Source organism: Cognatundibacterium oligocarboniphilum, from assembly GCF_013377855.1.
Lineage (GTDB): Bacteria > Pseudomonadota > Gammaproteobacteria > Burkholderiales > Burkholderiaceae_D > Undibacterium > Undibacterium oligocarboniphilum.
Window position 1 is genome coordinate 1 of sequence record NZ_JABXYJ010000012.1, and the last position, 57,671, is coordinate 57,671.

At 53.4% G+C, this 57,671-nt stretch carries 46 protein-coding genes, 1 tRNA gene and 2 riboswitches (1 of these 49 running past the window's edge); of the genes, 28 read left to right on the plus strand and 19 right to left on the minus strand.

Features of this window, described 5'->3' with window-relative positions; genetic code table 11:
• The first annotated feature begins 207 nt into the window (after positions 1–207).
• Positions 208–1,461: a tetratricopeptide repeat protein gene (locus HV832_RS15675; RefSeq protein WP_176804795.1), complete on the plus strand. Its 1,254-nt coding sequence runs from the start codon at positions 208–210 to the stop codon at positions 1,459–1,461.
• 137 nt (positions 1,462–1,598) lie between these two features.
• Here the strand turns inward: HV832_RS15675 and HV832_RS15680 are convergent, their stop codons facing one another.
• Positions 1,599–3,125 carry a transglycosylase SLT domain-containing protein gene (locus HV832_RS15680; RefSeq protein ID WP_223827323.1) on the minus strand — a complete coding sequence of 509 codons (1,527 nt, stop codon included), beginning with the start codon at positions 3,123–3,125 and terminating at the stop codon, positions 1,599–1,601.
• A 244-nt stretch (positions 3,126–3,369) separates the two neighbouring features.
• On the opposite strand from HV832_RS15680, the gene HV832_RS15685 reads away from it, so the two are divergent.
• Positions 3,370–5,076, plus strand: coding sequence for an amidohydrolase (locus HV832_RS15685; RefSeq protein ID WP_176804796.1), 1,707 nt, complete (start codon positions 3,370–3,372; stop codon positions 5,074–5,076).
• Positions 5,077–5,155: 79 nt separating this feature from the next.
• On the opposite strand, the gene HV832_RS15690 is transcribed toward HV832_RS15685, so the two are convergent.
• On the minus strand, positions 5,156–6,973 hold the full coding sequence (locus tag HV832_RS15690) for an ABC transporter transmembrane domain-containing protein (RefSeq protein ID WP_176804797.1): 1,818 nt from the start codon (positions 6,971–6,973) through the stop codon (positions 5,156–5,158).
• Between the two features lie 270 nt (positions 6,974–7,243).
• On the opposite strand from HV832_RS15690, the gene HV832_RS15695 reads away from it, so the two are divergent.
• The 4 genes from HV832_RS15695 to gcvP all read left to right on the plus strand — a co-directional run bounded on the left by HV832_RS15695 (position 7,244) and on the right by gcvP (position 14,021).
• The gene (locus HV832_RS15695) at positions 7,244–8,686 is read left to right on the plus strand and encodes a DUF2799 domain-containing protein (RefSeq protein ID WP_176804798.1); all 1,443 of its coding nucleotides are present in this window, start codon (positions 7,244–7,246) and stop codon (positions 8,684–8,686) included.
• 393 nt (positions 8,687–9,079) lie between these two features.
• A riboswitch (glycine riboswitch) is annotated at positions 9,080–9,168 on the plus strand.
• A 12-nt stretch (positions 9,169–9,180) separates the two neighbouring features.
• Positions 9,181–9,304, plus strand: a riboswitch (glycine riboswitch).
• 76 nt (positions 9,305–9,380) lie between these two features.
• Positions 9,381–10,511: a glycine cleavage system aminomethyltransferase GcvT gene (gcvT, locus tag HV832_RS15700; protein WP_176804799.1), complete on the plus strand. Its 1,131-nt coding sequence runs from the start codon at positions 9,381–9,383 to the stop codon at positions 10,509–10,511.
• Between the two features lie 124 nt (positions 10,512–10,635).
• The gene (gene gcvH, locus HV832_RS15705; protein WP_176804800.1) at positions 10,636–11,013 is read left to right on the plus strand and encodes a glycine cleavage system protein GcvH; all 378 of its coding nucleotides are present in this window, start codon (positions 10,636–10,638) and stop codon (positions 11,011–11,013) included.
• A 128-nt stretch (positions 11,014–11,141) separates the two neighbouring features.
• Positions 11,142–14,021 carry an aminomethyl-transferring glycine dehydrogenase gene (gene gcvP / locus HV832_RS15710; protein ID WP_176804801.1) on the plus strand — a complete coding sequence of 960 codons (2,880 nt, stop codon included), beginning with the start codon at positions 11,142–11,144 and terminating at the stop codon, positions 14,019–14,021.
• Positions 14,022–14,118: 97 nt separating this feature from the next.
• Here the strand turns inward: gcvP and HV832_RS15715 are convergent, their stop codons facing one another.
• A complete protein-coding gene (locus HV832_RS15715) occupies positions 14,119–14,580 on the minus strand; it encodes a cache domain-containing protein (protein ID WP_223827324.1) in 462 nt (153 codons plus the stop codon).
• A gap of 461 nt (positions 14,581–15,041) precedes the next feature.
• Between HV832_RS15715 and HV832_RS15720 the strand changes: the two genes are divergently transcribed.
• From HV832_RS15720 to HV832_RS15730, 3 genes are all read left to right on the plus strand, one after another.
• Positions 15,042–15,926, plus strand: coding sequence for a hypothetical protein (locus HV832_RS15720; RefSeq protein ID WP_176804802.1), 885 nt, complete (start codon positions 15,042–15,044; stop codon positions 15,924–15,926).
• Entirely contained in the window at positions 15,916–17,241 is a 1,326-nt protein-coding gene (locus HV832_RS15725) for a choice-of-anchor X domain-containing protein (protein ID WP_176804803.1), read from the plus strand. The genes HV832_RS15720 and HV832_RS15725 overlap by 11 nt, the downstream gene beginning before the upstream one ends.
• Before the next feature lie 174 nt (positions 17,242–17,415).
• Positions 17,416–17,691, plus strand: a complete 276-nt coding sequence (locus HV832_RS15730) for an SDR family NAD(P)-dependent oxidoreductase (protein ID WP_176804804.1) — start codon at positions 17,416–17,418, stop codon at positions 17,689–17,691.
• Here HV832_RS15730 and phnE read toward each other — a convergent pair.
• From phnE to prpR, 8 genes are all read right to left on the minus strand, one after another.
• The gene (gene phnE / locus HV832_RS15735) at positions 17,681–18,523 is read right to left on the minus strand and encodes a phosphonate ABC transporter, permease protein PhnE (RefSeq protein WP_399311144.1); all 843 of its coding nucleotides are present in this window, start codon (positions 18,521–18,523) and stop codon (positions 17,681–17,683) included. The two genes, HV832_RS15730 and phnE, sit on opposite strands and share 11 nt — an antisense overlap.
• Positions 18,520–19,362: a PhnE/PtxC family ABC transporter permease gene (locus tag HV832_RS15740; protein ID WP_176804805.1), complete on the minus strand. Its 843-nt coding sequence runs from the start codon at positions 19,360–19,362 to the stop codon at positions 18,520–18,522. Before HV832_RS15740 ends, phnE begins: the two co-directional genes overlap by 4 nt.
• Positions 19,363–19,377: 15 nt before the next feature.
• Positions 19,378–20,262 carry a phosphonate ABC transporter ATP-binding protein gene (locus HV832_RS15745; protein ID WP_317889335.1) on the minus strand — a complete coding sequence of 295 codons (885 nt, stop codon included), beginning with the start codon at positions 20,260–20,262 and terminating at the stop codon, positions 19,378–19,380.
• A 5-nt stretch (positions 20,263–20,267) separates the two neighbouring features.
• Complete coding sequence (locus HV832_RS15750; protein ID WP_176804807.1) at positions 20,268–21,155, minus strand: putative selenate ABC transporter substrate-binding protein; 888 nt, start codon at positions 21,153–21,155, stop codon at positions 20,268–20,270.
• Positions 21,156–21,264: 109 nt separating this feature from the next.
• Positions 21,265–22,269, minus strand: coding sequence for a sensor domain-containing diguanylate cyclase (locus tag HV832_RS15755; protein ID WP_176804808.1), 1,005 nt, complete (start codon positions 22,267–22,269; stop codon positions 21,265–21,267).
• A complete protein-coding gene (locus tag HV832_RS15760) occupies positions 22,269–22,886 on the minus strand; it encodes a chemotaxis protein CheC (RefSeq protein WP_176804809.1) in 618 nt (205 codons plus the stop codon). Before HV832_RS15760 ends, HV832_RS15755 begins: the two co-directional genes overlap by 1 nt.
• Complete coding sequence (locus HV832_RS15765; RefSeq protein ID WP_176804810.1) at positions 22,883–23,248, minus strand: response regulator transcription factor; 366 nt, start codon at positions 23,246–23,248, stop codon at positions 22,883–22,885. Before HV832_RS15765 ends, HV832_RS15760 begins: the two co-directional genes overlap by 4 nt.
• A 158-nt stretch (positions 23,249–23,406) precedes the next feature.
• A complete protein-coding gene (prpR, locus tag HV832_RS15770) occupies positions 23,407–25,041 on the minus strand; it encodes a propionate catabolism operon regulatory protein PrpR (protein ID WP_176804811.1) in 1,635 nt (544 codons plus the stop codon).
• Positions 25,042–25,297: 256 nt separating this feature from the next.
• Here prpR and prpB point away from each other — a divergent pair, with 256 nt between their 5' ends.
• The 5 genes from prpB (at position 25,298) to HV832_RS15795 (ending at position 33,541) form a co-directional block, all read left to right on the plus strand.
• Positions 25,298–26,188, plus strand: coding sequence for a methylisocitrate lyase (gene prpB, locus HV832_RS15775; RefSeq protein ID WP_176804812.1), 891 nt, complete (start codon positions 25,298–25,300; stop codon positions 26,186–26,188).
• 173 nt (positions 26,189–26,361) lie between these two features.
• The gene (prpC, locus tag HV832_RS15780; RefSeq protein WP_176804813.1) at positions 26,362–27,510 is read left to right on the plus strand and encodes a bifunctional 2-methylcitrate synthase/citrate synthase; all 1,149 of its coding nucleotides are present in this window, start codon (positions 26,362–26,364) and stop codon (positions 27,508–27,510) included.
• A gap of 129 nt (positions 27,511–27,639) precedes the next feature.
• Positions 27,640–30,231 carry a Fe/S-dependent 2-methylisocitrate dehydratase AcnD gene (acnD, locus tag HV832_RS15785; RefSeq protein ID WP_176804814.1) on the plus strand — a complete coding sequence of 864 codons (2,592 nt, stop codon included), beginning with the start codon at positions 27,640–27,642 and terminating at the stop codon, positions 30,229–30,231.
• A 77-nt stretch (positions 30,232–30,308) separates the two neighbouring features.
• The gene (prpF, locus tag HV832_RS15790) at positions 30,309–31,502 is read left to right on the plus strand and encodes a 2-methylaconitate cis-trans isomerase PrpF (RefSeq protein WP_176804815.1); all 1,194 of its coding nucleotides are present in this window, start codon (positions 30,309–30,311) and stop codon (positions 31,500–31,502) included.
• Between the two features lie 149 nt (positions 31,503–31,651).
• Positions 31,652–33,541 (plus strand): propionate--CoA ligase, encoded by a 1,890-nt coding sequence (locus HV832_RS15795; RefSeq protein WP_176804816.1) that lies wholly within the window; start codon positions 31,652–31,654, stop codon positions 33,539–33,541.
• Positions 33,542–33,654: 113 nt separating this feature from the next.
• On the opposite strand, the gene HV832_RS15800 is transcribed toward HV832_RS15795, so the two are convergent.
• Positions 33,655–34,530, minus strand: a complete 876-nt coding sequence (locus HV832_RS15800; RefSeq protein WP_176804817.1) for an HDOD domain-containing protein — start codon at positions 34,528–34,530, stop codon at positions 33,655–33,657.
• Positions 34,531–34,755: 225 nt separating this feature from the next.
• Complete coding sequence (locus HV832_RS15805) at positions 34,756–36,603, minus strand: DUF885 domain-containing protein (RefSeq protein WP_176804818.1); 1,848 nt, start codon at positions 36,601–36,603, stop codon at positions 34,756–34,758.
• A gap of 285 nt (positions 36,604–36,888) precedes the next feature.
• Here HV832_RS15805 and HV832_RS15810 point away from each other — a divergent pair, with 285 nt between their 5' ends.
• Positions 36,889–37,878 carry a fumarylacetoacetate hydrolase family protein gene (locus tag HV832_RS15810; RefSeq protein ID WP_176804819.1) on the plus strand — a complete coding sequence of 330 codons (990 nt, stop codon included), beginning with the start codon at positions 36,889–36,891 and terminating at the stop codon, positions 37,876–37,878.
• Between the two features lie 92 nt (positions 37,879–37,970).
• Here HV832_RS15810 and HV832_RS15815 read toward each other — a convergent pair whose 3' ends face one another.
• A complete protein-coding gene (locus tag HV832_RS15815; RefSeq protein WP_176804820.1) occupies positions 37,971–40,253 on the minus strand; it encodes a patatin-like phospholipase family protein in 2,283 nt (760 codons plus the stop codon).
• Positions 40,254–40,347: 94 nt separating this feature from the next.
• Here HV832_RS15815 and HV832_RS15820 point away from each other — a divergent pair, with 94 nt between their 5' ends.
• From HV832_RS15820 to HV832_RS17535, 7 genes are all read left to right on the plus strand, one after another.
• Positions 40,348–41,289: a CysB family HTH-type transcriptional regulator gene (locus HV832_RS15820; protein WP_176804821.1), complete on the plus strand. Its 942-nt coding sequence runs from the start codon at positions 40,348–40,350 to the stop codon at positions 41,287–41,289.
• A gap of 95 nt (positions 41,290–41,384) precedes the next feature.
• Complete coding sequence (locus HV832_RS15825) at positions 41,385–42,038, plus strand: class I SAM-dependent methyltransferase (protein ID WP_176804822.1); 654 nt, start codon at positions 41,385–41,387, stop codon at positions 42,036–42,038.
• A 92-nt stretch (positions 42,039–42,130) separates the two neighbouring features.
• Positions 42,131–42,427: an SCP2 sterol-binding domain-containing protein gene (locus HV832_RS15830; RefSeq protein ID WP_176804823.1), complete on the plus strand. Its 297-nt coding sequence runs from the start codon at positions 42,131–42,133 to the stop codon at positions 42,425–42,427.
• A 140-nt stretch (positions 42,428–42,567) separates the two neighbouring features.
• Complete coding sequence (locus tag HV832_RS15835; RefSeq protein WP_223827325.1) at positions 42,568–42,855, plus strand: 2Fe-2S iron-sulfur cluster-binding protein; 288 nt, start codon at positions 42,568–42,570, stop codon at positions 42,853–42,855.
• A gap of 155 nt (positions 42,856–43,010) precedes the next feature.
• Positions 43,011–43,490 (plus strand): thioesterase family protein, encoded by a 480-nt coding sequence (locus HV832_RS15840; RefSeq protein WP_176804825.1) that lies wholly within the window; start codon positions 43,011–43,013, stop codon positions 43,488–43,490.
• A gap of 303 nt (positions 43,491–43,793) precedes the next feature.
• Positions 43,794–43,997 (plus strand): cold-shock protein, encoded by a 204-nt coding sequence (locus HV832_RS15845; RefSeq protein WP_162021796.1) that lies wholly within the window; start codon positions 43,794–43,796, stop codon positions 43,995–43,997.
• A gap of 240 nt (positions 43,998–44,237) precedes the next feature.
• Positions 44,238–45,953, plus strand: a complete 1,716-nt coding sequence (locus tag HV832_RS17535) for a methyl-accepting chemotaxis protein (RefSeq protein ID WP_176804827.1) — start codon at positions 44,238–44,240, stop codon at positions 45,951–45,953.
• A 127-nt stretch (positions 45,954–46,080) separates the two neighbouring features.
• On the opposite strand, the gene HV832_RS15855 is transcribed toward HV832_RS17535, so the two are convergent.
• Positions 46,081–46,986 (minus strand): LysR family transcriptional regulator, encoded by a 906-nt coding sequence (locus tag HV832_RS15855; protein ID WP_176804829.1) that lies wholly within the window; start codon positions 46,984–46,986, stop codon positions 46,081–46,083.
• A 176-nt stretch (positions 46,987–47,162) separates the two neighbouring features.
• Here HV832_RS15855 and HV832_RS15860 point away from each other — a divergent pair, with 176 nt between their 5' ends.
• From HV832_RS15860 to HV832_RS15885, 6 genes are all read left to right on the plus strand, one after another.
• On the plus strand, positions 47,163–47,843 hold the full coding sequence (locus HV832_RS15860; protein WP_176804831.1) for a haloacid dehalogenase type II: 681 nt from the start codon (positions 47,163–47,165) through the stop codon (positions 47,841–47,843).
• 36 nt (positions 47,844–47,879) lie between these two features.
• Positions 47,880–49,466 carry a malate synthase A gene (gene aceB / locus HV832_RS15865; RefSeq protein ID WP_176804833.1) on the plus strand — a complete coding sequence of 529 codons (1,587 nt, stop codon included), beginning with the start codon at positions 47,880–47,882 and terminating at the stop codon, positions 49,464–49,466.
• 143 nt (positions 49,467–49,609) lie between these two features.
• Positions 49,610–50,176, plus strand: coding sequence for a DUF1415 domain-containing protein (locus HV832_RS15870; protein ID WP_176804834.1), 567 nt, complete (start codon positions 49,610–49,612; stop codon positions 50,174–50,176).
• A gap of 139 nt (positions 50,177–50,315) precedes the next feature.
• Positions 50,316–50,615, plus strand: a complete 300-nt coding sequence (locus tag HV832_RS15875; RefSeq protein ID WP_176804836.1) for a hypothetical protein — start codon at positions 50,316–50,318, stop codon at positions 50,613–50,615.
• A gap of 44 nt (positions 50,616–50,659) precedes the next feature.
• On the plus strand, positions 50,660–51,910 hold the full coding sequence (locus HV832_RS15880; RefSeq protein WP_176804838.1) for an aspartate kinase: 1,251 nt from the start codon (positions 50,660–50,662) through the stop codon (positions 51,908–51,910).
• 126 nt (positions 51,911–52,036) lie between these two features.
• A tRNA-Ser gene (locus tag HV832_RS15885) sits at positions 52,037–52,128 on the plus strand.
• Between the two features lie 780 nt (positions 52,129–52,908).
• Here HV832_RS15885 and HV832_RS15890 read toward each other — a convergent pair.
• The 4 genes from HV832_RS15890 to nirB all read right to left on the minus strand — a co-directional run.
• A complete protein-coding gene (locus HV832_RS15890; protein WP_176804840.1) occupies positions 52,909–55,650 on the minus strand; it encodes a nitrate reductase in 2,742 nt (913 codons plus the stop codon).
• A 13-nt stretch (positions 55,651–55,663) separates the two neighbouring features.
• The gene (locus HV832_RS15895; RefSeq protein ID WP_218132064.1) at positions 55,664–56,902 is read right to left on the minus strand and encodes an NAD(P)/FAD-dependent oxidoreductase; all 1,239 of its coding nucleotides are present in this window, start codon (positions 56,900–56,902) and stop codon (positions 55,664–55,666) included.
• Positions 56,899–57,246 (minus strand): nitrite reductase small subunit NirD, encoded by a 348-nt coding sequence (gene nirD / locus HV832_RS15900; RefSeq protein ID WP_176804844.1) that lies wholly within the window; start codon positions 57,244–57,246, stop codon positions 56,899–56,901. Before nirD ends, HV832_RS15895 begins: the two co-directional genes overlap by 4 nt.
• Before the next feature lie 62 nt (positions 57,247–57,308).
• Positions 57,309–57,671: the final stretch of a nitrite reductase large subunit NirB gene (nirB, locus tag HV832_RS15905; RefSeq protein WP_176804847.1), read on the minus strand. Its footprint extends 2,205 nt past the window's final position; 363 of the gene's 2,568 nt are visible here — the last part of the coding sequence; its start codon lies off the right edge, out of view; it ends in the stop codon at positions 57,309–57,311.

Below are 57,671 nucleotides of genomic sequence, written 5' to 3' on the forward strand. Positions count from 1 at the left end.
GGCATGGTGGGTAATGAGCAGTTCTTGAAGTAATCGGTGATTATTCTCCGGGACGCATTCCAATGCTCACATCTTGATGTATGATTGAAAATCGGCAGGGAGTTCCCTGCCGATTTGCATATTGACTGGAAAATTGGCCGGCTTGCTGTCATGTGCAGGTGGCATTATTCCTGAGTTTATTTAATTTATTGATTGAGAGATCAACATATGAAGCAACTTCGTTTGTCTCGTATCGCTGTATTGTTGGCAGCGATCGGTTTTGCAGCCGTGCCGGAATTAACAAATATCGCAGCAAATACTGCCTATGCTCAGGAAGCGATGCGTCCGGAAATTGGCCGTATTGTCCAGGCTGCCGGCGAGTTGTATAAATCGAAGAAATATAAAGATGCATTGTCCAAGATTCACGAGGCAGACAATGTCAGCGGTAAGACAGTCAATGAAAATTTCACAATCGAACGGATGCGTCTTTCAATCGCTTCTGCTGCAGGCGATAACGATACGGTGATTCGTTCGGCGGAGGCAATCGTCGCTGCCGCAAAATTGCCATCCAAGGATCAGTTGCAAATGATTCAGGTGCTGGCGAATGCTTATTTTAAAGCAGGCAATTACTCCAAAGCAGCGCAATGGTACAACCGTTATTATGCTGATGGCGGCACCGATCAGTCGCTGCGTCAGTACATGATTCAGGCGATGAATCAGAGTGGTGACGGCGCAAAGGCGATGAAGGAAGTCATGGCTGATCTGGCTGCGGATGAAAAAGCTGGTCGTGCGCCAAGCCTGATTAATCTGGAAACCTATGCCAATGCTGCTCTGAAGCAGAAGGATATGGCCGGTTATACCAGCGCACTGGAAAAAATGGTGGCATACCATGGCAAGAAGGAATACTGGGTCAATCTGCTGAATAATATTGAGCGTAAGCCCGGTTATTCCGAGCGCCTGAAGCTGGATCTGTACCGCTTGAAGCTGGTACTGGGGCAGGTGACCAAAACGTCCGATTATATGGATTCATCATTGATGGCTATTCAGGCAGGTTATCCGGCTGAGGCAGTCAAGATTATCGATGCTGGCTATAAAGCCGGTGCCCTGGGGGCAGGCAATGACGCAGAGCGCCATAAGCGTTTGCGTGATATGGCTGCCAAAGCATTGGATGAGGCCAATAAAGGCGCCGCCGCCGCCGAAGCAGATGCGAAGCAGAGTAAGGACGGCAGCAACCTCGTGAATCTGGGTTTTGCTGCAGCGGCTGCAGGCAAGGCAGATCAGGGTATCGCGATGATGGAAGAAGGCATCAAGAAGGACAGCCTCAAGCATCCTGAAGACGCTAAACTGCATCTGGGTATTGCGCAATTACAGGCAGGTAAAAAAGCGAATGCGATCAAAACATTCCGTACGGTGCAGGGTAATGATGGTACTGCTGATCTGGCGCGTTACTGGATCATCTATGCAAATCAGTCAGGCAAATAAGCTGGCATCAGCTGATATCGCTAATGAGATCAGACAATAAAAAAGGGCGCTTCCGGCGTCCTTTTTTTATTGTCTGATCCTGATTTCTGCTGAGAATTACACCGTGATTCAGAACGTATCAACAGGTGCGTACAATTTTAGCCGTGGCGTTTTTTACCGCCACGTGTATTGACTGCGAGGGTTTTTGCCGGACGGGCGTGGAAATTGTGTGCCGGCGTTTTCTGATGTGCGGCGACGGCGGTATGACGCGACTTCGCCAGCACCGGTACCTGAATATGCAAGGTCTGGCCCGGATTCAGATTGTCGCGTTTCAGGTTGTTCCAGCCTTTCAGATCAGCGACAGTGACATGATAACGGCGGGCGATACTGTTCAGATTATCCTGTTTGCTGACCTTGTGATTCAGCTGACGGGTTGCAACGCCTTTTTCGATGATGATCTGTGCTTTTTCGGCTATCTCCGGAGAGATATCCTGATCCGGAGTCTTGCTGGATTTGGGAATCAGGATCGTTGAACCTGCCTTGACCAGCATTTTGGCCGGGATCAGATTCACTTCACGGATAAATTCTGGTTTCTGCCCCAGTTTTTGCGACAGGGATTCCACCTTTTCAGTTCTCGGAACCGTGTAGGTCGCCCATGAGGACAATGGCCCTTGCCATTTGCTGAGGTTTTCTTTGTACAGATTGGCATTGTCTGCCGGTAACAGGATTTTAGTATTGCTGTCGCCGGTGATGACCGGGCGATTAAATTGCGGGTTCAGGGCTGTGAATTCCTCCATCGACAATTCCGCAAGCTGTGCCGCAACACGTACATCAATATCCCGGGTTTTTTCTACCGTGACGAAATAAGGCTGGTTTTCCAGCGCCGGTAGGGAAATATTAAATTGTTCAGGATGCGCAATAATATTTTTAACGGCCTGTAATTTGGGAAAATAGTTACGGGTTTCCTGCGGCATCAGTCCCGACATGCTGTCAAAATCGATCGGCAAACCCTGTGCCTGCTGCTTTTTGATCGCGCGTTGTACGGAGCCTTCACCCCAGTTATACGCCGCCAGCGCCAGTTGCCAGTCTCCGAAGATGCCATACAGGCGTTCCAGATAATTCAACGCAGCATCTGTGGAATCCAGAATGCCGCGGCGATCATCTTTGAACATACTTTGCTTCAGATTGAAATCCTTGCCGGTTGCTGCCATGAATTGCCACATGCCGCTGGCTTTTGCCGTTGAAATGGCTTGTGGGTTAAATGCAGATTCGATAAAAGGCAGCAAGGCGAGCTCGGTCGGCATCCCGCGCTTTTCCAGCTCTTCCACCACGTGGTACAGGTAGCGGGAACCGCGCTGTACGGTCCTGAGAATGTAATCAGTCCGGGTGCTGTACCAGGTCAGCTGGTTGTCAACCTGCTTATTGTTCAGATCAGGAATCGCGTACCCGGCCCGGATTCTTTCCCATAAATCTGCTTCCTGATTGGTATAGACAAAGGAAGCCGGTTCGCTGGAACTGGTACCAGTGAGGGCAGAAGAAACAGGGGAGGTGGAAATTTTACTGATGTCAGGACGGGTATTCATGCCGTTTAATGCAGGCGCATCGGCATAACTCAGTGAGGGCAGGGTCCAGCAGCACAGCATGGATGCAATAACGGGACAAAGTCGGGAACGTAATCGTTTCATAGGCAGAAGGCGTTTGCCGACCTGTGTCGACGTTAATGACAGTATCACGAGAGTGTACGCAAGGGCAGAAGATCGCGTCAAGCAGAAACTTCTCCTGATCTGAGGGTAAGTGATGCTGAACAGCATGTATCTGTCAGTCTGGGGTAATCTGGCCGGAGTCGGGGTTATACGCCGGAATAATCCTGTGCCAATACCGAAACTTTGTCCTACAATGCGGTTTTATTGATATTAGTGGAATAACAATATGCTGCATCGTTACAGATCATGGGTGCTGGGCATTGGAATGTCTTGTTGTGTGGTGTGTCCTGCACCGGCAGGTATTGTCCTGATTGAACATGCTGATGGTTATACGCTGAACCGGAAACAGCAACTGGTGCAGTTTGATGCCATGGCTTTTGATGAGCAGGGGAAAGTCCGCGCAGTCGGTCATGCGCGTGCATTACGCAAACAGTTTCCCGCTGCTTCGCATATTGATCTGCAGGGAAAAACCGTCTTGCCAGGTCTGATTGATGCGCACGGCCATATCATGGGGCTGGGGATAAGCGCACTGCAACTGGCGCTGCGCAGCACGGAAGATTTGCCACAGGCGCAACGGGTGATCGCTGACTATGCAGCCCGTTTTCCGCAGAAACAATGGATTTTAGGCGGTGAATGGAATCAGGCTAACTGGAAGCTGGAGCGCTTTCCGTCGGCTCAGGATATTGATGCCGTTGTCCGTGACCGGCCGGTCTGGCTGAGTCGGGTGGATGGACATGCGGCCTGGGCCAACAGCAAGGCGATGCAACTGGCGGGAATCAGCCGTGAAACTCCGGATCCGGCTGGCGGAAAAATCGAACGGGATACCTATGGCAACCCGACTGGCATTTTTATCGATAGCGCCATGGAGCTGATCGATCGGGTATTGCCTGTGGCCACAGAGGCGGAAAACCTGCAGGCGCTGGATACGGCGCTGCAGATAATCCGTCAGGCAGGATTGACCAGTGTGCATGATGCCGGTGTTTCCGCGCCGGCGGATCATCTGTTCCGGGAATATGCAAAGACGGGCCGCCTGACCGTCCGTGTCTACGGCATGATCGCCGGTGTCGGGGAGTTTTTTGACAGTGTTGTTGTGGATGGGCCGTTCAACGGTGACGCAGACCGCTATACACTGCGTGCCGTGAAGCTGTTTGCCGATGGTGCTCTGGGCAGCCGTGGTGCGGCATTGCTCGCGCCTTACAGTGATGCGCCGCAGGTTTCCGGGCTGTTGTTCAAGTCGCAGCAGGAAATGAATGCGATGGTGCGCAAAGCCGCAGAGCAACATTATCAGGTGAATGTCCATGCGATCGGCGATGCCGGGAACCGGCAGATACTCAATGCTTTCGCTGTCTTGCCAGCCTCACTGCGAACGGAGTTGCGTCATCGTATTGAACATGCGCAGGTGGTCTCGCTGGAAGATATTCCCCGTTTCCGGACTCTGGGCATTATTCCTTCAATGCAGCCAACCCATGCCACATCCGATATGAATATGGCTGAAAGCCGGGTCGGGTCGCAGCGCATCCGTGGTGCTTATGCGTGGCGCAGGTTTTTGCAGCAAGGGTCGCGCATTGCATGCGGCTCTGATTTTCCGGTGGAGTCACCCAACCCGTTCTGGGGCATGTATGCCGCTGTGACACGACAGGATATGCAGGGGCAGCCACGCAACGGCTGGTATCCCGGGCAGGCAATGACGATGAAGGAAGCATTCCGCTGCTTCACGCTGGATGCGGCGTATGCGGCACATCAGGAAAACATCCTGGGCAGTCTGGAGACCGGAAAATGGGCCGATTTCATTGTGATTGACCGTAACATTTTCCGTATCCCGGCACAGCAGATTTTCCAGACCCAGGTTCTGGAAACCTGGGTGGCAGGGCAGCGCGTGTACCGTGCCGGAGCCAGCACTGCCGCAAGTGTTGACGTATCCGGCATCAGATAACGCCGGCCCCTGAAGCGGGAACAGGCAGCAGTGCAGGGGATATGCTGTCTGCCTGTTTCTGGTTGGCTGGTTTTGCAGCTTATGGGGTGGTAGGCTGTTCCTGCGTATCCAGATTAAACTGCAGCGCTGCCAGTCTGGCATAAACGCCATTCTGTTCGACCAGCGTGGCATGGTTGCCGGTTTCAACGATTTTTCCGTGTTCCATCACAATGATGCGGTCGGCCCGTTGCACCGTCGCCAGCCGGTGGGCAATGATCAGCGTGGTCCTGCCTTGCATCGCCACTTCGAGTGCGCCCTGCACCAGCCGTTCCGACTCGGCATCCAGTGCGCTGGTGGCTTCGTCCAGCAATAACAGCGGCGGGTTTTTCAGCAGGGCACGGGCAATGGCAATCCGCTGTCGCTGGCCGCCGGATAAACGCACGCCGCGTTCTCCCAGAAACGAGGCATAGCCTTCAGGCAGCCGCTCGATGAATTCATGGGCTGCTGCCAGTCTTGCGGCCTGCATGACTTCGGCATCGGTGGCTTCCGGTTTGCCATAACGGATATTTTCCATCGCATTGGCAGAAAAAATCACCGTGTCCTGCGGGACAATGCCGATGGCTTGCCGCAGGTCATGCAGGTGCAGATCGCGTATTGGTACACCATCGAGCCGGATAACTCCGCTTTGCGGATCGTAAAAACGCAACAGCAGTTGAAACAGGCTGGTTTTTCCCGCACCGGAGGCGCCGACAATCGCAACAGTCTGGCCTGCGGCTACCTCCAGTGTCAGATCGGCAACGGACAGGGTTCCCGGACGGGAGGGATAAGAAAAACTGACGGCTTCCAGCGAGAGTCTGGCGCCGCCTGCCGACTGGCTGCTGCGTGCCGGCAGCATCGCAGGATGTGCCGGATTCTGAATCGGTGAATGCGCAGCCAGCAGCTCCAGCAGACGTTCGGTGGCACCTGCAGCACGCTGGGCGTCGCCCATGACTTCAGACAGGGCACCCAGCGCTCCGGCAACAATCGATGCGTACAGGATAAATTGCCCCAGCTGGCCGCCGCTCATACGTCCATCCATCACCGCGTTCGCTCCCAGCCACAGCACAAATACAATGGCGCCGAATACCAGCAGAATCGCCATCATGGTCAGCAGAGAGCGGGCGCGGATGCGGCGCATGGCTGTGCCGAAGGCATTTTCTACAAAACCAGAAAAACGACGGGCTTCAATCTGTTCATGCGTGTATGCCTGCACTGTCGGCATGGCATTCAGAATTTCTCCTGCGATGGCTGAGGCATCGGCAATCTTGTCCTGTGAATCGCGAGACAGTTGCCGCACACGCCGGCCGAACAGGATGATCGGCAGCACCACCATCGCCAGCATCACGATAATCAGAATCGACAGCTTGACGCTGGTGACAAACAGCATGATCAGTCCGCCGCTCATCAGCAGCAGATTGCGCAATGCCATCGAAATACTGGTACCGACCACGGTCTGGATCAGCGTGGTGTCGGTGGTCAGGCGCGACAGCACTTCGCCGGTTTGCGTGGTTTCAAAAAATTGCGGGCTTTGTGTCACCACATGGGAATACACTGCATTACGGATGTCGGCGGTGACGCGCTCTCCCAGCCAGGACACCATGTAAAAACGGGCTGCGGTGGCGATACCGAGAATCGTTGCCACACCAAACAGCGCGAGGAAGGTCAGATTCACATCATGGATCTGGCGGTCGCCGGAGCTGCCAAAACCAAGATCAATCATTTGCCGGAAAGCCGCAGGAATCGCCAGCGTCGCACTGGCGGCAATCAGCAGTGCGATACCGGCATATATAAACTGCCGGCGGTAAGGGCGCAGAAAGGGCAGCAGTCCCCGTAACGTCTGCAGACTGCTGCGCTGAGTGGAGGGTTCGGAGTTGGGCATAAAGAAAATGGTTGAGTGAATAGAAAATAGAAAAGACCTTGCTGGCAGCAGGCAAAGCAAAACAATTCAAATGACGCCAATAAGACAAAAGAACGCAGCAGGACGTACAGCAGAAAAAGACAGCTTCGCCTACATGATGACCTGAATCGGAAAATCAAGCAGGGAATGCGATAATCCCTGCCTCTTTATGTAACGTAATGTGTGAAACGGCGTCAACAGCCGTGCCACTCTTTACGTTATGTCATCACCCCTTCCGTTGAAAGTGATTGTATGCCCGCCATAGCTGACCAGATGCCTGTCTTACTGACTACCTCATCAACTGCCAGGGAGTTGCTTCAGCGCGCCTGTCGTCTGGTGTCGTTCCTGTTGTTGTTGCCGCTGATGGCTTGCCAGAGCACCATCAGCCGGATGAATGACTGTCAGACCGGTGACTGGAATTTTATCGGTAACAAAGATGGTTCAGATGGACTGCATCGTAATTATGAAGAGCGCAGGCAATTCTGTTCTTCGGTGGACAGCAGTAAGATCCGGCCTGAATCGGCGCAGCAGTATGAGCAGGGCTGGCAGCAGGGTAATCAGCAATTCTGGTACCGGCTGGGGCGGACGGACGGGCGCAATGCGCTGGCGCTCAGCTATTACCAGCAGCAGGTGCAGTCAGACCAGATTCGTCAGAAAGAAACGCCGCTGAATCAGGCGGCTTATGAGCAGGGCTGGCAGCTCGGTAATGCCGATTACTGGCAGCAGAGCGGCCATCAGGAAGGGTTGGCAGGGCGCAAGGCCGACGAAGAGGGCGCACGTCGTCTGCCGGGTGCCCCGGAAGTATTCCGTGCCGATGCTTACCGTCAGGGGTGGAGCGAGGGTAATTACGCCTACTGGCAGCAGCTCGGCTATCAGGACGCGCATCAGGGGATTCCGGACAGCACTCTGGGCGTCCATGTGAAAGCGGCACAGAGTCGTGACCTGCTGGTGCTGGAAGATGCCTACCATACTGGCTGGAACCGTGAAATCACCGAATACTGGAAGCGGCTGGCATGGGATGACGCCGTCAATGGACGTGATATCTACATGCGGCGCGATGATGCAAAGCGGCGCGGTCTCAGGCTGGATGAAGCGGCCTACCGCCAGCAATGGGAGCAGCGCCTGATGCAATACTGGACCGAGGCTGGCACCGCAGACGGTTATGGCAAACCATTCATGCTGGAGCAGCGGATGAGCAATGCCCGCAACGAACAGGTATTTGTGATTGCCCAGACCCGCGACCTCTATACTCAGGCATGGAACCGTCAGAACGCTGCCTATTGCACCTTGGAAAACGCATTCAACTGGGGAAGAACCAATCAGCCGATGGCGATCGAAGTTTGCCAGCAGCCTTTGCAATATCGCTTGCAGCGTGCGCTGACGGCGGGCCGCGATGTAGAAGAAATCCGTCGCCGTCAGGCGTTCAACCATCGCGAGCTGGATGAGCAACGCGACCGTTTGCGCGATGTTGAGCGTCGCTTAGCCCGTCTGGAAGCAGAAATGCAGCGTAACCGCGACGACAAGAACCGGCCAAACACACCTGAAAACACAAATACCGATCGTCGCAATGAGCGCGACCGCAGCGATCTGCGTGATCAGTGGCAATTCCTCCGTTACCGCATTGACGATCTGCAAAACCGGGAATACCGCTATCAGCAGGATATGGAGCAGATACAGCGCGATGCCCTGCGCTGACGAGACGGCTTGACAAAACTTCAGCCTGCTTGCTTGCCTGGCTGGCTTATTCAACTTGCTTATTTAAACAGCTTATTCAAACTACTGATTGAAGCTGCACAGCAACCTGTCCATGCCAAAAAATGTTGAAGCAGCATACTCCCCCCATATTTTATAAAAAACAGCCTGATGCTTAGATGGTTAAAGGCTGTTTTCAGATACTGAAGGGGAGTATATTCTTAATGCAATGTATTCCCTGTTCCCGCTGCGTGACTGGCGAACCGCATCACAGCTTGCCGGCGCAGGCTGTTGGGTACAAAAAGCGGTGTTTTGCCACATGTTCCACTTTCACCCGACTTCACCAAATATTTGGTTTTGAATATATCCAAGCTCAGTCAAGCCTTATATAATCCTGCTACTTGATCGGGAGAGAGCAGCAACGCGCTGCCGCCGAAGGGGCTAATACCCAACAAACTCTCAGGCAAAAGGACCGATCAACTGGGGAGTTGATATACACCCCACACTCTGGAGAGTGGTAGCGGCGGCGCAAGCCAGCCGGACTACCCACCGAAGGTGCGCACGGGATGGCAAACATCGTTGCTCCCGTAATCTCTCAGGTACCAGGACAGAGGGGTCTGCGATTTTTTCGCACGCGACGGATATGGTTCGTCGATGTGCGTTTGTTCGTCCCTTCTAATCTGGTAATGAGGTTCTCATGACGCAAGCAGCGACATCACTCAAGGCAACTCCCCTTAACGCAGCGCACCGTGCTGCTGGCGCAAAAATGGTCGATTTCGGCGGTTGGGATATGCCGGTCAACTACGGTTCACAAATCGAAGAGCATCACGCCGTGCGCAGCGATTGCGGCATGTTCGATGTGTCTCACATGTGCGTCGTGGATCTGAAAGGCGACAATGCACGCAGCTTCCTGCGTGGTCTGGTTGCGAATAATGTCGATAAACTGCAGGTGCCCGGTAAGGCGCTGTATTCCTGCATGCTGAAACCCGAAGGCACGGTCATCGACGATCTGATCATCTATTTTTTTGCTGAAAACTGGTTCCGTCTGGTGGTCAATGCCGGCACTGCCGAAAAAGACATCGCCTGGATGAATGCCCGAAATGCGGAGACAGGTGCCGGCCTCACGATCACGCAACGCCGTGACGGTGCAGACGCGTTTGCGCTGGTCGCCGTGCAAGGTCCGAATGCGCGCGCCAAAGCCTGGGAAGTGCTGCCAGAAACCAAGACCGCCAGTGCAGAAATCAAACCATTTAATGCCGTGATTGTGGCCGACACCGCCTTCGGTGAAATCATGGTGGCGCGTACCGGCTATACCGGCGAAGACGGTTTTGAAATCGCCGTTGCTGCAAATCGTGTGAACGATCTCTGGAATGCACTGGCCGCTGCCGGTGTCAAACCTGCTGGTCTTGGTGCACGCGACACGCTGCGTCTGGAAGCTGGTATGAATCTGTACGGTCAGGATATGGATGAAAGTGTGAATCCGCTTGACGCAGGTCTGGCATGGACGATTGATCTGGTCAGTGAACGCGATTTCGTTGGCAAGCAAGCCCTGCAGCAGCAAGGTCAGAAAGCACAATTCCTCGGCCTGATTCTGCGTGAAAAAGGCGGCATTCTGCGCGCACATCAGCAAGTTGTCACTGCACAGGGCGAAGGCGAAATCACCAGCGGCACATTCAGCCCGACCATGCAACAAGCCATCGCATTGGCACGCTTGCCGATGGGCGTGGCGATTGGCGATACCGTACAGGTCGTGATCCGCGACAAGCAACTGGCGGCAACGGTTGTCAAATTGCCGTTTGTGCGTAACGGTAAAGTTCTGGTCGCTTAATTTCCGGTATTAGCAACAGTATCAACAGCAGATGCAGCATAAGTAGCAGACGCAGGCAGCGTAATAGCATCTTTTTATCTCAGAAAAATTTAAACAAATTCTTATTGATTATTTGGAGTCCATCATGAATGTACCAGCAGATCTGAAATACACTTCCTCCCACGAATGGGTACGCGCAGAAGCAGACGGCACGCTGACTGTCGGCATCACCGAATTTGCACAGGATGCACTGGGTGATATCGTTTTCGTTGACTTGCCAAAAATCGGCACTACACTCGCTGCCGGTAAAGACTGTGCCGTTGTTGAGTCCGTCAAGGCGGCTGGCGACATCTACGCGCCAGTCAGTGGCGAAGTTGTTGCTATCAACGAGGCATTGGCCGATGCGCCGGAATCGATCAACAGCGACGCCTTCGGTGCATGGCTGTTTAAGCTCAAGCCAGCGAATCCGGCTGAGCTGGATGGTCTGCTGAGCGCCGACGCTTACGCACAGAACATCGGCTAATACAACCGTCTTCATTGCCTCATCCGGTCCGGCAGACAATTGCCGGTACAGATGCCGGAGCAGCACTGCTCCGCATCCACCGAATGCGTTCTTTTCGCCATTACTCGTATTCTCGCCACTGACCTATCATGACCCGTCCTTCACTGACTCAACTGGAAGCGCATGACGCTTTCATTTCCCGCCATATCGCCCCATCCGACGCTGAACAAGCGAAGATGCTGGCTGTGCTTGGCTATGCTGACCGCAATGCGCTGATTGATGCGATCGTGCCTGCCAATATCCGCCGCCATGATGTTTTGCCGTTGGCTGGATTTACCGCAGCGAAATCCGAACCGGAAGCGCTGGCGCAACTGAAAGCCATCGCTGGTAAAAACCAGGTGCTGAAATCCCTGATTGGTCAGGGCTATTACAACACCCACACGCCGGGTGTCATTCTGCGCAATATCTTTGAAAACCCAGCCTGGTACACCGCTTATACGCCTTACCAGCCAGAGATTTCTCAAGGTCGTCTGGAAGCAATGCTGAATTTCCAGACCATGATCACCGACCTGACCGCAATGGATATCGCCAATGCCTCGATGCTGGATGAAGGCACCGCCGCTGCCGAAGCGATGACGCTGATCCAGCGTGTCGGCAAATCCAATTCCAATGTGTTTTATGTTGCCGCCGATGTCTTGCCGCAAACCCGCGAAATCATCGAAACCCGCGCTGAACCGCTGGGCATCGAAGTCCGTACCTGCCACAGCAGCGATGCACTGAACAATGATTGCTTCGGCGTGCTGTTGCAATATCCGGGCGCGAATGGCGATATCCGTGATTACCGCGAATACGCTGCTGCCATCCACGCTAAAGGCGCTATGGTGATTGCCGCTGCCGATCTGCTGGCACTGACATTGCTGACACCGCCGGGTGAGTGGGGTGCTGATGTGGTGGTTGGCAACAGCCAGCGTTTTGGCGTACCGCTGGGATTCGGCGGCCCGCACGCAGGCTATATGTCCACCCGCGATGCATTCAAGCGCAGCATGCCTGGTCGTCTGGTTGGCGTGACCATTGATGCACAGGGCAATTCTGCTTACCGTCTGGCATTGCAAACCCGTGAGCAACACATCCGCCGCGAAAAAGCGACGTCCAACATCTGTACTGCACAGGTGCTACTGGCAGTGATGGCATCCATGTATGCCGTATATCACGGCCCTGATGGCTTGCGCCGTATCGCGCAACGTGTACAGCGTCTGACTGCAGTGTTGGCGGCAGGTCTGCAACAGATGGGCCTTACACTGGCGAACAGCACGTATTTTGATACGCTGACGGTGAATGTCGCTGATGCAGCCGCAGTGCATGCAGCAGCAACGGCACAAGGCTATAACCTGCGCCAGATCAGCGCGACGCAAGTCGGTATCTCATTCGACGAAACTGTGACGCGTGAGGACGTGGTGAACGTCTGGAGCATGTTTGCTCAAGGTAAAGCAACGCCGGATTTCAATGCGGTTGAAGTTACTGTCAGCGATGCAGTGCCAGCCACACTGGTTCGCAGCAGCGCTTTCCTGACTCATCCGACTTTCAGCCGCTACCATGCTGAACATGAAATGCTGCGTTACCTGCGTAGTCTGGCTGACAAGGATCTGGCACTTGATCGCAGCATGATTCCGCTTGGTTCCTGCACCATGAAGCTGAATGCCACGTCGGAAATGATTCCCGTCACCTGGCCGGAATTTTCTAATATTCACCCATTCGCACCGCAAGATCAGACGCTGGGTTACCGCGAAATGATTGACCAGCTCGAAGCCATGCTGTGTGCAGCGACTGGCTATGCGGCTGTTTCCCTGCAACCGAATGCCGGTTCACAAGGCGAATATGCTGGCTTGCTGGTGATCCGCAAATACCATGAGTCCCGTGGCGAAGGTCATCGCAATATCTGCCTGATTCCATCATCTGCACACGGTACCAATCCGGCATCGGCAGCGATGGTCGGTATGGAAGTTGTGGTCGTTGCCTGTGATGAACGCGGTAACGTCGATCTGGTTGATCTGGCTGCCAAGGCAGAAAAACACAGCGCCAATCTGGCAGCGATCATGGTGACTTACCCATCGACCCATGGCGTATTTGAAGAAGGCATTCAGCAATTGTGCGAAATCGTACATAGTCACGGTGGTCAGGTCTATGTTGACGGCGCTAATATGAACGCGCTGGTTGGTGTGGCCGCACCGGGGCAATTTGGCGGCGACGTCAGCCATCTGAATCTGCACAAAACTTTCTGTATTCCTCACGGTGGTGGCGGTCCGGGTGTTGGCCCGGTGGCAGTCGGTGCGCATCTGGCAAAATTTTTACCGAATCAGAAATCGACTGGCTATGTGCGTGGTGAAGACGGTATTTCTGCTGTCAGCGCAGCACCGTTTGGCTCGGCATCGATTTTGCCGATCTCGTGGATGTATATCGCGATGATGGGGGCAGAAGGATTGAAAGCCGCAACAGAAACTGCAATTCTGGCAGCGAACTACATCGCCAAACGCCTTGCTCCGCATTATCCGGTGCTGTATTCCGGTCATGACGGTCTGGTGGCGCATGAGTGCATTCTGGATTTGCGTCCTTTATCTGATGCGACAGGTATTTCGAATGAAGACGTGGCAAAGCGCCTCATTGACTTCGGTTTCCACGCACCTACCATGAGCTTCCCGGTTCCCGGCACCTTGATGATTGAGCCGACCGAGAGCGAATCGCTGGCAGAGCTGGATCGTTTTATCGATGCGATGATTGCGATTCGTGAAGAAATCGCCAAAGTGGCGAGTGGTGAATTCGATGCGAAAGACAATCCATTGAAAAACGCACCGCATACCATGCAGGCATTGCTGTCCGCCGAATGGAACCGTCCGTACAGCCGCGAAGCAGCAGCGTATCCGGTCGCCAGCCTGCGTCACCAGAAGTACTGGGTACCAGTAGGTCGCGCTGATAACGTGTATGGCGACCGCAATCTGTTCTGCTCTTGCGTACCGCTGTCGGATTATCAGTAACTGTTTGTTTTGCTGAATTTTTCGCCGGTTTCACGACGTTGAATTCAGCAGATCTGTCAAAAGGATGCCCGCAGACTGCCGGCATCCTTTTTTACAACTAATTCCCTTTATAGATACCCGCTTCCAGAATGATGTCTCCGGAGCGAACCAGATAGGTAGATTTGGCTTCTACTTTTTTACTGACCGGATTGTTGTAACGGTAATCCACCCATCCTTTACCTTTGGTCTTGGCCAGCTCGACGATCTCTTTCCGGTACAACTTACCTTCCGCATCCGGCAGCTCCAGCATGTTTTTTCCGATCAGCTTTGGATTGATAGGGTGAGCAAGAATCGGACCGTCAATACTGCGGACATACAGATACAGATCACCGACGAGAAAATCCGGATTTTTTTGATTGATCTCCCGGATCAATGCCTCTTTCCCGTTTTTCTGCAAATAGTTGAGACCTTTGTTTACCATGGCGATGGCATCTTCAGGTTTGTCAGCAGCCTGACCCGTAACTGGCGCGGTCATGGCACAGACAGCAAGTATTGCAACGATGGTGTTCCTGATCAGCATGAAATTTTCCTTCCACAGAATACGCACATAGCGTGCTCTTCAGGGTAACCCATTTTTTCAAAAGAAAAAGCATTCTTTGCATCTTCCGTCACCAATTTGACTGGTATGAACGGAAATGGACGATTGACGCCGCTACATTCCTGCATTTGATCAGAAATCATGAACTCGTCCGGCATAGCTCTTCAAAACAGTAAATGTGTTGTTTAGAGTTTAATCTCTAATTATCCATATCGCGGCTGTTTTCATAGCGCGTGTCACAAACCAGCCATTTCGCCCTGTTATTTTTTTGCTGCGTCGCAAATTGACACCGATCTCCCGGATTTTGATACTGCGCTGCGATCGACAGAAAACCATCTCATCAGAAAAAGAATGCAGTTCCTGCTGATTGCTGTTCCGTACGGTGTTTAGTGATGTCCGTGATTGGGTGTTCCGATTTACCTTAACGAAGAGGGGGCAAAAGAATGAGCTTGAAACGTATTTTTCTGGCGGTGGCGGTTTTTTCCTTGTGGCTGTTTGCCGGCGTGGCGAGTGCTGCGAATTACACCTTGTGGGTCAATGGCCGCGGCGGTGGCGGCGTGATCGGTGATTACACCAGTTTCACTTACTGGGGACCGGCCAGCACAAATGCAGGCATCAACAAAAAAGCGGTGAACTGGGATGGCTATAACAGCATCGCATCGCAAAACGGAACTATCCGCGATGCGCTGGATTGTTTTTGCACAGGAAATAACTGGTGCTATATCGCCACCCACAGCGCCGGAGACCTGATGATGGGTTACACACTGGCGAATTATGGCGGCTCTGCCCGCGTCAAGAAAAACGCAGTGGCCAATTCTTCCGGCCAGTGCGGTGATGCCGACGGTACAACCCAGGTTGGATGGAATATTAAATGGGTCAGGGCAGCATCCGGAGCGGCAGGTGGTTCCGAGTTATCGGATGTCGGTTCCTGGGCAGTGAGCGAACCGCTGGTGCAGGATCTGAAAACCACGACGGCACGTGCCATGTACAACCACAACGATACACACAATGTCTGGTTCTACATGTATGCCGGCGCTAAGGGTGCCTGGTATTCCGGCATCCTGCCAGGGCAGGATGATTCAGCGGTCGCTTATCACAGCACTGGCGGTGTGGCAGGTTCTGCGGGACAGGCGTTATGTAATCCCGCTGACTGGTTTTGTAATGATCTGACGCTGGGAACCGCGGTCAACGAAGGTGGTTCCGTCAAGTGGGGGTATCATTCGGTGGCTTTCCGAGATGATGCCGAGGCCTTCAACCACTATGCCAACAGTAACTGGGAAGGGATTGTCTCAGTAGTCCGGGCGGCGATGGTCAGTAATGCCATCTGATTCGCCACGCAAGCCTGAGCCGCGCGGCTCAGGCCGCAGCCGGGACAAATCTGGCTCTGGCGCTGCGACCAGATACCGCTGGCGGTATCTGGTGACGGTGGCTGTGCTGATTGGTGTGCTGGTTTTACTGGTGAGCGGTAACTGGTTTGCAGAAGAAGTCGCGGCGAATACACCGGCCAAAAGCGACGGCAGTCATTTTTTGACTATGCCAGCCCGTAACGATCCGGTGTCTGCCAATCCAGCACAGGCGCGTGAGATACAGCGCCAGGCACTGCTCGCCCAATGGCTGCAGGCCGATCAGACTTTGTGCCAGTATCAGGACAGTACCCGTTATCCGAATTATTCCCGTCCGATTGCTGAACATCCTGATCAGGTGTATCCGAATCAGCTGATTACAGAATCCCACCCGATGCGCAAAAAGGGAGGCGGTACTGACCAGGAGGTTCAGATTCAGACCACCCAGTCGCGCGTGTATCTGGCTGCGGGAGAAAGCGTGCAGTTCACAATACAGGCGAAAAACAAGAGTGGGCAAATGCTGCCGCTGATAACGGATAGAGCGCTCGCCAGAGGGATTACCTACAATGCATCGCGCGAGGCGCCGCAGTCACCGGTGGCGATGTCGGACAGCGGTCGCGAGGGTGACCAGGTCGCCGGCGATGGTATTTACAGCGGTGTGCTGAATCCGGCGCAAACCGGCCTTGCAAGTTTTAACGGCACCATCCGCACAGAGCTCAGTTATACCGTCAACGGGCAGGCCGGCGTGGTTCTGTTTGATGTGATCTATTCACCTGAAGTCCCGGCAATCTGGGCCGGTCCGGTCCGGGAAAGCACGGAAGGCGGTGCGCTGCGTTTCATCCTGAAAGCCAATGTACAGATGCCGGGTCGCTATATCGTGCATGGCCGGGTTGACGACGCCAGAGGAAAACCGTTTGCGCTGGTGAGTTTCAATGATCTGCTGCCGCAGGGGAGTAATGATATTCCGCTTGTCGTGGCAGGCAATCTGCTCAGGGATCAGACGCCGGTTTTTCCGCTGACGCTGCGGGATGTGGATGCTTATCTGCTCAAAGAAAACACCGACCCTGACCGTGCGCTGATGCCGCGGATCGAAGGCACGGCTTATGTCAGCAAGACGTATCCGCTGAAAACGTTTTCCGATACGGAGTGGAGCAGTGAGGAACGCAGCCGTTATCTCACGGAGTTTGAAAAAGATGCAGGGCTGGCTAAAAATGCATTGATCAGTTTTGATCCTGATCTTGCGCGCCAGCCCCTGCCGCAGAGTGTGTGTTCTCAGAATAGAAACAATAAAACCCGTTAAAAATACCGGAGTGCGTCGTTTTTTGTGCAAATGAGCGGCATAGGAAATCGTATTCATCAGGTATGTTGCTGGCAGCATGGACAATGCTCCTGCAGCATCAGGATTTTTGGCGCGGTCTGACTGTGGTGGATGATTTTTCTGCACATTCTGCAGGAAACAGCATCATGCGTCTGAATGAAAAAAATGATTATTACCGGTGGTGCCAGCGGCATTGGTCTGGCAACTGCGGAACGTTGCCTGCAAGAGGGGGCTTCAGTTGCGATTGCCGATTTGCCTGGACCGACAGCGGAACAGGTGGTGGCCGGACTGAACGCCCGTTATTCCGGGCCCTGCTTTTTTATGTCGACTCATGTTTCATCCACTGAACAGGCCGATCGCCTGACTGTCGATACGGTCAGCGCATTTGGCCGGCTGGATGGTGTATTCAATAACGCCGGTATCAGCGGGTGAGCGCACGTCGGATTACAAAGCTGGCCGCATCCACCAGCGCAACCAGAATCAGCATTGCGATCATTACGCTGGCTGCAGCAGGCATCTGGAATAAGGACAAATGGTATTTCAACATTTGTCCCAAACCACCTGCACCGACGATACCGAGAATGCTGGCGGCCCGGATATTGTTTTCCCAGCGATACAGGGTATAAGACAGCATTTGCGGCAAGCCCTGCGGCAGCGCGGCATACAGGAATGCTGCGGCGGCACTGCTGCCATTGAGTCTGAGCGTGATTTCCGCGTCGGGTGGCAGGTTTTCCAGTGTCTCCGCAAACAGCCGCCCCAGTACCCCTGTCGTATGCATCGCCAGCGCCATGGTTCCGGCAAATGGCCCCAGTCCGGCAGCAATCAGCAAGACCGAAGCCCACACCAGTTCCGGTATCGAGCGCAGGATGTTGAGCAACAGCCGGGTGCTGTGTTTAGCCATACTGCCAGCCCGGCCACTCGCCGGCAATGCCAGCAGGATGCCACCCAATACAGCAATCAGGGTGCCGAGTGCAGACATCGAGAGCGTTTCCAGCGTTGCAATGGCAATTTTTTTTAGCATCGTCGCTGATACATCCGGCGGTAAGAAACCGAGCAGAAATTCCCGGACTTTGGCAGCGGCATCTGCGCTGAATAAACTGCACCAGTCCAACGACAGGCTGATAAAGCTGGCGACAACGACTATTGTCAGCATCAGCAGTATCAGTGCGGTTTTGACCTGCATCACCGGCGGTGCAGGCGGCAGGCCGGAATGCACGGATTGTTCCGGCAATGCCGGTGTATCGGGCTGCTGATGGCGGTTCATGCCAGCGCCTTCCTGAAATACTGGCTGACTGCATCGGCCACTGCAACCAGCAGCACAAATACCAGCAGCATGGTCGACACCTCTGCGCCTGCCAGCATTTTCATCGACTCATCCATGCGCTGACCGAGCCCGCCGGCACCGACGAAACCCATCACTACCGAACCGCGTATCGCGCATTCCCAGCGATACAGGGTATAAGACAATAATTCGGATGCAGCAGCCGGCAATATGCTATAAAGAAAAGTGGCAAGGCGCGGGCTGCCGTTGACCAGTAGTGTACGGCTGACGTGCACGTTGGTAGTATCAATGATTTCGGCATAGACTTTACCCAGCATTCCGCAGTAAGTCAGTGTAATAGCCAGCACGCCGGCAGTCGGCCCCAGACCGGTAATACGTACAAACAGCAATGCCCAGACCAGCTCCGGCACACTGCGCAACAAAACCAGCAGCCAGCGTATGATCTGACGCAGCAAGTGTGACCACGGATGCATGCGTCGCTGATACAGGGATGAGACCGATAATTGTTCAGTGATCAGCAGCGTCATCGGTATCGCCGCTATGATCGCCAGCGACACGCCTGCCGTCGCCATCGCGATGGTCTGCCAGGTGGCTTGCAGGACGAGCAGCAGAAAGTCCGGATCATGCGCAGGCGGGAAAAAGCTGCCCAGAAAGTGACCTGTTGCGGACAGGCTTTGCACGTCGAGCAGTGACCAAGGTTTGAATTCGGTGATGACCAGCTGCGGCCACAATAGCAGCAGTCCCAGCAGCATGATTGTCAGGCGTTTGCGCCATGCCGGATCAGGTGGGACAACAGTCCTGGGTTGCACTCGATTTGTCATGCTTTGAATTCAGCGTCAGGAACAACGGCTGTGGTCAGTCGCCAGCATCGTTTCCGATAGGGATGGCAAACCGGCGTTTGTAGTACGTATCTTGTCCGTGCTGCCTGCTTCATTATCTGGATTTGCAGCGGAAGCCGTGCCTGCATTCTGATACAGCCCGGCAATCATCTGATCGCTGACCTGATGGCTGTCAAATATGATTTTGCCGTTGCGCAGCCCGATGATGCGGTCAAAATGACGGCGCGCCAGATCAACCTGATGCAGACTGCAGATCAGACTCGCCTGACGTTCGCGGGCCGCCTGCTGCAATGCCTGCAGGGTTTGCAGCGCCAGCGTCGGATCGAGTGCGGACAAAGGTTCATCGACCACCAGCAGCTCAGCACCGGACAATAGCAGACGCGCCAGGCCGCAGCGCTGGCGCTCGCCGCCTGACAGATGATCCACCCGTTCATACAGCTTATGCTGCAAATGGAAACGGGATAAGGCATCAAACGCGGCGTGCGGGTCGCTGGGGTAGATCAGATTTTTGCAGGCCTGCAGAAAAGACCATTGCGGCAGGCGGCCAGCGAGCACCGCAGTCACGACACGCTGCCGCGGCGGCAAGGGGGGCGTCTGGGGTGCCAGAAACAGTTGCCGGCGCAGCCGGTGGCGTTGCGATCCGCTCAGTTGCCAGACTGCTTGTCCGTGAAAAAAATATTCACCTTGCACTGGTTCGCTGGCACAGGCGAGAGTCTGCAATAGCGTGGTTTTCCCGGCACCGGACGGCCCGATGACGGCAATCTGTTCACCCCGCCGGATTTGCAGAACGATGTCTTCCAGCGCCCAGCCGGCAGATCCGTGGCGCTTGCCCGAATACTGTACATACAGATGCCGCAGATCGACCTGCGGTGACTGCTGCATCGTCATTACTTCAGCAGCCCGGCATTGTGCGCAGCGGCTTCGATCGCTTTGTAATTGTCCGCTTTGGTCGGGATGAAGCGGGCAGTGCGCTGCAGATCAAGAATTTCCTTGTCTTCGGCCTTACCCGCATCCAGCGATAAAAAGGCATCGCTGATTTTTTTGCGTAATTCTGCAGGCATGTCGGTGCGGACAGACCAGTTATAGTCAAAATAGCCCGGTGTGGTGTAGAACACGTGAACTTGCCGGGTATCGACCTTGTTTTGCGCCACCAGTTTTTCCCAGACTGAAATATTCAGTGCTCCGGCATCGACTTTTCCGCCGGATACGGCCGCGACCGTTGCATCATGCGCACCAGAAAATGCGATCCGCTTCAGGTCAGTATCAGGATTGATTTTCGCTGCCAGCAGATAAGAGCGCGGCATCAGATGACCTGAGGTCGAGGATTCAGAACCAAAGCTGAAGGTCTTGCCTTTCAGGTCTTCCAGTTTGCGGATGTCCTGGTGAGTGGTAATGAAAACGGACTTGAATTTCTCGTCTTCTTCGCGCTGTACCAGGGGGATGACCTGATCTTTGCTGCGGGCTTTGGCTTGTACAAAGGTGAAACCGCCGAACCAGACCATATCGAGTTTTTTATTGATCAGCCCCTCAACGGATGCTGCATAGTCCGTGACCGGAATAAACTCGATTTTCATGCCGAGTTTTTTTTCCAGATAACTGCCAAGCGGCTTGAATTTTCGTTGCAACTCGGTCGGTGCTTCATCCGGGATGGCAGAAACACGCAATACCTGCGCCGATTGCTGCGCAAAGCTGAGGCCGGCCAAGGTCAGCAGAGATGTTGCAAGCAGGGTCTGGAAGCAGCGGCGGGAAACAGAAAGGCGAGAGGAAAAAGTCATGATGAAATGAAAAAATCAGTAATGATGAAAGAAGAAATAGTTTGCCAGAGAAAAATGACCTGATTACATCTGCATCAATGCGGCAGCCTCTGACTCAAAGCAGGGAGAATCAGTGTTTGGAGGCCGGTGTTGAAAGTGATCTGGACTGTTCCGTCAACGATGGCAGAGACAGAAAAAATATCCGGTTACGACCATTGTTTTTGGCTGCATACAAAGCGGCATCCGCAGTCTTTAACAACGCAGCAGAATCGAGCAGGGCATCCTTTGAAAAATGACTGAAGCCAATACTGATGCTGATATGCGGGCTGGCCAGCGATTTCTCGTGCGGGATGTGCAGATCACGAATGGCATTCTGTAATTTTTCTGCAAACTGCATTGCCGATTCCTGGGAAATATTGGGCAACATCAGTACAAATTCCTCACCGCCAAAGCGTGCCAGCACGTCGCTGGCACGCAGCAGCTGTGACTTGAGCGCACCCGCCACCTGTACCAGCGCCTTGTCACCGGCAACATGGCCATAGTAATCATTGAATTGCTTGAAAAAATCAATGTCCACCATAAACACAGACAGACTGGTGCCATGTCGTACCGCCTGCGCCAGCGCCATTTTGAAATGTTCGTCGAAAAAGCGGCGGTTATAAATACCGGTCAGACTATCCGTGGTGGCTTCCTTTTTCAACAGCTCGGAATGGGAGCGCAATATTTTTTCGCGTTTGATGGATGTCGTGGAGTCGGTGATCTGGATCAGGCACTGACGTTCTCCGCCCACCTCCAGCGGCGTGAGTGTAATGGATTGGTGAATCCGTTTTTTCTCACGGTTTTTATCGTTCCGTTCGTAGAGCGGTAACGGGCTGCGGTGCAAGGCATTCGACAGGATGACAGGTAATCTGTAATCGATGGTTTTTGTAATCGCCAAAGTGAATGCCGTGCTGGGTGGCTCATCAAAAATAGCGGTAATATATTGCCCGATGGCGGCGCTGGCTTCGATATTGCTGCGCTTTTCCACCCAGTCATTCCACAGCCGGATCTGATTGTTTCTGTCAACCACAATCAGGCCGACGCTGATCGTGTTGAAAATCTGGTTCAGTACTTCAGAAGCAAACTGCACCGACATCAGATTTCTCCCAGAAAACGCTCGATTTGCGTCATCAGACTGCTCAGGGAAGTGGAACTCAGCAGGAAAATCAGATGACCTTCGGAGTGGCGTTTTTCTATCGCAAGATCAATGTGCAGCAACAGGATGTATTGCTGATCCTGATCCTGATCGGGGCAGATACGGTTGAAAATTTCATCCATGGTCGCTACGCTGTAATCCGGCAATGAGCAGTTCAGCGGCACGTTGAGCATGTCAGCCATGGCAGACAGGCAGGCATTGAGGATGATATTGCCAAGCTCGCACATCGCTTCCTGCTCGAATTCGGCCAGGTCTTCGATGCTGATCTGGGAGCCCATCATGTCGCGCACGATTTCCAGTGCATGTTCTTCGGTGAACAGCAAAATCGCCTCGGCATCGAAAGATCCGCTGAACGTCTGATGCACAGCGCCAAAACGGTCGGAGCGCGGCCCCATCAAGGTGTCATCAATGTCGGAAGCCTTACGGATTTCCACCGAGGGTACGGACAGGCGAACTTCATCGCCGACAATCTCAGAAAGGCTCGCTGCTGCGCGGCCAGCGCCTACATTGAAAACCTCACTTAACGCATCGATATGAAGTTCGCTCAGACTGTTCATTGTCCGCTCACGAAATAATCGACAACGATGCCAATGGATTTCTCAGTTACGGGTTTCGCGACAAAAATAGTACCGATGGAATTGGCTCTGGTTTGCATGGCATCCTGCACATTGGCGGAAAAAATAGCAATACGCATTGCAGGATGGGCTTTTAGTAAGGCTTCCGCGGCATCAGTACCCAGCATGCCAGGCATGTTGATGTCCATGGTGCAGAAATCCGGATGATGCTCTGCTGCTACGCGCAGAGCTTCCTCGCCGGAGCCGGCTTCTGCAAATTCCCAGTCTGGCTGTGCCGCTTTGATATGTGCGCGGATCACCATGCGGGAGACTTTGCTGTCGTCAACGATCAGGAGTTTTTTCATTATTGTCTGAGGAATGTGGGTAGTTGGAACCATGTGAATCTGGTCTCATGCCAGTCAGTTCACTTTAGCCCGATATTCTACCCCAGAGAAATAGGCTTTTTCCTGGTTCAACATAGATTAATTTACGTTAAAAAATATTGATTTATGGCAATTTTCGCTTAATTTCCTTTCTTCAGTCTGCGCCACAGCGTAGTCCGGCTGACGCCGAGATGGGCGGCGACGGCTTCCCGGTTGTTGTCAAAGCGCTGCATCAGCGCTGTCAGGTCTGCCACCTTGTCTGCCGTGCCTCGGTTGTTTGTTGGCGGGGTAGTTATCGTATCTGATGTATGTGTGGCCGGTGAGGCGATGTCGATCCACAATTCGGGCAGGATGCGGGCCAGGAATGCCGGGCTCAGCGCCTGCAGTGGTTCTGCGGCCAGAAATAGCGCAAGACGTTCCATCATATTGCGCATTTCTCGCACATTGCCCGGCCAGTCGTAATGTTCCAGCAGCGCGGTGCAACTGCTGATTTCGGCATGCAGATTCGGATGCGGTCTGGCGCCCATCGCGGCCAGCGCCTGTTTCAGGCACCATTCTGCCAGTGGCATGATGTCTGTCCGGCGTTCACGCAGGGGGGGCAAGCTCAGCCGCAGGACGGCCAGCCGGTAAAACAGGTCGGCGCGGAATTTTCCTTCCCGCACCCGTGTTTCCAGATCGCAGTGGGTGGCGCTGACGATGCGCACATCCACCGGCACCGGGCGCACACCGCCGACGCGGACGATTTCGCGCTCTTCCAGTACCCGCAGCAGCCGGGTCTGCAGGTTCAGCGGCATTTCGCCGATCTCATCCAGAAACAGGGTGCCGCGGCTTGCGGCTTCAAACAGACCTGCATGGCCGCCGCGCCGCGCGCCGGTGAACGCGCCCTCGTCGTAACCAAATAATTCTGATTCCAGCAAGGATTCGGCAATCGCGCCGCAATTGATGGCCACAAATGGCTGCCGCGCCCGCGGGCTTTCGCGGTGAATGGCCTGCGCCGCGAGTTCCTTGCCGGTGCCGGTTTCACCCTGCAGCAACACGGTGGCCGGCGAGCGGGCAAACAGGGTGACGGTGCGGCGGATTTCCTGCATGGATACCGAATCGCCACGCAGATCGTTGAGTCCGTGCCGGGCGCGCAGGGCGTCGCTGGCCGGATGATGCCTGCCCCGCGCCGATTCGAGGCGGGTGATGCGCGCAATTTCGAGCGCATCGTCAAAAGCCTGCCGGATGGAGGCGGATGAATACATGAAAATCCCGTTCAGCCCGGCTTCTTCCGCCAGATCGGTAATCAGGCCGGCACCGACAATCGCCTGAATGCCTGCGGCTTTCAGTTCGCGGATCTGGGCGCGGGCATCCTGTTCGGTCACGTAGGTGCGCTGTTCCAGCTGAAAGCCGAATGTGGTTTTGAAATCGCTCAGCTCCGGCACGGTTTCCTGATAGGTGATCAGGCCGATTTCCGGTGAAATCTTGCGTGCCCGCGCCAGCGCCTGCATGACGTCGAAACCACTGGCTTTGGCAATGACGACCGGTACCGGCAGGCGGCTTTTCAGATAGGCGCCGTTGGAGCCGGCAGCGATCACGGCGTCGCATCGTTCGGTCAGCAGCCTTTCTCGGATGTGCTGGACGGCTTCTTCAAAACCCAGCTGCAGCGGAACGATATCGGCGTTGGCATCGTATTCCAGCATGATGTCGCGAAACATGTCGAACAGGCGGGAAATGGATACTGTCCAGATGACGGGCTTGTCCTGGACGTCGCGTGGGAGTGGCGGTAGTTTCATACTTGTTTCATGTTTCAAATAAATGTTTCAATTGAAGTGTATTATGAAACAAAATATCGCTGTAAGGCAATGAATTTTCCTGTCTGTGAGGATGCTGAAGATGATTAAGCCCTTGATTTTTATACGCTCTGATCTATTCTTTGGCGTTACCGCCTGATGCTGGCACACGGTTTGCAATATGCTGTGCTGACGTTGTTCAACATGGAGTCTGGTAACGATCTGGTCGCCAGCCCTTCACCGGAAAGAAAACAATACGATGAGTCAATACTCCGCAGGTGCCGCCTTCCGTAAGGCGATGCAAGAAGAATCCCCGTTGCAGGTGGTCGGGGCGATCAACGCCAATCACGCTTTGCTGGCCAAACGTGCCGGCTTTAAGGCGATTTATCTGTCCGGCGGCGGTGTGGCGGCAGGTTCGCTCGGCTTGCCCGACCTCGGCATTTCCAATCTGGATGATGTGCTGACCGATGTGCGCCGCATCACCGATGTCTGCGATTTGCCTTTGCTGGTGGACGTGGATACCGGCTTTGGCGCTTCGGCGTTCAATGTGGCTCGCACCGTGAAATCGATGATTAAATTCGGCGCAGCAGCCATGCACATTGAAGACCAGGTCGGCGCCAAGCGCTGCGGTCATCGCCCGGGTAAGGAAATCGTATCGAAGCAGGAAATGGTGGACCGCGTGAAGGCTGCAGTGGATGCCCGTACGGATGAAAATTTCGTGATCATGGCACGCACCGATGCGCTGGCAGTCGAAGGGCTGGAGGCAGCAATTGAACGGGCACAGGCTTGCGTCGAAGCGGGTGCTGACATGATTTTCCCGGAAGCGATCACTCAGCTGGAGATGTATCAGCAGTTTGCCAGCGCGGTCAAGGTGCCGATTCTCGCCAATATCACCGAATTCGGTTCCACGCCGCTGTACACCGTGGAAGAACTGAAATCTGCCGATGTCGGTCTGGTGCTGTATCCGCTGTCGGCATTCCGCGCCATGAATAAAGCGGCCGAAAATGTGTATACCGCGATCCGCCGTGACGGCTCGCAGAAAAATGTGGTTGATACCATGCAGACCCGTATGGAACTGTATGAACGCATCAACTACCACACGTTTGAACAGAAACTTGATGCGCTGTTTGCACAGCAGAAAAGCAAATAAGACCGTGCATCAGATGCTATAAGCCGGATTCTCTGCTACCTATCCAATAAATCGCATGCAATAAAACACATACTCCCCCTTGTTTTTATTAAAAATGGTCTGATGCCCTTGATTAGAAAGGGCTTTAAAGAATACTGGAGGGGAGTATATATCTATCATTTCGGGAGATTATCATGACTGAAGCCGTTCCTTTCAAACCCAAAAAATCCGTTGCCCTGTCTGGCGTTACTGCCGGCAATACGGCACTGTGCACTGTCGGTAAAACCGGCAACGACCTGCATTACCGAGGTTACGACATTCTGGATGTGGCTGACGCCTGCGAGTTTGAAGAAATTGCGCATCTGCTGGTGCATGGCAAATTACCGACTGTCGCCGAACTGCGTGCCTACAAGGCCAAGCTCAAGGCGTTACGCGGTCTGCCAGCCAATGTGAAAGCTGCGCTGGAATGGCTGCCTGCATCGTCGCATCCGATGGATGTGATGCGTACCGGTGTGTCTGCACTGGGTTGCGTTTTGCCGGAAAAAGACGACCATAACACACCGGGCGCACGCGATATCGCTGATCGCCTGATGGCGTCGCTGGGCTCCATGCTCCTGTACTGGTATCACTACAGCCACAATGGAAAACGGATCGAAACCGAAACCGACGATGAGTCGATCGGTGGTCATTTCCTGCATCTGCTGCATGGCGAACAACCAAGCGCACTGTGGGAAAAAGCCATGCACACCTCACTGATCCTGTATGCGGAGCATGAATTCAACGCATCGACATTTACTGGCCGCGTGATCGCCGGTACCGGTTCCGACATGTATTCCGCGATTACCGGCGCAATTGGCGCGCTGCGTGGTCCTAAGCATGGCGGTGCGAACGAGGTGGCCTTTGAAATCCAGAAACGTTACGACAATCCGGACGAAGCGGAAGCAGACATCAAGAAACGCGTTGAAAACAAAGAAGTCGTGATCGGTTTCGGCCATCCGGTTTATACCATTTCCGATCCGCGCAACAAAGTCATCAAGGAAGTTGCACGCAATCTGTCTAAAGACGCTGGCTCCATGAAGATGTTTGACATTGCAGAACGTCTGGAAACCGTGATGTGGGATATCAAAAAGATGTTCCCGAACCTGGACTGGTTCTCTGCGGTGTCTTATCACATGATGGGCGTGCCGACAGCGATGTTCACGCCGCTGTTTGTGATTGCCCGCACGTCAGGCTGGGCTGCGCACATCATTGAACAGCGCATCGACAACAAGATCATCCGTCCGAGTGCGAATTATGTGGGCCCGGAAGATCTGAAATTTGTACCGATCAAGGACCGTCAGTAAAACGGGAAGTCAGCCGTGCTGCCATCGGCATCGCGGCTGGCCTTCTGCCTGAGCCTGTCTGATGTGCCTGATGCTGTCGCGGTACGGCAGACAATTCCCCCGGAATCTGAACCCATTTTCTGACTTATCATGAATACTCAATATCGCAAATCCCTGCCCGGTACCGCGCTGGATTTTTTTGATGCCCGTGCTGCGGTGGATGCCATTGCTCCCGGCGCTTATGACCGCCTTCCTTACACATCGCGCGTGCTGGCCGAGAATCTGGTCCGCCGTTGCGACCCGGAGACGCTGACAGCCTCGCTGAAACAACTGATCGAACGCAAACGCGAACTCGATTTTCCGTGGTTCCCGGCACGCGTGGTCTGCCACGACATTCTCGGCCAGACCGCGTTGGTGGATCTGGCTGGTTTGCGTGATGCGATTGCCGATCAGGGCGGTGATCCTGCCAAGGTCAATCCGGTGGTGCCGGTGCAGCTGATCGTCGATCATTCGCTGGCGGTGGAGTGCGGCGGTTTTGATCCGCAGGCATTTGAGAAAAATCGTGCGATTGAAGACCGTCGTAACGAAGACCGCTTCCATTTCATCGACTGGACCAAGCGCGCTTTCAAAAATGTGGATGTGATCCCGCCAGGCAACGGCATCATGCACCAGATCAATCTGGAACGCATGTCGCCGGTGATTCACGCAGATCAGGGGGTGGCTTATCCCGATACCTGCGTCGGTACTGACAGCCACACCCCGCATGTGGATGCGCTCGGCGTGATCGCTATCGGCGTCGGCGGTCTGGAGGCGGAAAACGTTATGCTGGGGCGCGCATCGTGGATGCGCCTGCCGGACATCATCGGCGTCGAACTCAGCGGTAAGCCACAGCCCGGCATTACCGCGACCGACATCGTGCTGGCGCTGACTGAATTTTTGCGCAAATCCAAAGTCGTTGGTGCCTATCTGGAATTCTACGGTCCGGGTGCTGCCGCGCTGACGCTGGGTGACCGCGCCACCATTTCCAATATGGCGCCGGAATACGGTGCCACCGCAGCGATGTTCAGCATCGATCAGCAGACCATCGATTATCTGCGCCTGACCGGCCGTACCGACGAGCAGGTCCATTTGGTAGAAACGTATGCGAAACAGGCGGGTCTGTGGTCCGACGCGCTGAAAACGGCAGAATACGAACGTGTGCTGACATTCGATCTGTCCACCGTCGTGCGCAACATGGCCGGTCCGTCCAATCCGCATGCACGACTGGCGACATCTGAACTGGCAGCCAAGGGCATTGCCGCACCGTGGCAGCAGGAAGACGGCAAGATGCCGGATGGCGCCGTCATCATTGCCGCCATCACTAGCTGCACGAACACCAGTAACCCGCGTAATGTGATTGCCGCTGGCCTGCTGGCACGCAATGCAAACCGTCTGGGACTGGTGCGCAAACCCTGGGTCAAATCTTCACTGGCGCCCGGTTCCAAAGCAGTGACGCTGTATCTGCAGGAAGCCGGACTGATGAACGAGCTGGAGCAGCTCGGCTTTGGCGTCGTTGCGTATGCCTGCACGTCTTGCAACGGTATGTCCGGCGCACTCGATCCGGTGATCCAGAAAGAAATTGTAGACCGTGATCTGTATGCCACGGCTGTGCTGTCAGGTAATCGTAATTTCGATGGCCGCATTCATCCTTATGCCAAGCAGGCTTTCCTGGCTTCGCCACCGCTGGTGGTCGCTTACGCGATTGCCGGTACGGTCCGCTTTGATATTGAAAAAGATGTGCTGACCGTGGTTGACGGTAAAGAAATCCGCCTGAAAGATATCTGGCCGACCGACGAGGAAATTGATGCGATCGTGAAATCCAGCGTTAAGCCGGAAATGTTCCGACAGGTGTATGAGCCAATGTTTACTCTCCGCGCAGATCAGGGGCCGGCAGTCAGCCCGCTGTACGACTGGCGCCCGATGTCTACCTATATCCGTCGTCCGCCATACTGGGAAGGCGCACTGGCCGGAGCACGCACGCTCACAGGCATGCGTCCGCTGGCAGTATTGCCGGACAACATTACAACCGATCACTTGTCACCATCGAATGCGATCATGCTTGACAGTGCGGCAGGTGCTTACCTCGCGAAAATGGGTTTGCCGGAAGAAGACTTCAATTCCTACGCAACCCATCGCGGCGATCATTTGACTGCGCAGCGCGCGACCTTTGCGAATCCGACATTGAAGAATGAAATGGTGCAGGTCGATGGCAAAGTGAAAGCCGGTTCACTGGCACGCATAGAGCCAGAAGGCAAAGTGACCCGCATGTGGGAAGCGATTGAAACCTACATGGAGCGCAAGCAGCCATTGATCATCATCGCCGGCGCGGATTACGGTCAGGGTTCCTCGCGTGACTGGGCCGCCAAAGGTGTACGTCTTGCGGGTGTGGAAGCGATTGCCGCAGAAGGTTTTGAGCGTATTCACCGCACCAATCTGATCGGTATGGGTGTGCTGCCGCTGGAATTCAAGCCCGGTGTCAATCGCCTGACACTCGGAATCGACGGTACGGAAACCTACGATGTGGTCGGTGAGCGCAAACCGCGTGCTGACTTGCTGTTGGTGATACACCGCGCCAATGGCGAACGGGTGGAAGTGCCAATGACCTGCCGCCTCGATACCGCAGAAGAGGTATCGATTTATGAAGCCGGTGGCGTGTTGCAGCGGTTTGCCCAGGATTTCCTGGAATCGTCGAAAGCGGCTTGATCCTTACCGGAAGCCGGTGCGGACGTGTGCAGCATTCCGGGCACATTTCCCGCCGGTGCATTCAGGAGCAAATATTCATGGTCCATGTAGCACAAATCAAAATCCCCGCCACCTACATCCGTGGCGGCACCAGTAAAGGCGTGTTTTTCCGTGTGCAGGATTTACCGGCGGCGGCACAGGTTCCCGGTGTGGCGCGCGATGCTTTGCTGTTGCGTGTCATCGGCAGTCCCGATCCTTATGGCAAGCAGATTGACGGCATGGGCGGTGCCACTTCCAGTACCAGTAAAACGGTGATCCTGGCGAAATCGGCGCGTCCGGATCACGATGTCGATTACCTGTTCGGCCAGGTCTCGATCGACAAGGCATTCGTTGACTGGAGCGGCAACTGCGGCAATTTGTCTGCAGCGGTCGGCTCTTTTGCAATCAGTGGCGGTCTGGTGGATGCAGCCCGGGTGCCGCACAATGGTGTCTGCACGGTGCGTATCTGGCAGGCCAACATCGGCAAAACAATCATTGCGCACGTGCCCGTCACCAATGGTGAAGTGCAGGAAACCGGTGATTTTGAGCTGGACGGTGTGACTTTTCCGGCTGCCGAAGTACAACTCGAATTTTTAGATCCGGCTGATGAAGGCGAGGGGGATGGCGGGGGAGCGATGTTCCCGACCGGAAATCTGGTCGATACGCTGGACGTGCCGGGAATCGGTGCACTGACGGTCACGATGATCAATGCCGGGATTCCGACAATTTTTGTGAATGCCGCAGCCCTTGGCTATACCGGTACAGAGCTGCAGGATGCCATTAATGGCGATCCTGAGGCCTTGGCCATTTTCGAAACCATCCGGGCTCACGGTGCCGTTCGCATGGGACTCATCAGCAAAGTTGAGGACGCAGTTCAGCGTCAGCATACGCCGAAGGTGGCATTTGTTGCGCCGGCGGCAGATTACATCGCGTCCAGCGGCAAACAGGTCAGAGCAGCTGATATTGATCTGCTGGTCCGTGCGCTGTCGATGGGAAAACTGCACCATGCGATGATGGGCACGGCAGCCGTTGCCATTGGCACAGCGGCCGCGATACCCGGCACGCTGGTGAATCTGGCGGCGGGCGGCGGTCAGCGTCAGGCTGTGCGCTTCGGACATCCGTCCGGCACCTTGCGGGTAGGCGCCGAAGCTACGCAGGAAAATGGCGAATGGTGCGTCAGAAAAGCGATCATGAGCCGCAGCGCCCGGGTATTGATGGAAGGCTGGGTCCGGATTCCCGGCGACAGTTTCTAAAATAGCAGACGACCAGATACGATGAATCATTCTCAAAAAACGCGGCTCCTTTAAAGGCCGCGTTTTTTGTTGGTGGCTTACATAAAACTTACGTGACACTGCCCGGCCTGCCCGCGGTAATGCCCATGAAATTCCAATCAGGAGGGACTATGACGTACGCAGATTTTTATCAGGAATCAATCCGGCAACCGGAAAAATTCTGGGACCGGGAAGCACAGCTGATCGACTGGCACCGGCCGTATCAGCAGGTGCTCGATACCAGCTGTCCGCCATTTGCGCGCTGGTTCGTCGGCGGCGAGACCAATCTGTGCCACAACGCGGTAGACCGCTGGTTGCGTACCCAGCCTGATCAGCCCGCACTGATCGCTATTTCGACCGAAACCAATACCGAAAAAACGTATTCATTCGCTGAACTCCACGCTGAAGTGCAGCGCATGGCAGCCATTATGCAAAGCCTTGGTGTGAAGCAGGGCGACCGGGTGCTGATTTACATGCCGATGATTGCCGAGGCAGCATTTGCGATGCTGGCCTGCGCCCGCATTGGTGCGGTGCATTCTGTGGTGTTTGGCGGCTTTGCTTCCAAGAGTCTGGCAACGCGCATCGATGATGCGCAGCCCGTGCTGATCGTCTCAGCCGATGCCGGCATGCGCGGCGGTAAGGCTGTCCCTTACAAGCCTTTGCTGGATGAGGCGATCGCCGCTGCGGATCATCCGCCACAGCATGTGCTGCTGGTTAATCGCGGGCTCGACACCATGAATCTGGTCAGTGACCGGGATGTGGATTACGCCACATTACGGGCACAGTACATCAATGCGCAGGTGCCGGTCACCTGGTTGGAATCGAACGCGATGTCCTACGTGCTGTACACCTCGGGCACCACTGGCAAACCGAAGGGCGTGCAGCGTGATGTCGGTGGCTATGCAGTTGCGCTGGCGGCGTCGATGAAGCATATTTATTGCGGTAATCCGGGGGAAACTTATTTTGCCACTTCCGACATCGGCTGGGTGGTTGGGCATTCCTACATCGTGTACGGCCCGCTGATTGCCGGTATGGCGACCATCATGTACGAAGGTACACCGATTCGTCCGGACGCCGGTATCTGGTGGAGCATTGTCGAAAAATATAAAGTCACCCGTATGTTTTCTGCACCGACGGCCATCCGGGTGCTGAAAAAACATCCGCCTGAGCTGATGAAAAAATACGACCTGTCTTCTTTGAAAGCCCTGTACCTGGCAGGGGAACCGCTGGATGAAACTACTTCCGACTGGATTGCCGGAGAACTGGGAGTGCCGATTATCGATAATTACTGGCAGACAGAAACCGGCTGGCCGATTCTGTCGGTGGCCTGCGGTGTGGAGCATAAGGATACCCGGCTCGGCAGCCCCGGTGTGGCGATGTATGGCTATAACGTCTGCATCATCAATGAAAGCACCGGTGCGGAATGCGGTGCCGGAGAAAAAGGCGTGGTGGCGATCCGCGGCCCTTTGCCGCCGGGCTGTATGCAGACCGTGTACGGCGACGACCAGCGTTTTGTGAATACCTACTGGAGCAATTTTGCGCAGGAACAGCTGTATTCCACTTTTGACTGGGGCATCCGGGATGCCGATGGTTATTATTTTATTCTTGGTCGTACCGATGACGTGATCAATGTGGCAGGGCACCGTCTTGGCACCCGGGAAATTGAAGAGAGCATTTCCAGTCATGCGCAGGTTTCCGAGGTCGCGGTCGTTGGCGTGGAAGATAAACTTAAAGGACAGGTTGCCGTCGCCTTTGCGATTCTGAAACATCCCGAACTGGCCGCAACGCTGGAGCAGAAACTGGCACTGGAAGGCGAAGTCATGGCTGTAGTGGTCCGGCAACTGGGTGCGGTAGCGCGGCCAGCCCGCGTGCATTTTGTGACTATGTTGCCGAAAACCCGGTCCGGGAAGTTATTACGGCGCTCGATTCAGGCTATTTGCGAAGGACGGGATGCCGGCGATCTGACGACGATAGAAGATCCGTCATCATTAGTTCAGATCAAAGCGGCTGTCTCGGCTTGAGTTCAAGGATGCGGGAAATAAAAAAAGCGCGGACATCAGATTGTTCGCGCTTTTTTATGTCTGAAGCAAATGGCAGTATGGACGATGGCGACTGCATGAGTCACCACAACAGTTCAGACCAATAGTGCCGATGTCAGCGAGGAGACTTCCTCCTCGGATTCTTCCAGAATGCTGTTGAGTGTGCCATCGCCGACAACAAAATCAATTTCTGAAGCATACAGTTCTGCGTCAATTTCAGATGTGAAATCGAACGGCGAATGCCGGTGAGCAAGCTCATTAGCCAGCAGGATCGTGTCACCCAGGGTCTCTGGCGGCATGGCGCGCAAACCAAACCACAGGGCTTCCAGCGCTTCCACTACGGCTGCCGGCAGATGCAGGTTTTTGATGACTGCCCTGCCAATGATGGCTTCGGTGGTGTCCAGATCGACGACGGTATCTTCAAATTCGGGCAGCTCGCTGGTCACGGTTGGCGGTGCTTCCGGCTCCAGCAGCGATGGGAATTCTTCAGCGCGCGACAGCAGATAGAAGTTACCGACTTCATGCACGATGCCGGCAAACATGGCCGTGTCCGGATCAAGGCGTGTGATGCGACGGGCAATGACTTGCGACAATGCGGCAACCTGGGCCGTATGTTCCCAGAGTTCGTTGGCCATGCGCTGAATGTCTTTGTTTTTACTGGTTCCGGCAAGCTGGCGCACCACGATGGAAACCACGACAGCGCGTAATGTGCGGAAACCGAGCCGGGTAACTGCGGCTTTGACATTGGTGATGTCGGTTCCACGGCTGTAGGCTGCCGAATTGGCAATCGCCACAACGCGTGCAGCCAGCAGAGGTTCATTCAGGATCAGTTTGGTGACGGTATCTGCTGAACAATCGGGATCATCCAGAACTTGCTGAATTTTCAACGAGGCAGCGACATTGGTCGGGAATACCAGGTCGTCGTTGTTTGCTTGTTCGACGATGCATTTGAGTGCTTTCGATCTGTTCATCGCAGAGGTCTGTGTATTGGAGTTAAACATCGCAGATGTTTGCTGACTGCAACTCTACTTTTCTGCCTGAGGGAACAGCGGCAGAAATAATTGTTCAGGTTATCACAATTGCGCTGATTGCCGGAAAACCACAATATGATTTTCCGGCAATCAGTTTCCATACTTCATTTTGCTCGACTTACCTGTGAAGGTCAATCAAGCAACCTGAAAAAAGCAAACAAATGTCTATTTGTTGTTCTGCCGGGCGGCGATCCATTTCAGCATCTTCGTTTCCAGCAGTGAAAGCGGCAGGGTGCCATCACTCAGGATGGCATCGTGAAACTGACGTAAATCAAAGTGTGCGCCAATGCTGGCCTGCGCTTTTTGCCGTAATTCCATGATTTTTAATGCCCCGATCTTGTAACCGAGTGCCTGCCCTGGCCATGCCATATATCGCTCTATGCACTGACGGGAGGCGGCTTCGCTGTAACCCAGGGTTTCCTGCAGATATCGGATGCCCTGTTCGCGGGTCCAGCCTTTGACATGCATGCCTGTATCGACGACCAGTCGGGTTGCACGGAGCATTTCATCGCTCAGGTGTCCATAGTAGGCGGCAGGATCGTTTTCAAACAGCCCCATGTCGCGCCCCAGGGTTTCCGCATATAAGGCCCAGCCTTCGGTGTAGGCATTATTGCCACCGACTTTGCGGAACTGGGGAACATCCAGTTCCTGCAGGGTTGCCAGATGAAAATGATGACCAGGCTGCCCCTCATGCAGGAACAGTGTTTTCATGCCGGTTGTTGCATAGTCTGCCGGATTATTGATAACTGCCCAGAATACCCCGGGACGGGAGCCGTCAATCGCGGGAACAGAGTAATGGTCAGAAGCTGTTGCCCGGCTGATTTCCGGTTCGGAGCGGATATCCAGCGCTGCCCTGGGTATCTTTCCAAAAAATAATGGCAGTTTTTCCCGCACAGCAGCATCAATCGTGCGATAGGCGTCCAGCACTTCTTTTTCCGACTTGAACGGTCGGTAAGTCGTCTGCGCTTCCATCCAGGCTGGCAAGGCTTTGGGATCACCCTGATAACCCAGCTGCGGCCCGAGCCGCACGTATTCGTTTTGAATCCGCGCCACTTCTCGCAAGCCGATGGCATGAATCTGTTCCGGACTCAAACGGGTGGTGGTCTGGTCCCCGACCCAGGCGCGATACCAGCGTTCACCGTCAGGCAGAGCGCTCCAGCCGGTGCTTGTACGGCTGACTGGCAGATATTCCTGATTCAGAAACTGGGTAAATTGTTGCAGTGCTGGTAAAACCTTATCCTGAATGACGCTGCGGTAATCTTTGCTCAGACGCAGTTTGTCAGCTTCACTGAAGCCCGCCGGAAAATGGCTGACTGGCAGATAGTAAGGATGGCTTTCTATCTTGTCGCCGATTAGTTGCGTATATTGCGGCAACATCGAAAGTACCAGCGCTCTGGGCAGAACGATCTGGCGGCGCATACCTTCACGCATATTGGCTGTTGCCTGTTGCAACCATCCCGGCAATTGCTTCAGACGGTTCAGATAGGCGTCGTACTGGGGAACGGTTTTCAGCAGTTGTGCGCTCTGACCGCTGGCAAAATGCGCCATGGTCAGAGGAATGCTGTCCATCTGATTGACTGGCATCAGGCGGTCGTCAAAAGCCGACATTTTGATCGCAGTGTCCAGTTCGTATTGCAGGCAATCATAAGTGACCTGATCTGCGGCGGAGAGCTGCGTGCGGCTGATCTGGCGTAATTCACCGGCTAGCTGGCGCCACATGGCAATCTGCTTTGTCTTGACCTTAAGATCCAGGGTTTGCGGTAGCTGGTCATCATAACGGTTGTCGCCGTTGTAAGTTGCAGCGACGGGTTCAAAACGCGCCTGCTGTTCGTAATACCGCTCAGCCAGTGCCGCCAGTTTTTTTGCTCCGGTTTTGGGAGCGTTGCTGCTGACGGTCTGTGGCGCAGCATTGATTGTTGCCTGACTATCCAGTGGCGCAGCGCTAAGGTGATGGCTGCTGGGGAGGGCGACAAAGAGTAAACTCAGTGACAGGGAATAGCGTCTTTTTTTCATGGCTGGCGGTGAACAAGGGAAACTGCGGTATTTTACGGTACCTGCTATCAGAATCTGCGCAGAGAGTGTAGAAAAAATCAGTTCTGTAGCAAGATTCAGAAAATTGTTTCGCCAAGTAGTCTCATGAATCAGCTTCAGCATTCAGTTGATATAAAGTCGGTATTTGTCGGGAAAAGGATCAAACGACGAAGTGCCTGTCGCTGGATACTATGGTTGGATCAGCCCGGTTTGTAATATCTGCACTTCATGTAAAATCCTTTGCCACTGCTTGAAGACAGGATTTTTATGAAACTTGCCACCCTGAAAGACGGTTCCCGCGATGGTCAGCTGATCGTGGTTGCCAGGGATTTAAAGACAGCCTGCATCGCTGACGGTATTGCACCGACCTTGCAGCGGGCGCTGGATGACTGGGGCTTCATCGCTCCGCAGCTTGAGGCTTTATCTGTCCAGCTCAATACCGGAAAGGCTGCCAACAGCTTTGAATTTGATCCAACCCGTTGCATGGCGCCGTTGCCGCGTGCTTTTCAGTGGGCAGACGGTTCGTCGTATGTGAATCATGTTGAGTTGGTGCGTAAAGCCAGGAATGCCGAGATGCCAGACAGCTTCTGGCATGATCCTCTGATGTATCAGGGCGGCAGCGATGATTTTATCGGACCTTGCGACGATATCGTGTTGGCATCGGCGGAATGGGGAATTGATTTTGAAAGTGAAGTTGCGGTCATTACCGGCGACGTTCCCATGGGTGTCAAGGTGAATCATGCCGGGGAATACATCCGGCTTCTGATGCTGGTCAACGATGTTTCATTGCGCCATCTGATTCCGGCTGAATTGGCGAAAGGTTTTGGTTTTTTTCAGTCGAAACCAGCTTCCAGTTTTTCGCCGGTCGCGGTCACTCCTGATGAATTAGGCGATGCCTGGCAGGATGGAAAAGTCCATTTACCATTGCGCTCGGTCTGGAACGGCAATCTGGTCGGCCAGCCGAATGCCGGAGTGGATATGGTGTTTTCATTCCCCCAGCTGATTACCCACTTGTGCAAAACCAGACGGGCCAGAGCCGGTACCATCATTGGCTCCGGCACCGTATCGAATAAAGACGCAGGGAACGGGTATAGCTGTATTGCGGAAAAACGCGCACTGGAAATGATTGCAACCGGCGCGCCAGTTACAGATTTTATGCAATTCGGCGACAGCATCAGAATTGAAATGCTGGATAAAAATGGCAAATCTATTTTCGGTACGATTAATCAGAGCGTCGTGGAATCCGGAGAATCCTGATGCAAGATGCATGAGCGCTGCGAACAATATAACCGCAGCGTTTTGCCAAAGATAAAAAGCTGCTGCAACCCGCTTCTTCAACAGGAGTTTTTTTATTGCCTGCCAAGCTGGAAGAAAATATTTCTGGCGCCATGCTGCCCAAATGCAAAGCCGAGATAGATCGGCCCGATGAAGCTGTTAAATCCGGCGAACAGGCTCATGCTTTTGCGTAAAGAGGTGGCAGAAATATCCTTACCGCTGTTCCACGTATTCCCCGCTTCCAGCGAGGAGCCCAGAAACAGGCTTTGCCCCGCCATTTCAAAATTCACCGCTCGCAGCAGATAGGTCGCGCTGCCATACAGCATATAGTTGCCGCTGAACTGATCCGGCTGGTAGGCCGAGAGTTTCTGGAAGCCGCCAAGCGTAGAACCCAGCCCACGGATTTCCGTGTCTTTCTGGAACAGTCCGGCACCGCTGAATTTCAGATTCACGCTGTGATTACCGACACTTTTTGCCCAGATGCTGTTGACGCTGAATTCCTGATAGCTGTTGCGTGATTTATCAAGGCCGAGGAACAGACTGCTGTCGAATTTGTAGCCATCACGTGGAAAGCTGGGGTCGCTGAGTTGATCGATCACCAGTCCGGTTTTGATGCCGAACTGTTGTAAGTCGGCGCTGGGAAGCGTGCCGTTCGACAGACTGCCGTCCGGATTGCTGATCAGCAGCCCACCCAGTTTCGGACGCACGCTGTAGTGATTGAAATGCACCCCAACCCGCGCTTCTCCCAGCACACTCTGTTCTCCGATTTTATAGGCGACATCGACACCGGCTTTTTCTGAACGAAGCGTATATTCTGCCAGCCGGATATCGTCCTTGTAATAGTTCAGGCTGTTTTCATTGAATTCGAGGTAGGGTGAGACATAGGTGCCTTCCCGTTCAAATAAAGGCTGACGCAATTCGGTATGCAGTTTGATGATATTGCCAAACTCGACATCGTTACGCCATTCCAGCCCGCCTTCGGTCAGCCAGGGGCGACGATGGCCGACTTGCAGGCGATAACCGCCGGCACCGTCAAAACCGCTCGACAGACTCAGGCCGAAACGCAGGAAATGTGGTCCCCAGTTTCTTCCCGTTGCTTTGATGCGTATGCCGTATTCATCATCCCGCTGCACCAGTTCGTGGCTGATGCTGTCAAATTCTCTGGCATTGTTCAGGATTGCCAGTTTGCGGTTGATTTCTTCCGCGTCATACATGGAGCCGATTTTGATCGATAGCTGGCGGCGTATATCGTGTGCCGGGATCGCCCCGTCGGTATCAATATCAACAAAGGCGATGCGCAGCGGCGGCAACTGAGGATTCAGACGCATTTGCTGTGTCGCCATGTGCAGATGTTCCGACAGGCTCAGTGCTACCAGTTGATCCGCCAAGCCTTGCGTTGATTTTTCTCCGATTTGAGTTGCTTCTTTGGCGCGGTCAAAATCCATGAAACCGATGTCGCCCAGTGGCGGTTCAATCAGGATATCCTGTTTCCGCAGCAAGCTTTTTTGCGCCTGCACGTTTTGCTCCGTCAGGATATTCACCATTTGCTGGCTGACGCTGAACAGCGTCTGTAACTGATTCCGGGGCAACAATGGAGTCCCGATATTGACCGCGATGATGATGTCAGCTCCCATGTCGCGGGCAATATCGACCGGTAAGTTTCTGACCAGGCCGCCGTCGGACAACAGATGGCCGTCAATTTCTATCGGCGCAAAGACGCCGGGTGCGGCCATGCTGGCCCTGATTGCTTTGTGTAGTGAACCCTTATTAAACACCACCATCTTGCCGGTTTCCAGATCAGTCGCGACGGCGCGGAAAGGAATCGGCAACCGGTCAAAGTCAATTTCCGGCGGCAGATGCGAGGTCCAGTTCTGGATCAGCTCCTGAAACTGGCTTGCCTGGGTGACTCCCGCAGGTAATTTGACACCATTGGAACTGAGGCCCAGTGTCGCCCCGAGTGGATAGGATTCATCTTCTTCCCGTATCGATTGCGGTAGCATACGCCGGTCTACACGATCGAGTGCGATATCGTTGAGCTTGAGTTTTTCGAGGCGTTTTTCGATTTCTGACGCAGGCAGTCCTGCGGCATATAAGCCGCCGACGACGGCTCCCATGCTGGTGCCTGCAATGCAGTCGATCGGGATATGCATAGCTTCCAGCTGTTTCAGTACCCCGATATGGGCGAATCCCCGTGCTCCGCCTCCGGATAACACCAGGCATATTTTCTGGGGACGGGTCTGCAGGTGCTGCACGGTCATGCTCTCCGCGGAGACATCCGCCAGGAAAAAACACGGCAGGATCACCGCCAGCAGAGTCTGGAGCAGCAGTATGCGGTATGGGAGAAATCGATTGAGCATGGAATTCTTGTCTGGGTCTCTATATACTGCCGGAAGTATATTAATCATGCTTTATTCAGGATAAAAAGCATAAGCTAACGATTCGTGACTTTCTATGAACTTACATCAATTACGTTTTGTACGCGAAGCAGTCAGGCAGAATTTTAATCTGACTGAGGCTGCAAAGGCGTTGTTTACTTCGCAACCAGGTGTATCAAAGGCCATTATCGAGCTGGAAGAGGAGCTGGGCGTGGATATCTTCACCCGCCACGGCAAACGTATCCGCGGACTGACGGAGCCGGGGCGGGCGGTGCTGAAGTCGGTCGAGCTGATTATGCAGGAAATTGACGGTTTAAAACGGATCGGCAAAGAATATGCTGCGCAGGACAGCGGCAGCTTTACGATTGCCACCACGCATACACAGGCGCGCTATGCTCTGCCGAAGGTGGTGCAGGCCTTTATGCAGAAATATCCGAAAGTCCGTCTTTCCCTGTTACAAGGCAGCCCAAAGCAGATTGCTGAAATGGTCATGCGGGATCAGGCAGACCTGGTGATCGCTACAGAGTCGATTTCCGGTTTTGATGGTCTGATCTCCCTGCCTTGCTACCAATGGGAACATATACTGATCGTGCCGCCGGAACATCCTTTATTGAAGCTGAAAAATGTCACGCTGGAAGAGATCGTACATTATCCACTGGTGACTTATGATTCCGCCTTTGCCGGACGCAGCAAGATCGATCATGCCTTTCAATTACGGGATCTGAAGCCGGACATTTTGCTTGAAGCGATTGATGCCGACGTGATTAAAACCTATGTTGAGCTGGGAATGGGAATCGGCATCATCGCCGGCATGGCATTCGATCCGGAGCGCGACAAAAATCTGCGCGCGATACCAGTCGGGCATTTGTTCGGCATGAATGTCTCACGTGTCGCCATCAAGCAGGGCGCATATCTGCGCAGTTATATTTACACTTTCATTGAGCTGCTGAATCCGACCCTGACAAGAAAAATGGTGGACAACGTGTTGCAGGGAAATAAAGATAATTACGATTTATAAAAAATCGCCACCAATCGAAATAGGGTACGCAGTCGGCCGCTCCCCTTCGCGGTAAAAGCGTGTGCAGAACACAGAACACAAAAACAAATTCCGTTATGAATGAACAGACTATGCGTGACTATTATGCTCAGCGCGCTGAAAAACTTGAGCAGATTTACACTCTCCCCGAACGGCAACAGGATTTGCAGGAAATCGCTGAGCGGGTCAATGCTTTGCTCAGAAATCAGCAGGTGCTGGAACTGGCCTGCGGAACCGGATTCTGGACCGAAAAATATGCTGCGCAAGCAGCCAGCGTTCATGCCACGGACATCAATCAGAACATGCTCGATCTGGCGCAAAAAAAGCCATACCCGCCAGGAAAAGTCAGTTTTTCGGTAGCGGATATTCATCATCTGCCGTCAGCGCAACCGTGCCAGTATTCCGCATGTTTTGCCGGATTTCTCTGGTCCCATACGAAGCGTGAGCAGCAGACGGAGCTGTTGCAGGGATTCAGTCGTGCTGCAGGAGCAGGAAGCCTGCTGATAATGATCGATAATAACGATGTTGAAGGGAGTAGTCTGCCAGTGGCGCGGACCGACGTCGAAGGCAATACCTACCAACTGAGGACGCAGGAAGATGGCAGCCGCGTCGAAATAGTCAAAAATTTTCCGAGCGACAGTGCCTTACGTAAAAAACTCGGAGGGTTGGTCAGGGATATCCGTATTTTCAGGAATCAATATTACTGGTTGCTGAGTTGTGTTCTGAAATGAGAACAGCCATTTGCTCTAGTATTGTTCCTCGATTCTGAGGCGTGCTACATTGCAGTTCATTTTTCACTCAAAGTTCACTCAAAGGAGCAGACATGGATTTGCAGGCATGCACAGAAGCAATTCGTACCAAGGTTGGGAATGACAGCGGATTGAATTCCACATTGAAATTCGATTGCGGTAGCGATGGTGTGGTTTTTGTGGATGCATTGACTGCACCGAATTCCGTCTCGAATGATAACCAGGATGCGGCATGCACCATCACGATTTCTCTGGAAAATCTGGGCGCGCTGCTAACTGGTCAGTTAAATCCGATGAATGGTTTCATGATGGGCAAACTGAAAGTGGCTGGTGACATGGGCGTCGCAATGCGCCTGCAGACCGTCGTCTGAGCCTGATTTTATTGGCCGGCATACCGTCATTGACGTGTTTTCGGTATCGTAAAAAGCTGCAGCGCATTTTTGTGCCGCAGCTTTTTTCTTGGGATCGCTGATACAGATGACAGCAGTAAGGAGCAAATCAAAGGATGGGGATGTTGACGATTCTTCCGCAGGACTGGCAATGCGAAATACAAGATGGCGATAGCTTGCTGGAAGCTGCTTTGCTGGCAGGATTTCGCCTGCCGAATTCCTGTCGCAACGGCACTTGCCGGACATGTTTATGCCGCTTACAGGCCGGTCAGGTACATTACCGCATTGAGTGGCCCGGACTCAGTGCTGAAGAAAAAACAGATGGCTGGATATTGCCTTGTGTTGCAGAGGCTGATGGTAATGTTGTGATCAGCGTCCCCGCAGCAGTCATGGTTTGGCCTGAAAGTTAAACTGTGTTCTGTTTTGCGGCACACCTGTGATCGCACGGTGATAAAAAATAAAAATTCTTAAGGTGGATTAGCCCGATGCATCGATCCTTATACAATCAAAGGCTTGCTAACAAAAATTAATAAAGCCAACAGAATCACAGACGACAGGTTGATACATGAAAAACAAAATATTTGATGATCCGGAGTTTCAGAAACTGCTGACACAGATTATTGAAGAACAGATTCCTTTTTGCCGTTTGCTCGGCATGAAAGTGCACAGCCTCGAACCTGATTCTCCGGCGCTGACACTGACGATGAAACCTGAGTTGCTGGGTAATTTTGCGCAGGGGATGCTGCATGGCGGTGTGATTGCCTCTGTGCTGGATAGCGTGGCTGGCGTGGCGATTTTGTTGAAACTGGCGCAACAGCAACCGAAGGAGGATGTGTTTTCCCAGCTCAGGGAATTTGGTCTGATGAGCACGATTGATTTGCGGATTGATTATCTGAAGCCGGGAAAAGGGCAGTCGTTTACTGCCAATGCAGAAGTGACTCGCCTGGGAAAGCGGGTAGCTAATGTGCTGATGACGCTGCGGAATGAACAAAATGAATTAGTGGCAACCGGTGCTGCTGCATTTATGTTGCATGAAAGAAATTAATTGAAGAAAGCATCAGGAGTGTTTATGTAATAAAGGAAAAACAATTTTTTTCGTTAATGTGCGTTCCCCCCTGCGCGACGGCTCAAACCAGCAGGTATCGTACCGGATAAAATGAAAAAATAAGTAAAAACAACCTTAATTGACGTGAACTGCATTTTTATTTTACTTTCCCTTAAAAATTGTGCGTATAATCAGGTGGTCGTTGAGATTCAAAGTGGTAGTGCAGTATCAGTCTGTCATTTCTTACTTGGTTGAAACGATTTATCGGGTAAACACCCACATTAACTGAAATAGGAAATAGTAATGGCAACTGGTATTGTTAAATGGTTCAATGATTCTAAAGGTTTTGGTTTCATTACACCTGATGAAGGCGGTGAAGATTTGTTCGCGCATTTTTCCGCTATTGTGTCTTCCGGCTTCAAATCTTTGAAAGAAAACCAACGCGTTTCTTTCGAAGTAACGACAGGCCCTAAAGGCAAACAGGCTTCGAATATCCAGCCTCTGTAATTTTTACAGATGATCTGGCTGTTTTTCAGCCCGTTAAAAAACCCCGACTTGTCGGGGTTTTTTTTTGCCTGTTTATTTTTTTTAACTGTTAAATTTAATGCATGTGATTATTCTGGATAAAAAAATCTTTATACTGCCTTATCTGTTTAAAGATAAATTTCTTGTTGGTAATCAATATTTTTTAATCAAACTTTTGTATCCTTGCTGAGATAAATACATACAGCCACCGGAGATAAAGCAATGTTTAATTTAACGATCAGATTGCGTTTGATTGGCACCATGGGTTTCATGGCGGTGATGCTCGTCATTGGTGGATTGATGGGTGTTTATGGCGTTCACAACAGTAATAACGTGATCCAGGAAATTGCATCTAACGAGATGCCATCCGTTGAAGCATTAGGGCAGTCGCAAATCTATCTGTTGCGTGCAAGGACAGCTATCGACAGAGGGATCGCGCATCCTGAATATCCCGATACCGCTGAAACGATCAAGCGTGCGGAAATTTTCCTCGATAAATCAGAGGAAAAATGGAAGCGTTATTTAACGTTGCCGCAGAGTGTGAATGAAAAGAAAATTTCTGCAGAGACAGCAGTGACCCGGGAAAAATTTGTGAAAGAAGCATTCATCCCGATGACGGCTGCGATTAAAAGCGGTAACAAAGATGAAGCAGACCGCATCAATATGACGATTGCTCCTAAATTGTTCAGTGTCTACGCCGACCAGATCAGCAAACTCAGCGAATACCAATTCCAGTCTTCAGCTGACGCACTGAAGAAGAGTGAGGCGGAGTTCACCACCTTCATCTGGGTGGATATGCTCGGCGTTTGTGGCGGTCTGATTGCCGTTTTTGTCTCTGCCTATTTTTTGCTGCGTGCAATTTCTCAGCCTTTACACCAGGCGTTACGTCAGTTCGGTGCAATTGGCAATGGCGATCTGACACAGCAATTGAAACCGGCATCGAAAGATGAAATGGGCGAGCTGGTTGCCGGGTTGGAGAATATGCGTCAAAGCCTGGTCCAGACCGTGACGATGGTGCGGCAGGGAAGCAGTTCCATTGCGATCTCCGCCGAGGAAATAGCCACGGGTAATATGGATCTGTCTTCTCGTACCGAACAGCAGGCAGCCAGTCTGGAAGAAACCGCTTCCTCGATGGAGGAACTGACTTCCACTGTGCAGCAGAATGCCGACAACGCGCGTCAGGCCAATACGCTGGCACTGACTGCTTCGGAAGTAGCAACCAAGGGTGGCAAGGTGGTGGGGGATGTGGTGCATACCATGTCTTCCATCAAAGACAGCTCGAAGAAAATTTTTGACATTATCGGCGTGATTGATGGCATCGCGTTTCAGACCAATATTCTGGCGCTGAATGCAGCTGTTGAGGCGGCCAGAGCAGGCGAGCAGGGACGCGGTTTTGCGGTGGTGGCCAGTGAGGTGCGGAATCTGGCGCAGCGTTCTGCCAATGCAGCAAAAGAAATCAAAGAGCTGATCAGTAATTCGGTCGATAAGATTGAAGAAGGTTCGCAACTGGTGGATAACGCAGGCAAAACCATGGATGAAATCGTGGTATCGATCAAGAGCGTAGCTGACATCATGGCAGAAATTACTGCCGCCAGTGCCGAGCAAAGTGATGGCATCAATCAGGTGAATCAGGCGATCACCAAAATGGATGAAGCTACACAGCAAAATGCAGCGTTGGTGGAAGAGGCTGCTGCGGCGGCTGGCAGTATGCGTGAGCAGGCTGAAAATCTGAATCAGGCGGTTGGTATTTTCAAATTGCAGGCAGAGGCTTCCGGTTATCAGCGTCCGTCTGTTGCTGCCAGTCCGGCTCCGGTAGTGCGACCTGTTGCAAAATCCAGTCAGCCAGTGGTGAAGGCGGCGAAGCCTCTGATCACGGCCGGCAATGCATCGGCGAAAGCGGCCAAAGCTTCAGCGGAAGGTGATTGGGAGGAATTCTGATTTCCCTGTTTGTTTGCACTTGTGTTTCGTGCAGTACGTATTCGTATCAAAAAACGGGTGATTGATTCATCCGTTTTTTTTCAGTGGAAAATACCGCCATTCCTGAACAGCCACCTGAGCATGATGATCAGGATTTTTTCCAGTAATCCGGTTTATTGTAGGCTTGTCGCAAAAAATCGACAAAGGCGCGTATCCGTAGCGGTAAATGCCGGCGCTGCGCAAAAATCGCGTAAATGTCATTTCCCGGAGCGGTGTACTCGTCCAGTACCGTGACCAGTTTTCCGGATTCAATTTCTGCGCCAACCTCCCATATTGAGCGCCATGCCAGCCCTTTTCCTGCCAGCGCCCAGTCATGCAGTACTTCGCCGTCGTTACAGACCATATTGCCTTCAGCCTTGATAGTGACATTTTTCCCATGTTGTCGGAATGTCCAGCCGCGCTGGCTGCCGTCGGAACTGAAGGCGAGGCAATTATGGTGGCTGAGCTCATCAATGCTGCGCGGTGTGCCATGGCGTTTCAGATAAGTGGGCGAGGCGACGACGACGCGCTTGTTATCGGCGAGCTTCACGCCGATCAGGTTAGAGTCAGTCAGCGAAGCAATACGGATCGCAACGTCAATCCCTTCGCCAATCAGATCCACCACACGGTCGTTCAGACTCAGGGTCAGTTTCAGATCCTGATGATCTGCCAGAAATGAGGGAATCAACGGAGCCACATGTTGCCTGCCAAAACCGGCTGGTGCTGAAATCGTCAGCGCACCACTGGCATGCGCACTGCGCTCGGACACCGAAGACTCTGCTTCCTCAAGATCAGCCAGGATGCGCTGGCAATCCTCCAGAAAAGAGGCGCCTTCGTTGGTGAGTGCAATCTTACGGGTCGTGCGCTGCACAAGTTTTACTCCCAGCCGTTCTTCCAGCGCGTCCAGCCGCCGGCTGATCATGGCGGGAGCCACGCCCTCAGCACGCGCCGCTGCTGACAGGCTGCCCCTTGTGGCAACTTCGGTAAAAGTGCTGATCTGTTTGAACTGATCCATATTACGCATCCTGTTATCAGAATATTGGCGACAGTGTACATTTAGCATTGTGCCTTTATTTTTAACTTAAAGTAAAAGATAAAGTGAGTTATATGTATATTTATGTTGATTTTTATTGCATATACTGTGCTGCATGTGAGTGAGCATCACTTTGGCATGGTAAAGGGGTTGGCACGATGTCTATTCAGGCAATTGCATTCGATGCGTATGGCACGCTGTTTGACGTTTATTCGGTCAATGTGCTGGGCGATAAATTATTTCCCGGCCGAGGCGAAGCGCTGGCGCAATTATGGCGCAGCAAGCAAATTGAATATACCCAGTTACGCACGATGTGCAGTATGTACAAGCCTTTCTGGGAAGTGACGCAGGATGCGCTGGTTTTCAGCTGCAAAAAACTGGGGCTGGAGCTGAGTCTGGAAGCGCAGAATGCACTCATGGGAGAATATGCCCGCCTGAAGGCATTTCCGGAAAATCTGGCTGTATTACGCGATTTGCATGCGCAAGGGCTGAAGCTGTCCATCTTATCGAATGGAACCAGCCATATGCTGCAGTCTGCAGTCGAGGCTGCAGGTATGCAGGGATTATTCAGCCACCTGCTGTCGGTGGACAGTGTCCGCAAATATAAAACCGCACCGGAAGCTTATCAGCTCGGTCCGGATACCTTCGGCGTACCGGCCAAGCAGATTTTGTTCGTTTCCAGCAATGCGTGGGATGTGTGTTGTGCGACCTGGTTTGGTTACACCACCTTCTGGGTTAATCGTCAGCAGGCGCCGCTGGAAGAGTTGGGTGTCGCGCCGCATGGAACTGGCCGCACTCTGCAGGATGTGATCGATTTTGTTGAAAAGAACCGTTATTGAAATTGGTATTCCATTTTATTGATTGAGGAGAGCAGCATGACAGAATTGAGCTTACCTGCAGGTATGCAGATTACGGGTGAAATCAAACCGGGTTTCGAACAAATCCTGACGCCGGAAGCACTGGCGCTGGTCGCGAAACTGAGCCGCGCATTTGAACCGCGCCGCCAGGAATTGCTGGCAGCCCGCGTTGCGCGCGCAGCCCGTCTGGATGCAGGCGAATTGCCTGATTTTCTGCCGGAAACCCGCCATATCCGTGAAGGTGACTGGAAAATCGCCCCGATCCCTCAGGCACTGGAATGCCGCCGCGTCGAAATCACGGGGCCTGTCGAGCGCAAGATGGTGATTAATGCTTTGAATTCCGGTGCAGACAGCTACATGACCGACTTTGAAGATTCCAATACGCCTAACTGGGACAATCAGCTTACCGGTCAGATCAATATGCGCGACGCTGTTCGCCGCACCATCAGCCTGGAACAGAACGGCAAGTCTTACAAACTGAATGACAAAGTGGCGACGCTGGTTGTCCGTCCACGCGGCTGGCATCTGGATGAAAAGCATGTGCTGGTCGATGGTAAGCGTATTTCCGGCGGTATTTTTGATTTTGCACTGTTCCTGTTCCATAACGCCAAAGAGCAGCTGGCACGCGGTGCCGGCCCTTATTTCTACCTGCCAAAGATGGAGTCGCATCTGGAGGCGCGTCTGTGGAACGACATTTTTGTTATGGCACAGAATGAAATCGGTATTCCGCAAGGCACGATCAAGGCGACAGTGCTGATTGAAACCATCGTTGCTGCATTTGAGATGGATGAAATCCTGTATGAACTGCGCGAACACAGCTCGGGTTTGAATGCGGGACGCTGGGATTACATTTTCTCCTGCATCAAAAAATTCAAGAATAATAAAGACTTTTGTTTGGCAGACCGTGCCAAGGTCACGATGACGGCGCCGTTCATGCGCTCGTATGCTTTGTTGCTGTTGAAAACCTGCCACAAGCGTAATGCACCGGCGATTGGCGGTATGGCGGCGCTGATCCCGATCAAAAACGATCCTGAGAAAAATGACATCGCCATGGGCGGCGTTCGTAACGACAAGGCGCGCGATGCCACAGACGGCTACGATGGCGGCTGGGTAGCACATCCGGGCCTGGTTGATCTGGCCATGACTGAATTCAGGAGAGTGCTGGGCGATGCGCCGAATCAGATCAGCAAGCAGCGTCCTGATGTGGAAGTTTCCGCCAAGGATTTGCTGAACTTCCAGCCTGAAACACCGATTACAGAAGCCGGTCTGCGTTATAACATCAACGTCGGTATTCATTACCTCGGCGCGTGGCTGGCAGGCAATGGCTGCGTTCCTATCCACAATTTGATGGAAGATGCGGCAACCGCAGAAATCAGCCGTTCCCAGGTCTGGCAGTGGATTCGTTCTTCCAAAGGCAATCTGGAAGATGGCCGCAAAGTCACTGCCGATATGGTGCGCGCAATGATTCCTGAAGAATTGGTCAAGGTGAAGGAAGTGGCTGGCAACGGCGCGACTTACGACCGTGCAGCGCAGATTTTTGAAGAGATGTCGACTTCTGAAAATTTTGCAGAATTTCTGACCCTGCCTTTGTATGAAGAAATCTGATTGGCGCAGGTAGTTTGACCGCCAGTTTCAGTCGCCTAAAACAGCCCGTTCAACGGGCTGTTTTTTTGTCGTTTGAGGGAATGCATCCCGGCTGCCGTGTGGGCAGCATGGTATTCTTGATGCTTCTTTAAGGAGTTCTCAGCATGCCGCAAGCCCATACCCTGTCACAGCAGGAAATCATTGCACAGACCGAAGACTGGCTGGAAAAAGCCGTGATCGGTCTAAATCTTTGCCCATTTGCCAAAGCGGTGCAGGTTAAAAAGCAGATTCGCTACGTTGTCTCTGCCGCAGAAACACCGCAGGCGTTGCTACACGATCTGCAACAGGAGCTGGAAACCCTGGCCGAAGCCAATCCTGAAAAAATCGATACCACGCTGCTGATCCACCCGTTTGTCCTGAATGACTTTCTGGATTTCAATGATTTCCTCGACGTCGCTGATGGCCTGCTGGAAGAGCTGGATCTGGACGGTATTTTGCAGATTGCCAATTTTCATCCCGACTATCAGTTTGCAGATAGCAGTCCGGACGACATGAGCAATTACACCAACCGATCTCCGTTTCCGACGCTGCATTTATTGCGAGAAGATAGCATTAGCCGGGCGGTAGAAGCGTTTCCGGAAGCTGAAGCCATTTTCGAGAAAAATATTGAGACGATGGAGCAACTGGGCATCGAAGGCTGGCATCGCCTGTTTCCCGATCGGTCGAAGTGATCCTGACAAACGCTTGTCCGCGATTTTTGCCTGGGCTGACAAGAATGAATGCAACATTTAACATTAATTATTTATATTTTATTTATATTAATAGCTGAAAAAGTAATGAAGCTTTGTTGCTGCGCGAGAAAGCCATGAAATGTTTTCAGGAGGTATTTCTGAAAACATACTGGGAGGGAGTATTTTTGATTCCCCTTATTTTTCGCTGGGAACCCGCGAATATTTACACATACTCCCTATTATCAGGCAATATGCCGGCACCCGGCACCGCATAGTCAGCACCACCGTTCTGTCTGATAAACAGAAGATTCATCAGTTTTTTGATGATTTTTTCTCTGAAACTGTAGAAAATTTGCCTGGAATCTTCAGTTCTCCACGAATTCTTCTGCCCGTTGAGGGATTCGCGCCTTGTTATTTTGCGGAGCAACATGTAGAGTAAGGGGTTAATTTACTTCATTTTTCACCCTTAGCTTCTTAATATCTATGGCTTTAATCGTCCACAAATACGGCGGAACTTCGATGGGCTCGACCGAGCGTATCAAGAATGTCGCCAAGCGCGTCGCCAAATGGCATGATGCCGGTCACCAGATAGTCGTGGTGCCATCGGCCATGTCTGGCGAAACAAATCGTCTTATCGGCCTCGCCAAAGAAATTATGGCGCAACCCGATCCACGTGAACTCGACATGATTGCCTCCACCGGCGAACAGGTGTCGGTCGGCCTGCTATCCATGGCATTGCAGGCGATCGGCAAACAGGCGGTTTCCTATGCCGGCTGGCAGGTAGCGATCAAAACGGATTCTGCCTATACCAAGGCTCGTATTGCATCGATTGATGACGCCAAGGTCAAAGCCGACCTCGACGCCGGCAAAATCGTCATCATCACTGGTTTTCAGGGCGTGGATGATAAGGGTGACATCACTACACTGGGACGCGGTGGTTCCGATACCTCCGCCGTGGCAGTTGCTGCTGCGCTGAAAGCGCAGGAATGCCTGATCTACACCGACGTTGACGGCGTCTACACCACTGATCCGCGCGTGGTATCTGATGCCCGTCGCCTCAATACGGTGACATTTGAAGAAATGCTGGAAATGGCATCGCTCGGCTCCAAAGTGCTGCAAATCCGCTCCGTCGAATTTGCCGGCAACTACCGTATGCCAACCCGCGTTCTGTCATCCCTGACCGACCCGTTAATGCCGCTGGAAGAAGAAGCGAACTCCGGCACCCTGATTTCGTTTGAGGAAGATACCAATATGGAACAAGCTACCATCACAGGCATCGCGTTTAACCGTGATGAAGCAAAAATCACTGTCCTGGGCGTGCCGGACAAGCCAGGCGTGGCCTATCAGATTCTCGGCCCGGTCGCTGACGCCAATATCGAAGTCGATATGATCATCCAGAATCAGTCCGTCGAAGGCAGGACCGACTTCACCTTCACCGTACCGCGTGTGGAATATCAGAAAGCCATGGAAGTGCTCGAAGGCAGCGTCAAAGCCCACATCGGCGCTGCCAGCATTCAGGGGGACTCCAAAGTCTCCAAGGTTTCTGTCGTTGGCGTCGGCATGCGCAGTCATGTCGGCATTGCCTCTCAAATGTTCCGTACTTTGTCGGAAGAGGGCATCAATATCCAGATGATCTCCACCTCGGAAATCAAGATTTCCGTCCTGATCGACGAAAAATACATGGAACTGGCCGTACGCGCTTTGCATAAGGCGTTCGGTCTCGAATCCGCCTGATCGCTGCCTGCCTCTGCTGGAAAAAATACCGCTTTTGCCTGTTGCAATAGTTGACCAAAAGCAGTTGAGCAGATATGATCTTGGTCTCGATTGGGGCTGGATTGCAAAATCCAGCCTTCATAGTGTGGAGACGTGGCCGAGTGGCCGAAGGCACTTCCCTGCTAAGGAAGCATCTGGGGTAACCTGGATCGTGAGTTCGAATCTCACCGTCTCCGCCAGTAATACTGAAAAAGCCCTTGAAAATCAAGGGCTTTTTCTTTTTCTAGATCGGTCGGTATCCCATTTTGTGTTGGCTTCAGTTTACTTGAAATGGACGCCAGACCCCCCCTTTTTTTGATTAAATGCGATAGCCTGTTGGTCATGTCGGCTGTTTTGATGGATCGCATGTGGAATGCGTGTCCGTGACTCTTCCGTTGCCACTTGCTTTTTCCTATAAATCGCAGCGATGCACGGCAACTCAGCCTTTGTAGTATCGCAAAGGCAAGCAGTGCGTTTTGCTTGTCGATTGCTCCGCGACTTCTTTGCTTGAAATCTGACGCGCATTTTGCGTATTAATGGCAAATACGTGGCCGCTGCAGATGGCGGCATTTAGCGCGCTGTAGTCGTCCGGTACCAGTGTGAATATGGTAAACACGGTGATAGGTTCAATGGCCGGGGTTGCATGTTATCGCTCGGCTTGGGATTACCTTTAGTTTTTGTCTTTGTCGCACTTCCAGCATTGATTGGAGGTCTCAGCATGCTCCTTATGGGGAGTAAGAGATTTTCAGGTCAGGAATTAAAGCAAGTATTTTATCTACGTTATCAGACCAAAATTTTCTGGTTTGATTATTGATTTGGGAGAGCCTCGATACCTGTGTCGAGACGAAATCAGATACTTTTTCCTGATCAGGCAATGTTGGTAGTGAAGTGGAAGAATTCAAATGAGTGCAAATGCAGGAATCATGTCATTTTCCAAAAAATTTCTTAACTCGAATCTGAAAAACGATACGTAGTTGAAATCAATTCTCCTCTGTTGCTGCCATCGTCAGTTCCAGCAGTTTTTTAATTTCAGGTACACATGAGCCGCAATTTCCACCAGCTTTCAGGCAGCTTGTGACCTGGGCGACAGAGGTGATGTTTTGCTGACGGATAGTGTCGCAGATGGTGTTACGGCCAACGCCGAAGCAGGAGCAGATCGTGGAGCCGGTGTCGATGCCTTTTTCTATTGGCTGGCCGATCAGCAGGCCGACGCGGTCGGCTTCTTCCAGCATGTCTTTGGCAAACAGGCTGGCGAGCCAGGTGCGCGAGGGCAGATCAGGGCGGGGGGAGAGAAACAGGCAGCTTTCGATGCGGTCGTCGCGTATGTGGACGGCGCGGTAGATAGCGGCAGTCTTGTCTTCGTATTCGAGCCAGTCGGCGTCGGGGTCGTGAATGCCGAATAACTGGCGTGCCCATTGACCGTGATGGCTGATCTGATTGCGGCCAGCGACTTCGTAATGCGTCAATGCACGTCCCTGAATCCGGCCCCAGTGTGCGATTTCACCAAGTGCAAGATCGTGACGGCTCAGGATGAAGCCGTGCCAGGAAACTGGAAATTCTTCCACCCGCACCGGGGTATGTTTGAATTCCGGCTCACCGGAAATCGGATCGACGACCGGATTCACGACGGCGCCGATACGGGCGTCCGATGCGGATTGATTGTTCCAGTGAATCGGTACAAAGATGCTGCCGCGCGGGATGCCGCCGCCATGTTGCACTCTGGCGACCATGGCTCCCCACGGTGAGGAAACCCGTGCCAGACTGCCTTCGCGCACACCGCACAGCAACGCATCTTGCGGGTGCATGTCGATGAATGATTCGGTGATGTGGTTGTTCAGTTTTGGCGATTTCCCGCTGCGGGTCATGGTGTGCCACTGATCGCGCACCCGGCCGGTATTGAGACTCAGCGGATAGTCCTGATCCGGCATGTTTTTCGGTGTGCGCGGCGCTGTCGGGATGAAGCGCGCCTTACCGTCGGGGTGGACAAAATGATGATCGGTGAACAGCCGTTGCGTGCCTTGTGGTTCGTCATGCGCAGCGGGCATGACTGGCCACTGCACAGGTTGCATGGCATTGAACTGTGTTTTGCTCATGCCGCACAGCCCGCTCAGATTCAGCAGACGCGGCTGCCTACCGGTGTTTTCCGCTGCATTGTCATGAGCAGTCAGCCTGGCATGTTCGTCGAATATCTCGTGTACGCTCTGATAACGGAAACCGTCAAATCCCATGCGTTGCGCAACACTGCACAAAATCTGCCAGTCGGCACGCGCTTCTCCGGGCGGGGAGAGGAAAGGACGTTGTCGTGAGATACGACGTTCAGAATTGGTGACCGTGCCGTCTTTCTCGCCCCAACCGAGGGCCGGTAGCAGCACATGAGCGTAGTCGTTGGTGTCTGTTTTTTCAGTGATGTCGGAGACCACCACCAGCTCGCATCGGGCGAGCGCACGCTGTACCTGATCGGCATCCGGCAGACTGACTACCGGATTGGTGGCCATGATCCAGACCGCTTTGACTTTACCTTGCTCGATCGCCTGGAACAGGTCAACTGCTTTGAGCCCCGGCTTGTCAGCGATACGCGGTGCATTCCAGAATGTTTGCACAGTCTGGCGATGTGCCGGATTATCGAGATCCATGTGTGCTGCCAGCATATTGGCAAGACCTCCGACTTCCCGGCCGCCCATCGCATTTGGCTGACCGGTGATGGAAAACGGCCCCATACCAGGGCGGCCAATACGACCGCTGAGAAGATGACAGTTGATGATGCTATTGACCTTGTCGGTACCGGCAGACGATTGATTGACGCCTTGTGAAAAGGCGCTGACGACTTTTTCTGTGCTGGCGAACAAGTCGTAAAATGCCAGCAGGTCACGCACATTGACCTTACAGATTTTTGCGACCGTGAGCGGATCGGCACTGCTGGCGGCGGCAGCGGCCAGCGCCTCGTCCAGCCCGTTGGTATGTGCGGCGACAAATGCTGCATCAGTTTTGCCATGTTGCGACAGATAGTGCAGTAATCCGTTAAACAGCCAGACATCGGTGCCTGCCTTGACCGGCAGATGCAGGTCAGCCAGCTCGCAGGTCGCCGTGCGGCGCGGGTCGATCACCACCAGCTTCATGGCAGGCCGGGTTTCCCTGATTTTGGCGATGCGCTGGAATAGCACAGGATGGCACCACGCGGTGTTGGACCCGATCAGCACCACCAGATCGGCAAGCTCCAGGTCTTCGTAGCATACCGGCATCAGATCCGCACCAAAGGCGCGTTTATGTCCGGCGACTGCAGACGACATGCAAAGCCGGGAATTGGTATCGATGTTCGCGCTGCCGATGTAGCCTTTCATCAGTTTGTTGGCGATGTAATAGTCTTCTGTCAGCAGTTGACCGGATACATAAAAGGCGACCGCATCGGGGCCGTGGCGTTTGATGATGTCGCTGAAACCTTGTGCAACCGTATCGAGTGCCTGATTCCAGCTGGTGCGCTGCAGATTGCTAGTGGAGCTATCCCGCATGTGCGGATACAGCAGGCGACCATCCAGCCCGATGGTTTCATCCAGCGCAGAGCCTTTGACGCACAGGCGTCCGGCGTTTGCCGGGTGCTGTGTATCGCCGCTGATCTCTGTCGTGCCATCGGCATGCACGGTGGCTCGCACGCCGCAGCCAACACCGCAATAAGGACAGGTGGTGCGCACGCTGCTGGCAGTTTCTGGGATGATGGGAATGTTCATCTTCGGTTCCTGGTCAGGCGGCTTCGCTGCAGAGCGCCTGCCCAAACAATAGTTGATTGCGCAGGGCCGAAATATCTGTCTGATTCTGTATCAGTTCGAAATACCACGGACCATCTTTCACGTCGCCATACAACACGGCGCCGATGATCTGATTGTCTTTCAGCACCAGCCGTTTATAAATGCCGCGCCGCGGATCGCGCATCACCAGGTCTTCGCTGCCTTCGCCGCCGATGAAATTCCCCGCTGAGTAGAGATCAACACCAGTAACCTTGAGCTTGGTCGCTGTCGCCTGCTGCACATAACGGCGGTGACCGGCACCGGCCAGATGTGCGCCGCAAACGCGTGCCTGATCCCAGATCGGCGCGACCAGACCAAAGGTCGCCATTCTGTGCTGTACACATTCCCCAACTGCATAAATACGCGGATCATAGGTTTGCAGCGTATCGTCGACCACGATCGCCCGTTCGCAATGCAAGCCGGCTTGTTTTGCCAGGGCGATATTCGGACGTACGCCTGCCGTCATGACGACCAGATCAGCCGGAATTTCACTGCCATCCTGAAAACGCACCGCGGTGACACGTTCGCTGCCGACGATTTCGCTGGTATTGGTATCGAGCAGAAAGCGCATACCTTTTTGTTCCAGCGCTTTTTTCAGCAGCTGTGCGGCGGCGGTATCCAGTTGCCTTTCCATCAGACTGCCGCAGACGTGTACCACGGTGACCTCCATTCCCTGACGCAGCAGGCCGTTTGCCGCTTCCAAGCCCAGCAGACCGCCACCGATCACCACTGCATGACGGTGGCTGCGCGCCGTCTGCAGCATGGTTTCGACGTCCTGAATATCGCGAAAGGCAATTACTCCCGGTAGCTGATGGCCGGGTACAGGAATGATAAACGGCGTCGAACCGGTCGCCAGCAGCAGGCGGTCATAGGTGACTTCAATGCCGGCACGTGAGCGTACTGTGCGCCGGCGGCGGTCGATCGCCACTACGGGGTCGCTGGTGTGCAGGGTGATCTGGTGCTGGCGGTACCACTCGCGCGTATGCAGCATGATATCGTCCATTTTTTTATCGCCAGCCAGTAGCGGCGACAATAAGATTCGGTTGTAATTGCCATACGGTTCAGCGCCAAAAACGGTGATGTCGTACAGGTCGGGCGCCAGCTTGTGCAGTTCTTCGACCGTGCGCATGCCCGCCATGCCATTGCCGATCACCACCAGAGCGGGCTTTGTTTTACCGGTTTGCATGGCTGTCATATGCCGATCCAGACCTGTTGGTTGTTGATATGCACCGGATAGGCATGTACCGAATGTTCCGGCGCTTCTAAGCATTCGCCGGTTTGCAAGTCAAAATGATGTTTGTAAATCGGCGAGGCGACCACGATGCGTTCTCCCAGACTGCCAACCAGTCCGCGTGCGAGTACCGCAGCTTCCGAATTCGGGTCGTAGTTGTGAATCGCAAATACCCGGTCTTCCCCGTCATGGATGTGAAAGATCGCAATCTGTTCACCGTTGATGAGGGCGCAGACACCGGTATTGGGCAGGATATCGCTCAAATTGCAGACCGGTATCCATTGGTTCAGTTGACGATCGCTATGCATGATGTTTTCCGGTTTTGATGGAGGTATTGAGTCATTGATTGCCTGGGTTGTAGCCGTCATGTTCAGGCATCCGCTGCTACGGCAGAAATCGCGATCCGTTTTCTTTCCTGCACGGTGGCGGGCCGGATCTGTCCGCGTTCTTCCATGAATACGATATTCTGGTCGGCCTGATCGCTGTTGATGAAGTGGCGGAAGCGCTGACGTGTTTCGTTGTCGTTCACGGCTTTTTTCCATTCACATTCGTAAGTGTCGACCACATGCTGCATTTCGGTTTCCAGCTCTGCCCCCAATGCCAGCTTGTCATCAACGATCACCTGCTTCAGGTAATCGAGTCCGCCTTCCAGATTGTCGCGCCAGACGCTGGTACGCTGCAGGCGGTCGGCAGTGCGGACATAGAACATCAGGAAACGGTCGATGTAGCGGAT

Coding starts and splice junctions, on each gene's coding strand:
- aceB (WP_176804833.1), top strand. CDS start 47,880: ATGACAGAATTGAGCTTACCTGCAGGTATGCAGATTACGGGTGAAATC.
- HV832_RS15730 (WP_176804804.1), top strand. CDS start 17,416: ATGAAAAAAATGATTATTACCGGTGGTGCCAGCGGCATTGGTCTGGCA.
- HV832_RS15830 (WP_176804823.1), top strand. CDS start 42,131: ATGGATTTGCAGGCATGCACAGAAGCAATTCGTACCAAGGTTGGGAAT.
- prpC (WP_176804813.1), top strand. CDS start 26,362: ATGACTGAAGCCGTTCCTTTCAAACCCAAAAAATCCGTTGCCCTGTCT.
- acnD (WP_176804814.1), top strand. CDS start 27,640: ATGAATACTCAATATCGCAAATCCCTGCCCGGTACCGCGCTGGATTTT.
- HV832_RS15890 (WP_176804840.1), bottom strand. CDS start 55,650: ATGAACATTCCCATCATCCCAGAAACTGCCAGCAGCGTGCGCACCACC.
- HV832_RS15855 (WP_176804829.1), bottom strand. CDS start 46,986: ATGGATCAGTTCAAACAGATCAGCACTTTTACCGAAGTTGCCACAAGG.
- HV832_RS15825 (WP_176804822.1), top strand. CDS start 41,385: ATGAATGAACAGACTATGCGTGACTATTATGCTCAGCGCGCTGAAAAA.
- HV832_RS15740 (WP_176804805.1), bottom strand. CDS start 19,362: ATGACAAATCGAGTGCAACCCAGGACTGTTGTCCCACCTGATCCGGCA.
- HV832_RS15675 (WP_176804795.1), top strand. CDS start 208: ATGAAGCAACTTCGTTTGTCTCGTATCGCTGTATTGTTGGCAGCGATC.
- HV832_RS15725 (WP_176804803.1), top strand. CDS start 15,916: ATGCCATCTGATTCGCCACGCAAGCCTGAGCCGCGCGGCTCAGGCCGC.
- HV832_RS15810 (WP_176804819.1), top strand. CDS start 36,889: ATGAAACTTGCCACCCTGAAAGACGGTTCCCGCGATGGTCAGCTGATC.
- HV832_RS15690 (WP_176804797.1), bottom strand. CDS start 6,973: ATGCCCAACTCCGAACCCTCCACTCAGCGCAGCAGTCTGCAGACGTTA.
- phnE (WP_399311144.1), bottom strand. CDS start 18,523: ATGAACCGCCATCAGCAGCCCGATACACCGGCATTGCCGGAACAATCC.
- HV832_RS15680 (WP_223827323.1), bottom strand. CDS start 3,125: ATGAAACGATTACGTTCCCGACTTTGTCCCGTTATTGCATCCATGCTG.
- HV832_RS15820 (WP_176804821.1), top strand. CDS start 40,348: ATGAACTTACATCAATTACGTTTTGTACGCGAAGCAGTCAGGCAGAAT.
- HV832_RS17535 (WP_176804827.1), top strand. CDS start 44,238: ATGTTTAATTTAACGATCAGATTGCGTTTGATTGGCACCATGGGTTTC.
- HV832_RS15835 (WP_223827325.1), top strand. CDS start 42,568: ATGTTGACGATTCTTCCGCAGGACTGGCAATGCGAAATACAAGATGGC.
- gcvP (WP_176804801.1), top strand. CDS start 11,142: ATGACCCGTCCTTCACTGACTCAACTGGAAGCGCATGACGCTTTCATT.
- gcvH (WP_176804800.1), top strand. CDS start 10,636: ATGAATGTACCAGCAGATCTGAAATACACTTCCTCCCACGAATGGGTA.
- HV832_RS15750 (WP_176804807.1), bottom strand. CDS start 21,155: ATGACTTTTTCCTCTCGCCTTTCTGTTTCCCGCCGCTGCTTCCAGACC.
- HV832_RS15895 (WP_218132064.1), bottom strand. CDS start 56,902: ATGACAGCCATGCAAACCGGTAAAACAAAGCCCGCTCTGGTGGTGATC.
- HV832_RS15755 (WP_176804808.1), bottom strand. CDS start 22,269: ATGTCGGTGCAGTTTGCTTCTGAAGTACTGAACCAGATTTTCAACACG.
- HV832_RS15805 (WP_176804818.1), bottom strand. CDS start 36,603: ATGAAAAAAAGACGCTATTCCCTGTCACTGAGTTTACTCTTTGTCGCC.
- HV832_RS15760 (WP_176804809.1), bottom strand. CDS start 22,886: ATGAACAGTCTGAGCGAACTTCATATCGATGCGTTAAGTGAGGTTTTC.
- nirD (WP_176804844.1), bottom strand. CDS start 57,246: ATGCATAGCGATCGTCAACTGAACCAATGGATACCGGTCTGCAATTTG.
- gcvT (WP_176804799.1), top strand. CDS start 9,381: ATGACGCAAGCAGCGACATCACTCAAGGCAACTCCCCTTAACGCAGCG.
- HV832_RS15795 (WP_176804816.1), top strand. CDS start 31,652: ATGACGTACGCAGATTTTTATCAGGAATCAATCCGGCAACCGGAAAAA.
- HV832_RS15715 (WP_223827324.1), bottom strand. CDS start 14,580: ATGCTGATCAGGAACACCATCGTTGCAATACTTGCTGTCTGTGCCATG.
- HV832_RS15695 (WP_176804798.1), top strand. CDS start 7,244: ATGCCCGCCATAGCTGACCAGATGCCTGTCTTACTGACTACCTCATCA.
- prpF (WP_176804815.1), top strand. CDS start 30,309: ATGGTCCATGTAGCACAAATCAAAATCCCCGCCACCTACATCCGTGGC.
- HV832_RS15815 (WP_176804820.1), bottom strand. CDS start 40,253: ATGCTCAATCGATTTCTCCCATACCGCATACTGCTGCTCCAGACTCTG.
- HV832_RS15845 (WP_162021796.1), top strand. CDS start 43,794: ATGGCAACTGGTATTGTTAAATGGTTCAATGATTCTAAAGGTTTTGGT.
- HV832_RS15870 (WP_176804834.1), top strand. CDS start 49,610: ATGCCGCAAGCCCATACCCTGTCACAGCAGGAAATCATTGCACAGACC.
- HV832_RS15685 (WP_176804796.1), top strand. CDS start 3,370: ATGCTGCATCGTTACAGATCATGGGTGCTGGGCATTGGAATGTCTTGT.
- HV832_RS15720 (WP_176804802.1), top strand. CDS start 15,042: ATGAGCTTGAAACGTATTTTTCTGGCGGTGGCGGTTTTTTCCTTGTGG.
- HV832_RS15860 (WP_176804831.1), top strand. CDS start 47,163: ATGTCTATTCAGGCAATTGCATTCGATGCGTATGGCACGCTGTTTGAC.
- HV832_RS15875 (WP_176804836.1), top strand. CDS start 50,316: ATGTTTTCAGGAGGTATTTCTGAAAACATACTGGGAGGGAGTATTTTT.
- prpB (WP_176804812.1), top strand. CDS start 25,298: ATGAGTCAATACTCCGCAGGTGCCGCCTTCCGTAAGGCGATGCAAGAA.
- HV832_RS15745 (WP_317889335.1), bottom strand. CDS start 20,262: ATGCAGCAGTCACCGCAGGTCGATCTGCGGCATCTGTATGTACAGTAT.
- HV832_RS15765 (WP_176804810.1), bottom strand. CDS start 23,248: ATGAAAAAACTCCTGATCGTTGACGACAGCAAAGTCTCCCGCATGGTG.
- HV832_RS15840 (WP_176804825.1), top strand. CDS start 43,011: ATGAAAAACAAAATATTTGATGATCCGGAGTTTCAGAAACTGCTGACA.
- HV832_RS15800 (WP_176804817.1), bottom strand. CDS start 34,530: ATGAACAGATCGAAAGCACTCAAATGCATCGTCGAACAAGCAAACAAC.
- prpR (WP_176804811.1), bottom strand. CDS start 25,041: ATGAAACTACCGCCACTCCCACGCGACGTCCAGGACAAGCCCGTCATC.
- HV832_RS15880 (WP_176804838.1), top strand. CDS start 50,660: ATGGCTTTAATCGTCCACAAATACGGCGGAACTTCGATGGGCTCGACC.